The sequence below is a fragment of the Micromonospora sp. NPDC049274 genome (genome assembly GCF_040678875.1).
Lineage (GTDB): Bacteria > Actinomycetota > Actinomycetes > Mycobacteriales > Micromonosporaceae > Micromonospora.
On sequence record NZ_JBFAQS010000007.1, the window covers coordinates 311,567 to 366,354 of the forward strand.

Sequence of the window (54,788 nt, forward strand, 5' to 3'; positions counted from 1 at the left end):
TATGGCGGAATTCGTGCGGATCAACACGGACGGGACGCTCTCCGCATTCCGAAACAACGGGATCCTGGATGGCAACGCGTGGTCATCTCCGTCAGTAATCGCAGCCAGTCCCGGCACGACGGACCCGCTCCGCACGCGATTCGCCGACCTGAACAACGACGGTATGGCAGAACTCGTCCGAATCAACAGCGACGGAAGTTTATCCGCTTTCCGCAACAACGGGATCATGAATGACGTGGCCTGGTCACCTGACGTTGTAATCGCCGCCAACCCCGGGACCACGGATCCGACACGGCTGGCGATCGCGTAACTCAACTTAAGCGGTCCTCATATGGCAGCCGCCTTCGGAATCTTTCGGGTGCGATTCGGTGTTGGAGGTGCGGCGGTCATCGCGAGGAGTCGTTGTGCTACTTGCGCCGCGACGCCTTCAATGCTGCGTCTGGCGTGTAGTTCGAGGTCCAGTTGGCCCTTCAGCGTGTCGTTGACCGACTCTGCCGGATCGGTTTCAGCAAGTGCTCGCCCGGGCGTGGGGCACGGTTGCGGTACGACAGTGTGGCAACCGCGCCCCACGCTCTGCCAGCCACTGGTCGAGTTCCGCGGACACGTATCCCTTGTCCGCGACCATCAGCAGGCTGGACGCTCGGTGATGACGTCAGGATCGTGTTCGAGGACAGCCATCAAGACCTGACGTTCGTTGACCTTCGGTGTCGCGAGGGCCCAGGTGATCGGCAAGCCAGCAGGGGTGCAGATCAGATGCAGCCGCAGTCCCCAGAAGAACCGCGAGCGCGAGGCGCAGTAGCCGTAGCCGGCCCACCCGGCCAGGTCCGAACGTTTCACGGTCGGTCGGGACCGGCCGCACTCGACCGGCATCGAGCCGATGACCCAGGTGGCGGCGGTCTACGGGTCGATGTCCGCCGCGACCACACGGATCGCTCACTTGAGCAGCGGCACGCAACCGCTTGTTGTGGCCGGACTGACCGGGCAGGTACGGGAACGCCCCGGGCAGATGCCCTGGGACGAACCGCAGCCAACGGGCTTCGGACCGCACGCCGAGCAGGGCCTGAGCCACGGCCAGGGTGAGCAAGCAGATCAGCTTCGGCCAGTTGAAGCCGGGCGACAAGCTGCCGTCCTTCGCTGTCCTGTGCGAACACTACGAGGTCAGCGACACGGTGATCCGTGCCTCGATGCCCCTGCTCAAGGCGGAGGGCTTGATCGACGGCCGGCAGGGCAAGGGTGTGTACGTCGCCAACCCGCCATCCAGGTAGGCCGCTAGCCGACCGGCGATCCGGTCGCCTCGTCGCGTCCACCACCCAGCGCAGGGCCGGGCCCGGAACGGCGCCGCGCGCTCACCCGTCGATGGTGACCGCCGCGATGGCGAAATGCGGCCGATGGGCGCCACCGTCGGGGCGCTCCAGGCGCTCGACCTCGGTGAAGCCGGCGCGCGTCAGTCGCTCGGAGATCTCGTCGACGGGCCACCGGTAGGCGGTGGTGACCTTGTGGGGAAAGGCGTCCACCTCGTCGCCGGCGAAGAGGCCCAGCACCAACCTCCCGGATGGGGCCAGGGCACGTCGGAACGTGGTGAGCACGCCGTCGAGGCGCTGCGGTGGTAGGTGGATCAGCGAGTACCAGGCCAGGATCCCGGCGACGGAGTGGTCGGCAACGTCGAGGTCGTCCAGCGACCCGAGGCGGTAGTTGCCGCCGGGGTGGGTCGTCCGCGCGTGGGCGATGAACTCGGGGACCACGTCGATGCCCGTGGCGTCGACGCCCAGCGAACGAAGGTAGTCGGTGAGGTGACCCGGGCCGCAGCCCAGGTCGAGCACCGGACCGGGTCGGCCCCCCAGGCGCCGGGCGATGAGGGCGAGGTCGTCGGCGTCCACCTTCTCCCGCGTGCCGAACAGTTCGATGTAGAGATCCGCGACCGAGGCGTACGCCTGCCGTACCTGCTCCGTGCCCACCGTCCGACTATAGGAACCCCGTACCGGGCGGATCACGCGCAACCCCCCGCCCGAAAGATCGTTGATGCCGAGGGGTGTACCGGATGTCGGACTCGTGGACGGCACGGCTTCTGCGGGATCCGGTGGCCGCACCCCGGGCGGCGTTCCTCGAACTCTTCTTCGACCTGGCCTTCGTCTTCGCCCTCACCCGTGTGGCGCAACGGCTGATCACCGAGCTGAACGCCCGCGAGCCCGATCGCGACGTGCTGGCGGGGGCCGCCGAGGCGCTGTTCTTCTTCCTGCTGCTCTGGTTGATCTGGATGTTGGCGGCCTGGGTCACCAGCCTCTACGACCCGGCGCTGGCGTTCGTCCAGGCGCTGGTGATCGTGGTCATGTTCGGCGCGCTGGTGCTGGCCATCGCGATGCCCCACGCGTTCGGCAGTCGAGCCGTGCTGTTCGCCGGCACCTACGTCGTCATCCAGCTCGGTCGGCCGCTCGCGCTCACGTTGGCGCTGCGCGGCCACCCGCGGCGGCTGGTGACCACCCGCATCACGATCTGGACGGCAGTCGCCGCGGTGCCCTGGCTCGTCGGGGTCGCCGTGAGCGAGCACGCCCGGCCCGCGGTCTGGGCCGGTGCCCTGGTCATCGAGTACGTCGGGTTCGCCACCGGCTGGCCGATACCCCGGCTCGGCGCCTCCCGAGTGAACCAGTGGGTGATCAACGGGGTCCACCTGGTGGAGCGCTACCAGCAGGTTTTCCTGATCGCGCTCGGCGAGGCGATCCTGGTGATCGGCCTGGCCTCCAGCGCGGCCCCGATGACCCCCGCGGAGGTCGCCGGCTTCGTCGTCGCGTTCGCTGTCACCGTGCTGTTCTGGCGGATCTACTTCCACCGCTCCGGACACCGGCTCCCCACGGCGATCCGCGATTCGCAGACTCCGGCGCGACTCGGTGAGAGGGCGACCTACGTCCACCTCGTGACGGTCGCCAGCGTGCTGATCACCGCGGTCGGATTCGAACTGGTCATCGCCCACCCCACCGGCGAGGGCACGTTGCCGACGGCCGTCATCGTGCTGGGCGGTCCGGCGCTGTTCCTCCTCGCGCAGAGCTGGGCGGAGCACGAGGTCTTCGGGCGGCGCCCCTTCCGCCGGCTGGCCGGGGTGCTGGTGCTGGCGGCGGCGGTCCCGGTCGGCGCCCTGCTGCCGGGACTGGCGGTCCTGGTCATCGCCGCCGTGGTGCTCAGCCTCGTCGGTGGGGCAGACACGCTGGCGAGCCACCTGCGAGGTTCCCCTGCTGTTGGGGCCGGTCCGTCCGGGGGCGGCCAGGGCACACGATGAACCAGCGCTTCGCCGCCCGGGGCGACGTAGACGCTCGCCTGCTCGTTGAGCGCGCACGTGACGTTCAACCTAGGCTGCACCGATGGCCATCGACACCACCGGCACGTTCTGGCGGGGCGACGACTTCACCGACCTCGCCGACTACCTCCGCGAATACCAGCCTGGCGGCTACCCGGTGGCTCAGCTCAAGGAAATGACCTGCGAACAGTGCGGGGGCGGGACCTTCGCGGTCCTCGTCGACGACGAGAACGGTTGTGCACAGGCGCGCTGCTTGACCTGCGACGACGACGTCCTGATCGCGGACAGCTCCGACCACTGGCAGGACGCCGACCCCGAGGACTGCGCCTGCCCGTGCGGCGGCGAAGCCTTCCAGGTCGCCGTCGGGTTCGCCCTGCGCGCCGACGGAGAGGTCCGGTGGGTCAGCGTCGCGCTCCGCTGCACGCAGGATGGCACCCTTGGCGTCTACACCGACTGGAAGATCGACTACTCACCCAGCCGGCACCTCCTGATCGGCGCGACATGACCACCACGGCCTGGCCGTAACGCGTCTCGTCGGCCGGGTTCAGGGTTGCTCGGTGGAAAACCTGAGACGAAGACCGGGGCTGTCACCGGGGCTTCGCCCGGAGTCGGGCGCGTGCGGGCCACCAGATGATGTTGGGCATGAGACGCGCCGCATTCTTCGTCATCGCCGGGCCGGCCTGCATCGTGGGTTACGGGCTCGTACGCCTGTGGGGGAAGTCCGACGGGACGTACGGCCCGGGGTTCGACTGGCAGGCCGCGCACCTGGTCGCCCTGGCAGGGATGGTGTGCTTCGTGCCGGCGGTGCTGGCGCTGGCCGGCCTGCTGCGCCCCAGCCCGTGGCGTACCGGCCTGGTGGCCGTCACGCTTGTCGGGCTCGCCGCCACGATGGCGCAGTTCGGGGCGGACATCGTCGAAGGGCTGCTGGCCGCCGACCGGGCCGAGATGTCGGCGCTCGGCGCGGACTTCAAGGACGTTCCCGGCGTCGACGTGGTCGTCTACGACGTCGTACCGCAGCTGTTCTTTGTCGGTCTGCTCGTCCTGGCGGGCATGCTCGCCGCCCGGCGGCGGCTGCCGTGGTGGAGCGTCGCCCTGCTGCTGGTCGGCATCGTCCTGCCTGCCGTCACGCTCGACCTGCTGCCGCTCGGCGGTTTGTGCATGCTGGTGGCGCTCGCGCCGGCGGTGCCTGCGCTGCGGCGGCCCGCCCCGCGAGCAAGCGTGGAAACCGTAATTTGATCTTGCCGACCGGAGTCGGCCTGAGCTGCTGAGATAACGCTCTCTCGGATGGTGCGAGACGTCTTGACGGGCCGGGGATCGAGCCGCAACGATGCAGGCACACCACCACCCGACGTGATCGGCGCACGTCGTCCCGCACCCGCGAAAGGACCTACCCGTGCGCAGATCCCTGAGAGCGTGGTTCGGCGCCGCGCTGAGCGCGATCCTCGTGCTGGGCGGCGTCGTCGCCACGCCACCCGCCGCCAGCGCAGCGCCCTTCACCGTGCTGGTGTTCAGCAAGACCGCCGGTTTCCGGCACGGATCCATCACCCCCGGCATCACGGCGATCCAGCAGCTCGGCGCCGCCAACGGGTTCACCGTCGAGGCCACCGAGGACGCGGCCCAGTTCACCGACGCCAACCTGGACCGGTTCGCGGCGGTGATCTGGCTGTCCACCACTGGCGACGTGCTCAACGCCACGCAGCAGGCCGCGTTCGAGCGCTACATCACCGGCGGCGGCGGTTACGTGGGCGTGCACGCGGCGTCCGACACCGAGTACGACTGGCAGTGGTACGGCGGGCTCGTCGGCGCGTACTTCGCCTCGCACCCGGCCGAGCAGACCGCCACCGTCACCGTCGCCGACCAGGCGCACCCGTCCACGCGGGGGCTGCCGCAGCGGTGGAGCCGGTTCGACGAGCTGTACAACTACCGCACCAACCCCCGGGGCGCCGTGCACGTGCTGGCCACCCTCGGCGAGAGCACCTACACCGGCGGCAGCATGGGGTACGACCATCCGATCTCCTGGTGCCAGAACTACTCCGGAGGGCGGGCCTGGTACACCGGCCTCGGCCACACCGACGCCTCGTACACCGACACGGCCTTCCGTCAGCACCTGCTCGGCGGCATCCAGACCGCCGCCGGGGCGGTCGACGCCGACTGCGGCCCGACGGTCACCTCCAACTTCCAGCAGGTGGAGCTGGCCAAGGGCGCGGCCGAGACGGGCGAGCCGATGAGCCTCACCGTCCTGCCCGACCGGGGCGTGCTGCACACATCGCGCAACGGCGTGATCCGGCACACCGACGCGGCCGGCAACACCAAGGTCGCCGCCACCCTGGCCGTCTACAGCGGCGACGAGGAGGGGTTGCAGGGCATCAAGGCCGACCCCAACTTCGCCACCAACCGCTGGGTGTACGCGTACTACGCGCCGCCGCTGAGCACACCCGGCGGCGGTGCGCCTGCGGAGGGCACCCCAGCCGACTTCGCCGTCTGGGACGGCGTCAACCGGCTGTCCCGCTTCACGGTGAACGCGGACAACACCATCAACCTGGCCAGCGAGACGTTGATCCTCAACGTGCCCACCAGCCGGGGCATGTGCTGCCACGTCGGCGGCGACATGGACTTCGACGCCGCAGGCAACCTGTACCTGTCCACCGGCGACGACACCAATCCGTTCGACTCGGCCGGGTTCACGCCGATCGACGAGCGGGCCGGCCGCAACCCGGCCTTCGACGCCCAGCGCACCGCGGCGAACAGCAACGACCTGCGCGGCAAGGTGCTGCGGATCAAGCCGAGCGCGGCGGGCGGTTACACCATCCCGGCCGGCAACATGTTCGCGCCCGGCACCGCGCGGACGCGTCCCGAGATCTACGCGATGGGATTCCGCAACCCGTTCCGGATGAGCGTGGACAAGGCCACCGGCGTCGTCTACCTCGGTGACTACGGCCCCGACGCGGGCACCGCCGACCCGAACCGGGGGCCGGCGGGCAACGTGGAGTTCGCCCGCGTCGACCGCCCGGGTTTCTACGGCTGGCCGTACTGCACCGCCCGCAACGACGCCTACAACGACTACACGTTCCCGTCCGGGCCGTCCGGGGCGAAGTTCGACTGCGCGGGCGGGCCGGTCAACAACTCGCCCAACAACACAGGCATCACCCAGCTGCCGCCGGCGGTGCCGGCCTGGCTGCCGTACGGCGGTTCCGGCTCGCCACCGGAGTTCACCGGCGGTGGGTTGTCACCGATGGCCGGGCCGGTCTACCGGTACGACCCGAACAACACCTCGACCGTGGCGTTCCCGCAGTACTACGACGGCACCTTCTTCGCCGGTGAGTTCGGCCGCCGCTGGATCAAGAACGTCAAGCTCGACGCGTCCGGCCAACCGTTGAAGATCAACCCGTTCCCGTGGACCGGTACGCAGGTGATGGACATGGAGTTCGGCCCGGACGGCGCGCTCTACGTGCTCGACTACGGCACCGGGTGGTTCAACGGCGACGCCAACTCGGCGCTCTACCGCATCGAGTACGCCCGCGAGGGCAGAGCACCAGTCGCGAAGGTGTCCGCCACTCCGACCAGCGGCACGGCGCCGCTGACCGTCGCCTTCTCCTCGGCCGGCACCCTCGACCCGGACGGCGATCCGTTCACCTACGCCTGGGACTTCGACAACAACGGCACCACCGACTCGACCGCGCCGAACCCGAGCTTTACGTACACCACAAACGGGACCCGCAGTCCGACCCTGACGGTCCGGGACACCACAGGCAAGAGCGCCACCGCGAGCGTGGTCGTCACCGTCGGCAACAGCGCCCCGGTCGTCACCGTGAACACCCCGTTGAACGGGCAGACCTTCACCTTCGGGGACGCGGTGCCGTTCAGCGTCACCGTCACCGACGCCCAGGACGGCACCATCAACTGCGCCCGGGTGAAGGTGAACTACGTCCTCGGCCACGATTCGCACGGCCACCAGCTCGGCAGCGCGCAGGGCTGCACCGGGGTCATCCAGACCTCGGCCGACGGCGAGCACGACACGGCGGCCAACATCTTCGGCATCATCGACGCCGAGTACACGGACCTGGGCGGGGGCGGCCAGCCGGCGCTGACCACGCACACCCAGGCCGTGCTGCAACCACGGGTACGCCAGGCCGAGCACTTCGGCGACTCCTCGGGTGTCCAGATCGTCGCCGGGGCCGCCGGGCACGGCGGCGCGGCGGTCGGCTACATCGACAACAACGACTGGATCTCGTTCCGCCCGTACAACCTGACAGGCGTCCAGTCGTTCAGCGCCCGGGTCGGCGCTCCGGCCGGCGGCGGCGGGACGCTGGAACTGCGCGTCGACTCGCCCACCGGGCCGCTTGTCGGCTCGGCCACCGTGGTCCCGACCGGCGGGTACGCCACCTTCGCCACGGTCACCGGCGGGGTCACCGCCCTGACCGGCACCCGCACCCTGTTCCTGGTCTTCAAGGGCGCCGGGCCGTGGTTCGACATCGACGAGTTCACACTCTCCACCAGCCCCGGCGGTCCCGGCCCCGACCCGGACCCGGAGCCGACCGGCAACCTGGCCCGGGGCAAGCCCGCCCGCGCGTCCAGCTTCGAGGGGGCCTACACCGCGGCCAACGCGTTCGACGGCGTGGCCGACACCCGCTGGGGCAGCGCCTTCGGCGACCCACAGTGGATCGACGTGGACCTGGGCGCGACGTACGCGCTCAGCCGGGTCAAGCTCACCTGGGAAGCCGCGTACGGCAGCGGGTACCAGATCCAGACCTCGACGGACGGGGTCACCTTCACCACCATCCGCACGGTCACCGGCGGCGACGGAGGCGTGGACGACCTGACCGGACTCACCGGCTCCGGCCGCTACGTCCGGCTCCTCGGCACCGCCCGCGGCACCGCGTGGGGCTACTCGCTCTACGAGTTCGAGGTGTACGGCGCCACCGGCAACCCGACCGGCGGCAACCTGCTGCTGAACAAGCCGACGTCGACGTCCAGCACCGAGGGGGCCGACGTGAGCGGCGCCCAGGCCGTCGACGGCAACCTAGCCACCCGCTGGTCGAGCACCTTCTCCGATCCGCAGTGGATCCGCGTCGACCTCGGCAGCCCGACCGCGATCGGACGGGTCAAGCTCGCCTGGGAGGCGGCGTACAGCAGCGCGTACCAGATCCAGACCTCCACCGACGGCACCACCTGGACCACCGTGAAGACGGTGACCGGCGCCGACGGTGGCGTGGACGAACACAGCGGCCTCAACGCCAACGGTCGCTACCTGCGGATCTACGGCACGGCCCGGGGGACCGCGTACGGCCACTCACTCTGGGAGGTCGAGGCGTACACGAGCTGAACCACAGCCGCCGATGTGGCCGGCACGGGCACCTCGTGTCGGCCACGTCCGTCACTGAGCCGCTAGTCGTCGGCGACGGCGACCGGCTCCGCGCCGATGCAACGGACCTTCAGCTCGTGCCTGCCGGCCGAGCCCTCGAACGTGACCTCGACGTCGTCGTCCGGGCCCCGGTCCACGTCGCGTACCCGGTAGCCCTGCGCGGGCGCCCAGGAGACGAGGCGTACGCCGGCGGGACCGCACTCGGCCACGGCCGTGCCGCCGTCGGTGGCGAAACTGCGGCGGACGCCGGCATCGGGGCTGGGCGCGGCGCTCGCGGTGCCGGCCGGCGCGGTGCCTGTCGGGGCGGCGGACGTCGGCTCCGGCGCGGCGAGCGCCCTTTCGATCTCGGCCTCGCTGCGCACCCCGCCCGGTGTGCCGGTGAGGCTCTCGCCCACCAGACGGATCGCGCCCAACCCGATCAGGGTCGCCACGGCGACCGTGGCCACCCACCCGACGGCGACGAGAATCGAACGACGGCCCATGACACGACTATCCCCGATCCGTCGTTGTCGCTGGCACATCCGGACGCTAAGGCATGGTTAACGTGCGCGTCGCTGCCGGCGGGAGCCGTTAGCCTGCCGGGTGTGGCCCGCCTGCTGCTCATCGAGGACGACCTGACCATCCGTACCCCGCTGATCCGTGCCCTGCGGGAACGCGGCCACGCGGTGGCCGCGGCCTCGACCGCGATGGCGGGGTTGCGCGACGCCCTGGAGGACCGGCCCGACCTCGTCGTGCTCGACCTGGGCCTGCCCGACCTGGACGGTCGCGAGTTGCTGCGGATGCTGCGCGCGGTCAGCTCGGTGCCGGTCATCGTGGCCACCGCCCGCGACGACGAGACCGAGATCGTCCGGGTGCTCGACGCGGGTGCCGACGACTACGTGGTCAAGCCGTTCACGGCCGCGCAGCTCGACGCCCGTGCCCGAGCGGTGCTGCGGAGGGGCCCCGCCGGGGCCGATGCGCAGGAGGTGGCCCTCGTCGTCGGCGGGCTGCGGGTCGACAGCCGGTCGCGGCAGGTCACCCTGGACGGCACGCCTGTGGAGCTGACGCCACGCGAGTTCGACCTGCTGCACCACCTGGCCGGGCGGCCCGGCCAGGTGGTCACCAAGCGCGAGCTGCTCACCGAGGTCTGGCAGATCCCGTACGGCGGCGCCGACAAGACCGTCGACGTGCACCTGTCCTGGCTGCGCCGCAAGCTGGGGGAGAGCGCCCAACAGCCGCGCTACCTGCACACGGTGCGCGGTGTCGGGGTACGGCTGGAGGCGCCGTGAGGGCCCGGCTCGCGCTGCTGGTCGCGGCGGTCAGTGTGCTCACGCTCATCGCCTTCCTGGTGCCGCTGGCGTTGCTCGTCCGTACCGTCGCCCAGGACCGGGCAACCGTGCGCGCCACCGCGGACGCGCAGAGCCTCGTGCCGGTGGTCGGGACCGCCGACGCGCCGACCATCCGGCTCACCGTCGAGCAGCTCGCCGCGGAGTCCGGTCGACAGGTGAGCGTCTTCCTGCCCGACGGCACGGTGCTCGGCGCCCAGGCGCCCCGTACGCCAGCGGTGGCCCTTGCCGCGCGGGGGCAGAGCCTCACCGGGGAGTCGGCGGCCGGCCGGGAGGTGGTCATCGCCGTGCAGGGCCGGGCGGACGGCACCGGCGTGATCCGGATCGTGGTGCCACGCCAGGAGCTGACCGCCGGGGTGACCCGGGCCTGGCTGGTGCTGGCGCTGCTGGGTGTGGTGCTGGTGCTGATCGGGTTGGCGGTCGCCGACCGGCTGGCCCGCACGCTGGTCCGGCCGATCAGCGACCTCTCCGCCGTGTCGCACCGCCTCGCGAACGCCGAGCTGGACGCCCGGGTCACGCCCGCGGGCCCGGCGGAGCTGCGCGAGGTGGCCGGTGCCCTCAACCACCTGGCCGGTCGGATCCAGGTCCTGCTGGTGCAGGAGCGCGAGCAGGTCGCCGACCTGTCACACCGGTTGCGTACCCCGTTGACGGCGTTGCGCCTGGAGGCGGAGTCGCTGCGCGACCGGGACGACGCGGCGCGGATCACCACCGCCGCCGACGGGCTGGAACGGGCGGTCACCGGTCTGATCCAGCAGGCCCGCTGGCGTCGCGCGCCCGCGCCGGGCACGGCCGCGTCGGATGCCGCGGCGATCGTCGCGGACCGGGTGGCGTTCTGGTCGGTGCTGGCCGAGGACACCGGTCGGGCGGTCCGCCTCGACCTGGCCCCCGGCCCGCTCTCCGTCGGGGTGCCCGCCGACGACCTGACGGCCGCCGTCGACGCGCTGCTCGGCAACGTCTTCGCGCACACCCCCGACGGCACCCCGTTCGCCGTCCGGCTCGCGCGCGACGACGGGAAGGTGCTGCTCACCGTCGCCGACGAGGGGCCGGGCATGCCGGCGGGCGCGGTCCGAAGGGGTGCCAGCGCGGTCGGGTCGACCGGGCTCGGCCTGGACATCGCCCGTCGCGCCGCGCAGGCCGGCGGCGGTCGGCTGGAGCTGCGGACCGGGCCGCGGGGCGGGGCGCAGGTGCTGCTCCGCCTCGGTCCGCCGACGTCGGGGCGGGAGGCTCCGCCGAGGTCGGAGCGGGAGGCATAGCCGCTGCGGTGCGGGGTAGCTGCCATCCATGGCGCGGTATACGAAACCCGAGCTCAGAGAACAGATCAAGGAAGAGATCAAGGCGTCCGACAAGGGCGGTCGGCCGGGGCAGTGGTCGGCGCGCAAATCACAACTGGTCACTCAGGAGTACAAGAGGCGCGGCGGGGGATTCCTGGGCGAAAAGGACGAGCGGCAGAAGTCGCTCCAGCACTGGGGCAACGAGAAGTGGCAGACGAAGGAGGGCGACACCCGCGCCCGCAAGGGCGACACGACGAGTCGTTACCTGCCCAAGAAGGCGTGGGACGAGATGTCGGAGAGCCAGAAGCGCGCGACCGACACCAAGAAGCGCGAAGCGTCCCGATCCGGCAGGCAGTACGTCGCCAACACCGGGCCGGCCAAGAAGGCGCGTCGAGACGCCACCACGGCCGGCCGCATGTCGGAGATGTCGGTCGCCGAGGCGGCCAAGCTGGTCCGTGGCCTCGACACCCGCCAGCTCAGGACCGCGCTGCGCAACGAGCACGCCGGCAAGGACCGCAAGACGCTCGTCCAGCGGCTCGAGGCCGAACTCAACAGGCGCGGGTGATCCTGCGGTACGGCTGGTGGCGCACCGGGCAGCTCAGGGAGCCTGATCCGTGGCCTCGAAGCCCGTCGAGGTGATCCGGTCGTCCTGTCGGTGGCGCAGGATCTGCACCTCGGTGGTGGCCTCGGTGCCCGTCAACGGCAGCACTCCCACCGAGGCGGGTGCCACGGCGGAGATGCTCGCCGGCGCGATCGTCACCCCGAGGCCGGCCGCGACCAGGTGCGCCACAGTGGCCCAACTGGTGGCCTCCTGGACGATGTTCGGTGTGTAGCCGGCTTCCAGACACGGCCGGAGATTGCGCTGGTAGGCCCGCTCGCCGGCCACCCGGGGGAAGAAGACGAACGGGTCGTCGCGCAGCACGGCGGCGTCGATCGCCAGGTCTCGCGCGTGCGGGTGATCGGCCGGCAGGACGGCGACGAAGGACTCGGTGGCGAACGTGGTGCCGACCAGGTCGTCGTGGTCGTCCGCGTCCCGAACCACGCCGAGATCGACCTCGCCGTTCAACAACCGGTCGACGATGTGCGCCGTGTACGCCTCGTGCAGGCGCAGGTGGACGGCCGGATGGCGTTCGCGGAATCGACGGATCGGCCCCGCCAGCCCGAGCGGGATCGCCGAGCTGACGAAACCGATGTCGAAACGCCCCTGCTCCCCGCGCCCGATCCGGCCCGCCTCCTGCACGTCGTCGGCCACTGTGGCCAGCACCCGCCGGCACCGGTCCAGATACGCCGCGCCCGCGGGCGTCAGCGCCACCGACCGGGAGGTACGCACGAACAGCGGCGTGCCGATCATCGCCTCGAGTTGGCGGATCTGCTGCGACAGCGGCGGCTGGGCCATCCGCAGGCGCACCGCGGCCCGGCCGAAATGGAGCTCCTCGGCGACCGCGACGAAGTAGCGCAGGTGGCGCAACTCGGGTTCCATACTTCAAGGATACGGATGACCCCGAACAAGATATTGGACGTTCGAATAGCGGTGGCCGGAGAATCGAGCCATGAAGCCGAGCACTCTGACCATCACGTCCATGACGACCGCTGCGGAGGCCGAGGCCTTCCGGACGCTGAACGAGGAATGGATCTCGCACTTCTTCACCATCGAGGAGTCGGACCGCAAGACGCTCAACGACCCCTTTGCCGCCATCGTCGACCCCGGTGGCGACGTGCTGATCGTCCGCGACGGCGGGGAGATCATCGGGTGTGTCGCCCTGGTCCGCAGCTCGGACGAGGTCTTCGAGCTGTCGAAGATGGCGGTGCTCCCGTCGGCGCGCGGCAGGGGCCTCGGCCGCCAGCTCATCGAGGCCGCGATCGAGCGCGCCCGCCAACTCGGCGCGACCACCCTGTTCCTGGGCAGCAACAGCAGGCTCGCGAACGCGGTGCACCTCTACGAGACCACCGGTTTCCAGCACGTCAGCCCGGACCAGATCCCGCTGCCGCCGTACGCCCGCGCCGACGTCTTCATGAAGATGGCGCTCTGAGCACGTCCGGCTGACGCGGAGTTCCAGGGCTCGGCGGGGGCTTAACCCGGCCTTAGCGTTCGGACAGCGCGGCGCTATCCCCGTTCAGCCGATCCTCGGAGTCGACAACCGAGGAGAGGTGGACACACGATGAAGCGCACCAATCTGCTTCTGGCGACGGTCGGCGGCTCGGCGGTGCTGGCGGTGGCCGGGGTCGCGCTGGGCGTCGCGGCCGCGAACGACACGCGGACCGGCGACACGGCACTCGCCGCGGCGACCGTCGCCCCGACGGGCACGGACGCGCCGGACGACGGGGCCACCACCGCCGCGCCGGGCACCACCGGCACGTCGACGGCCGGCACCCCATCGGGTACGCCGTCGAGCAGCACTCCGTCGAGCAGCACTCCGTCGGGCGGCACCGCTCCCTCGGGCGGCACCGCCCCCTCGGCCGGCACCGCTCCGTCGGGCGGCGCGGTTGACGAGAAGCGCGCCGGCGAGATCGCGCTCGCCAGGGCCGGTGGCGGCCAGATCGTCGAGGTCGAGGCCGAGCAGGAGAACGGCCGGCCGGTGTGGAGCGTCGAGATCGTCGCCGGCGACACCGAGCACGAGGTGGACGTCGACCGGGACAACGGCTCGGTGGTCAAGGCCGAGCAGGAGCCGATCGACGCCGATGACAAGAACGACGCCGATGACAACGACGACGACGACGCCGATGACAAGGACGACGACTGACCGTCAGTTGCCGCCGCCCGTCACGGGGATCCCCCGAGGCGGGCGGCGGCTCTGGTCGCGGCCTCAGACGGCGACGCGTTGCTCCTGGACCGTCGGTTCGTCCTGGTCGAACTGGGTGCGGTACAACTCCCGATACCGGCCGCCGGCGGCGAGCAGATCGCCGTGTCGCCCACGCTCGACGATGCGCCCGTCCTCGACGACGAGGATCTGGTCTGCCGCCCGGATGGTGGAGAGTCGGTGCGCGATGACCACGCTCGTCCGGCCGGTCAGGGCTTCGGCGAGAGCCTCCTGAACCGCGGCTTCGGAGGTGGAGTCGAGATGCGCGGTGGCCTCGTCGAGGATGACCACACGCGGACGGGCCAGCAGCAGTCGCGCGATGGTGAGCCGTTGCCGTTCCCCGCCCGACAGCCGGTATCCGCGTTCACCGACGACGGTGTCGAGCCCATCGGGAAGTGTGCGGATCAGGTCGCCGAGGCGGGCCCGCCGGAGCACCTCCCACATCTCGTCCTCGGTCGCGTCCGGCTGGGCGAACGCCAGGTTGGCGCGGATGCTCTCGTGGAACAGATGCCCGTCCTGGGTGACCACGCCCAGCGCGGTCCGGATCGACTCGGCCGACAGGTCGCGTACGTCGACGTCGGCGAGTTTCACCGCGCCGTCCTCGACGTCGTACAGGCGGGGGAGGAGCTGCGCGATCGTGGACTTGCCCGCCCCGGAGGAGCCGACGAGGGCAACCATCTGCCCCGCCTCGGCGCGGAACGACACCCCGTGCAGCACTTCCTCGCCACCGCGGGCGTCGAGCTTCACCACGTCCTCTAAAGAGGCGAGCGACACCTTGTCCGCCGACGGGTAGCCGAACCGTACCCCGTCGAACTCCACCGCGACCGGCCCGTCGGGAAGCGGGCGGGCGTCGGGCTTGTCGAGGATCAGCGGCGTGAGGTCGAGGATCTCGAACACCCTCTCGAAGCTCACCAGCGCGCTCATCACCTCCACCCGCGCGCTGGCCAGCGAGGTCAACGGCGCGTAGAGGCGCGACAGCAGCAGCGCGAGGGCGACCACGGTCCCGGCGTCGAGGCTTCCCCGGAGGGCGTAGAGACCGCCCAGCCCATAGACCAGGGCCAGCGCCAGCGAGCCGACGACTGTCAGCGCGGTGATGAAGACCCACTGGAGCATGGCGGTACGGATGCCGATGTCCCGCACCCGCCGCGCCCGCGCCGCGAACTCGGCCGACTCCTCGGCCGGCCGCCCGTACAGTTTCACCAGGGTCGCGCCGGGCGCGGAGAAGCGTTCGGTCATCCGTGTGCTCATGGCGGCGTTGTGCTCGGCGGCCTCACGCTGCAACTGGGCGAGCTTCGAACCCATCCGGCGCGCCGGGAGGACGAAGACGGGCAGCAGAACGAGCGCCAGCACCGTGATCTGCCACGAGAAGCTGAGCATCACCGCAAGCGTCAGCGCCAGGGTGACAGCGTTGCCGACCACCCCGGACAGGGTGTCGCTGAAGGCCCGCTGCGCGCCGATCACGTCGTTGTTCAGGCGGCTGACCAGCGCACCGGTGCGCGTCCTGGTGAAGAACGCCACAGGCATGCGCTGGACGTGGTCGAAGACGGCCGTCCGCAGTTGGACGATGAGCCCCTCACCGATGCTGGCGGAATGGAACCGCGTCACCAGACCCAGGCCGGCTTCGGCCAGGGCGATAACGGCGATCAGCACCGCCAACCGGATCACGACGCCGCTGTCGGCGCCGTCCACGATGGCCTCCACCACCCGTCCGGCGAGGACGGGCGCCGCCACCGTGAGGACCGCCGTCACCACACTCAACAGTAGGAACCTGACGATCAGGGCCCGGTGCGGCCCCGCGAACTCCGCGATACGCCTCAGGGTGACACGGGACAGTGGTCGTTCTTCCTGCGCGTTCATCGCGTGGCGCAGAGACGTCCACGCGGTAACTTCCATGCTCATGCGGTACCTCCGCGACGAGGTTAGAACCTCATCCGAGGTTGAGGTCAAGCCAGTTCGCGGGGCATTCCAGCTCGGTGGGCAGCACTGCCATCCGGGACAGGGCTTGAGGACCACCACAGTGGTGTCGGAGGGTCGCGTCGCGGCCCGGCGAAGGCGCCGAGGTTGGTGTTGATCTCGCGCCAGCGGCCCACAGTCAGCGGCGCCGTGCTGTGGTCATCGACGTTCGGGTGCGAACGGCACCCGTAGGGCGATGCCCCGGCGGGTCACGGCCAACGCCTCACCGATGAAGCTGATGCCGAGGGTGAGGTGGATCGGACGGGCCGCCGCCCGCATGCCGAGTTGGTCGGCGAGCAGGCCGTAGCCGAGCATCACGACAAGGGTGCCGACAATGGCCGCGAAGGTGCGGCCGCGGTACCGCTGCCAGAGGAAGCCGCGCTTTTCGTAGACCACGACGAACGAGCCGCGGAGATGCCCGAGGGTGAGGCCCAGTACGCAGCCGCCCACCAGCCAGGCGTAATCGGCGGTGCGCAGGCCGTCGGCCCGGAGCAGGGTGTAGAGGCCGATGGTGGTGAGGATGACTGGTGGCGCCCACAGGTCGCGCCTGTTCAGCGGCTCGCCAACCAGCCGCTTCACGACGACGACGATCAGCGCGAGGACGATGATCGTCGCCAGGATCCAGCCGTTCACTACCGCACCTCCCCGTATTTAGCATTGTCGTGCCAAATTATCATGGCATGGTCGTGCTATAAAGATCTCGTGCCGAAGATCGTCGATCCCGAGCAACGCCGTCGTGTGGTGGCCGACGCCGTACACGCGGTCGTCGCGCGCGACGGCCTGCAAGCGGCCACGTTGAGCCAGGTGGCCGACGAGGCGGGGCTGGCCGTCGGATCGGTTCGGCACTACTTCACCGACCACGAAGAACTGATGATCTTCGCCGTGCGGGAGCTCGGCCGTCGCGTCGGCGAGCGGGTCTGGGCGCACGCCGAGCGCTTGCTCAGCGACTCCGACGGCAGCCGCGCGGATCGACGCCGTCGCACCGAGGAACTCCTCGCCGAATTTCTGCCGCTCGACGACCTCAGACGCGACGAGATGCTCCTGCGGCACACGTTCGCCACGGCGGCCCGGACTCGTCCGTCGTTGCTCATCCACGCCGAGGCGCTGCAGAGCACCCTGGACGAGTTGGTTCAGCGCACGTTGCAAGGTGCGCAGGCAACCGGCGGCCTGCCCGCGGACCTCGACGTGGAAGTGGAGAGCGTCCGCCTACGTGCCCTGCTCGACGGGCTGGGACTGCAGGCCGTGTTGTTTCCGCGGCGTTTTCCGCCGGATCTGTTGCGCCAGGTGCTGCGCCGTCACCTGGACTCGCTTGTCGCCACGCCGCACCGTGCCGCCGGGCTGTGATCCGAGCGCGCTCACCCCACCCGGCTCGCGACCTGCGGCTGCGCCCACCGCCCCAGTCAGGGTGAGGAACTACTCGTCTGTAGGAGTGATTCCTGACTCGAGCAGCGGTGACGGTCAGAGGCCGGCGTGCAGGGTCAGGCTCTGCCGCAGGTGGAGCTTCGGCCGGGACCCGACGATCGAGCCGACGACCTCACCCCGCCGGAACACCAGCAGCGTCGGCAGGGACATGACCTGGTAGCGCCGCGTGGTCTGCGGGTTCTCGTCGGAATTGAGCTTGGCGATGACCATCCGATCGCCGAACTCCTGGGCCAGCTCGACGAGGCTTTTCTCGATCATCTTGCAGGGTGGGCACCACTCGGCCCAGAAGTCGACCACGACGGGCCGGTCGCTGGTCAGCACCAGCTCGGCGAACGTGGCATCGGTGACGGTGGTCAGGGAGCCGACTGTCGTTTCCTGGGGCATGTTTCCTCCCGGTGCGCGATGGCGTGGGTGAGCTGGGTGCGTAACTGCTGACGGACCGCGGTGAGCCGAACGAGATAGTCGTCGACCTCGGCGAGCTTGCGCCGCAGCACCAGCACCGAATCCGGGCAGACGTCGCCGGACGAGTTGCCCGCCCGCAGGCACGCGACGAACGGGCGGACGTCGTCGAGGCCGAAGCCGACGTCGAGCAGCGCCCGGATCTCCCGGACGACCCGCAGCTCCGCCTCGTCGTAGACGCGGTAGCCGTTGGCCGAGCGCTGTGGGCGTACCAACCCGTGGGCCTCGTAGTAGCGCAGCGTCCGGGTGCTCGTGCCGGCCCGTTCCGCCAGCTCGCCGATCAGCATCAGACCTCCTCGACCAGCCCGTCGCGACCAGGCTAAACCTTGTCGTTGGCGTCAAGGCAAGCCGCGCGACGACTCCCCGCGCGGTGCCATCGAACGAGGTCAGGCGACCAATGGCGCAGGTGATCGGGTGGCGGGCTGGCTCAGCTGGTGACGCGCTGATCATCTGCGCGCGTGTCGTTGTTCTGTTGGCTGCCGTGCTTACGTTCGTCGATGGTAGTGGTTTCGGCGGGGGAGCTGTGCGGGGTCGAGCCAGGTGGGTGGGATGAATTCGGGATGGCCGTCGCCGCCGATGCGCACGGACCAGTCGCCGTGGTGGAGGTGCCGGTGGTGGTGGCCGCAGAGCAGGACAGCGTTGGTCAGGCTCGTGTCGCCGCCGTCGGCCCAGTGTCGGATGTGGTGGGCGTCGCACCAGCGGGGTGGACGATCGCAGCCCGGGAACGCGCAGCCACGGTCGCGGAGCAGCAGCGCCCGACGTAGCGGGCCGATGACGAGCCGGCGTTGTCGGCCGACGTCGAGGGGTTGGCCGGCGCCGCCGAGCACGGCGGGCAGGATGGCGGCGTCGCAGGCGAGGCGGCGCACGGCCTCGGGCGTGAGCTGCAGGCCGGTGTCGAGAGCACCGATGCCCAACTGTCGGATCAGTTCGTCGTAGCTGGTGGTGATGACGAGCTGGGTGGGATCGCCGCCGTTTTCAGGGAGGTCGCCGGTGCGCAGCGCGAGTCGGCAGACGTCGGCGAGGGCGTCGTGGCGGCGTTGGCCCGGGGTGCGGGTGTCGTCGGGCCCGGACGGTGCTGTCAGCGGGTCGATGGCGGCGCGGAGCAGGCCAGCGGTCTCGGCGTCGAGGGTGCCGGTGAGCCGGAGTCGGCCGTCGGTCTGCTGGGAGAGGGTGAGGTGCCGGTCGCGGGCGGCCCGTGACTCGGCCGCTCGCAGCGCGGCTTCGGCGGCGGCGTCGGCGACCTCGGGGGCGACGTGGTCGAGAATGCGGGTGCTGAGTTTGCCCAGCAGGTTGGGGTCGAACCGTCCGGCCCAGTCGACCAGCAGACCGACGGCCTTGTCGGCGGCCTCCGCGCCGGCGGTGGTGTGCACGGTGGTGACGGTGTCGGCGATGACCCGGGCCTGCTCCTGGGTGATGTGCCCGTCGGCGAGCGCCTGTCGTACCCCAGGGTTGCCGGTGTCCAGAGTGGTGGCGAGGTCGACCAGTCGGCGGGCGGCGGGGACGGTTAGCCGGAGCCGTTCGCGCAGCCAGACGGCGGTTGAGGACGCGCCCTGCGCCGTCGCGGTGCCCCGGCTGTCCACCTCGCGCACGAGAGCCGACGTGACTGCGGCGAGGCGTTGCTGGAGGCGGTGCGCGGCGTCGAGCGCGGCGATCAGGTCGTGGTCGGCGAGGGCCCAGGGGGCCATGTCGGTGCAGGCGGCGACCACGCCGTCCGCCTGCACCAACTCCTCAACCATGAACCGATACTAGAACAGGTGTACGACAAGTAACGTTCATGATGATCAATGGTTCTCCAGCACGGTGGGGCCTCGAGCAGACTCCGGCTGTGGACACTGGAGGTGATCTATCGTTGCGAAACAGGGTCTCGTCGCGGCGATGAGTGTGCCGGTGCCTGTCGGTCTGCACCCGTCGGGCCGTCACGACGCGGGACGTGCGGGATGTGAGGGAGTCACCCGCCGCTCCGGCGCTCCCCATGTCTGCTGGCGTCTTCCTCTACGCAGACTCGCGGTGGTTGCTGCGGTGAGCACAGGTGACGGACAGTGGCGGCACGCGCATGCCACGTCAGGACGCTGGAACGTGGTCGGCGCTGAAGATTTGTTGGAGGTGGCGCCGAGCGTCAGCGTCACGGCAAGGTCGCTTGACGGCACGGCTCAGGGCGCCGCGAGGCGACGCCCTGAGCTTCGGTGCGTGCGGTCCCTAGCCGATGCGGAACTGCTGGCCGTAGACGGCGAACGTCAGCGGCGTGTTCAGGTTGAAGTTGCCGTTGTTGAGGAAGACCCGCTGTGCGGTGTCGACGCGGGACGTGTCCGAGTGGGCCTCTTCCTTCTTCATCTCGATGACCCGCTCGTCGAGGAACGCGTTGAGCCAGGTCCGCTCGTCGCCGCCTTGGGCCGGCGGCTTCGCCCGGGCGAGGGCGCGGCTGCGGATCTGGCGCATGCCCTCGTACCCGTGCATCACCGCCGCGTCGTAGTAGGCGAACTGGCCGAGGGCCCGGACCTGGTCGTTCTTGCCGTCGCGGACCGACGGGTTGAAGTACACCCGGTCCCGTTCGGCTTCCTGCGCGGCCCGGAACACCGAGTCGTTGGCGGCGGTCCGCCAGTCGCGGGGGAAGTTGGGGTCGAGGCCGGCGTGCGACGCGGTGCCGTTGACGTTGCGCAGCGCCGGCAGGTATCCGGCCAGCACGTTGCCCGGCTTGCTGCTGGTGTACGCCTCGACCAGCTCCAGCATGTCGCCGGTGCCGGAGCAGAAGCCGATGATGCCGGCGGTGTAGCCACGGCCGTCGCCGATGTCCTCGATGTAGGAGAACTGCGCGCGCCAGTCCAGAGAGGAGTTCTCCGCCGCCGAGACGAGCTGCATGGCGACGTCCTTCTTCGCCGCGTCGTCGAGGTTGGTGCCGGCCGGCACGCTGGCGGTCGGCGTGGGGGTGGTGCTGCCGCCGGGCAGGGTCCATCGCTGGTTGGTGGTGCCGCCGCAGGTCCAGATCTGCAACCGCGCGCCGTTGGCGGTGCTCCGGTCGGTCACGTCCAGGCACTTGCCCGAGGCGGTGTTGACCAGGGCGCCACTGCTGGCCGTCCACTTCTGGGCGCCGGTGTTGTTGCAGTCGTACAGCTGGACCTTGGCGCCGTTGGCGGTCGACGCTGCGGTGACGTCGAGGCATTTGCCGAGCGCGCGGATCGAGGCGTCGGAGTTGCCGACCGTCCACGTCTGGGCCGCGCTGCCGTTGCAGTCGTAGAGCTGCACCGCCGTGCCGTTGGCCGGATTGGCGCCGGCGACGTCGACGCACTTGCCACCGAGGCCGGTGATCGGGCCGGCGGTCGCGGCGCTGGCCGACGGCAGGCCGTAGCCGATCGCCGCGACACCGATAAGCAGGGTGCCCACGACGTAGGCGGCTGTTCTCTTGCGCACCATGGTGTTCCTCGGGGAAGGGGCGGCGTGCCGCCGGCCGGTCGGTGCCCGGCGCGGCGATCGGCCCCGGCGAGCAACCGCGAGCATTAGGAAACTGTATTAACAAATAGCAGCACGTCGATCAACTGTCAATCGCGGGTCAGCCGAGCAAGTCGTCGGTGGCACTGCGGGGCGCGGTCACGCAGGCGACCACCGCGGGATACTCGCCCGTGCCCCTGAGGTAGGTGACGCGCATGCGGCGGATGGCCAGCGGGAGGAGCCGGACTGCGCGGGCGGCTCTGCGACGGCGAGCTGGGGGATGAGGGCCACGCCCTGGCCGGCTCGGGGCAACCGCCACTCAACAACCGTCCTCCTCGCTGTGGTGATGCGGTGTCACACCTGCTCCGACGGAACGTGTTGAGTCAGCATCGGGCCGTCCTCGCCGATGAGCGTCGCGCTCAGCCGGCCATCAGTGAGAGCCACGCCCACGTCTGGACCGGCGGCAACTGGCTCAGCCCAAGCGGCGGGCTCCGCCCGCGCGAGTAGGAAGACGAAGTGCAGGGCGAACGGCGGTCGATCTTCATGAGGAATGCCGTCGGCGTCGAGTTGACGGTTCGCGTGCCATGCCGCCTGGCAGAGCGCCGACACGAAGAGACCCAGGAACTCGGCGCCGATCAGTTCGTCGGCCTCCTCTATCAGGACAACGAGGGCCTGGTCGGCGGTGTCATGGCCGTGCCAGTCGTGCAGGCAGTCCACGAGCGCATCCCAGTTGTGGCCGAAGTAGCCAGGGAACGACAGCTCGCGGGCGAAGGCCGCAAACAGTGACGCCGGCTGTCGCAACTCGTGGGCGTGCAGCTTCGCTACCCGCGCACCCTGCTTCCGCAGCTCGGCCACCTCGGCGACTATCCAAGGATCGTCCTCGCGGGTCACGAAAACCCATGGTGGTTGACACGTGCTCAGGCTGGGACCACTCACGTCCATGAATCTCGCACATCTCACCGCCGAGCGTGCCGCGAGCTTGCTCGTGATCCGGGCGATCCGGTCGTTCACCGATGCTTCTGTCCGGTCAGAGGGAACTCCGGGTCCCCAGGATGGTCGATGCGCGTCCTTCGCGGGTGGCGGCGTGCAGAGCGGCGATCACCGCGGCGACGGCCGGATGGGCGGCGGCGCCGCGACGGAACGCGATCCGGGTACGCCGCCGGGTCGGCAGGGCGGTCAACCGGACCTCGGCGGGCGGCGAGGCGGCGGCGAGCTCGGGTACGAGGGAAACGCCCTGCCCGGCGGCGACCAGGGCCAGGACGGTGGCGAAGTCATCGGCGTGGTGGCGGGCCTGCGGGGTGAATCCGGCGGCCCGGCAGACCCGCAGGGTGACCTCGTGACACAACGTGCCGGACGTGGCCGATATCCACGGCATGTCGGAGACATCGTCCAGGGCACCGGTCGCGGTGGCCACCGGTTCGGCCAGGTAGACCGTCTCTTCCAGCAGCGGTACGGAGTCCAGCGCCGGGTCAGCCTCGGCGGGCGCGATGTCGTAGTCGTTGAGCAGGCCGACGTCGAGGCTCCGTTCGAGCAGCGCGGCCGGAACCGCGACCGGGTCCAGTTCGGTGACCGTCAGCTCCAGCGCCGGGTGCTCACGGCCGAGCGCGACCAGCACCGGCGGCAACAGGGTGCGCATGGCGCTGGGGAAAGCGCCGATCCGGACCGGTCCGGCGGGTCCGGTCCGGACGGCGGCGATCGCGGCGTCCGCTTCTTCCAGCGCGGCCAGGACGGTTTCGGTGTGCCGGACCAGGATCTGCCCGGCCGCGGTGAATGCCACCCGGCGGCCGGTGCGTTCCAGCAGCGGCACCCCGGCTTCCCGTTCCAGCGCGGCCAACTGCTGCGAGACCGCCGACGGTGTGTACGTACGGGCTTCGGCGACCGCCGCTATCGTGCCGAGCCGATGCAGGTCGCTGAGCAGCCGTAGCCGGCGGACGTCAAGCATCAGTTCAGCTTACGTATTGGTTGAGCAATCGGAACTGGACCTTCATCTGTCGTCGTACGAGGGTGGAGACATGACCTTGACCGGCCTGTACGTCCCGCTGATCACGCCGTTCGACGCGTCCGGGGCCGTCGCCCTCGACGCGCTGACGCTCCTCGCGCACGATGCGTTGGATGCCGGAGCGGCTGGTCTGGTCGCTCTCGGCACGACGGGGGAGCCGACGTCCCTCAGCGGCGAGGAGCGACGCGAAGTGCTCGACGCCCTCGTCGCGGTGTGCCGTACGCGCCGCGCGCGTCTGCTCGTCGGTGCCAACAGCGTCGAGGCCCTGCACGCCCTGGGCGAACGTCCCGAGGTGACGGCCGCTCTCAGCCTGGTGCCGCCGTTCCTCCGGCCGGGCGGCGCGGGTGTGCTCGCCTACTTCGCCCACCTCGCCAAGGCCAGCCCGGTGCCACTTGTCGTCTACCACGTCCCGTACCGCACCGGACAGCAGCTCAGCGCGGACGAGCTTCGGCGGCTCGCCGACCTGCCCGGCGTCATCGGCATCAAGTACGCCGCCGGGGGGATCGACACCGGGACCGTCGACTTCCTCGCCGACCTCCGGCCCGGCTTCGCCGTGCTCGGCGGCGAGGATCCGCTCATCTCCCCGTTGCTCGCCCTCGGCGCGCACGGCGCCATCGTCGCCTCGGCCCACGTCGCCACGGCGGACTTCGTCCGATTGGTCGAGCACTGGCACACGGGCGACCTCGCGCGTGGGCGATCACTCGGCCATCGGCTCGCGGGCCTGTCTGCGGCGTTGTTCGCCGAGCCCAACCCGGCGGTGATCAAAGCGGTCCTGCACGCGCAGGGTCGCATCCCGACCGCCGCGGTACGGCTGCCGCTGCTGGCCGCCAGCCCGGATGCCGCACGGCGGGCGCTTGGGCACCTGTTCGAGCTGACGAGCTTACCGACGTGAGCGGGCCCATTGTTCATCTCGCCGTCGACGTGGCCTGAGCGCGGTTGGCTATCGTCGTCCGGCAACGGATCATGGCGGCAGCAGTGCCGCGGCACCGAGACGCGAGGAGCGTTCCATGGCAGTCGACCTCCGCCGTACCCGGCCTTTCTGGGCCACGGCCGCCGCCGTGCTCGCCGTGGCGGCGCTGTCCGCCTGCGGCAGCGGCGACACCGCCGCGCCGGCCGCCGCGCCCGCCACCAGCGCGGCCGCGCCGACGGACGCCGCGCCGCCTCCGCCGGCGCGGGGCAAGCTGCGCGGGTACGGCACGGTGCGGCAGCTCAGCGAGACAGCGGACCTGGTCGTCCGCGGCGCGGTCGAGTCGGCCGGCTTCCGGGTCGACGAGGTGCTGCGGGCCAAGGGCGAATCCGGTGTACGTCCCGGGGCGCGCATCACGCTCGCCAGCCTCGACGCCGGTGTCGCGGACATGGCCCACATGTCGAAGCTCGAAGCGGGTCAGGTCGTGGTGCTCTACCTGTCCCAGGACCCCGGGACCCCGACGTTCCGGACGCTCAGCGGCGACTTCGGTGTGTTCGACGTGACCGGATCCGGCGACGACGCCGTCGCGTCGACCCGCTCGCAGGCCATGGCCGTCAGCGGCCTGCTCGCCGAGGATCCGGCTGCCTCAGGTCACGGCTTCCGGACCACCCTCGGTCAGCTGCGCGCTGTCGCCGCCCAAGTCAGCTAGGAGGCACCCCCCACGCGGGCGGCATCTGTGCCGTCCGCGTGGTCAGTGCTCCCGGTAGGTGGCCCGGTCGAAGTCGGCGTACACCCCGTCGCCGCCGAGATCCTGCACCCACAGGCCGACGAACGCCCCGGTGAAGCCCCACGCCGCCGGCTCCCCGTCGATGATCAGGGCGGCGTGCTCGTCGGACAGGATGGTCGCGTCCAGGTCGACGGGCAGCCGCTGCCAACCCGCGCCGAGGTCGTAGTCGAAACGCACCACGGGCCCGTCGAACACCGCCCGCAGACCGACCCGTTCCACACCGCTGGCGTCGACGGTCAGGTCCGGGTACGGGGTGCGCCGCCCGTTGTCGGAGCTGAGCAGCTCCAGCACCGTACGCCCGTCGTCGGCGCGGGTCAGGTAGAGGTGATGCCAGTTGAGGGTGTTGTAGTACGCGGTGATCCCGGCGAGTTGACGGTGGTCGACCGGGTCGAACTCGACAACGGTCTCCAGCGAGCAGTGCGTCGCCCCGACACGTCGCGCGACCAGGCTCGGCGCCTGTCGTCCCACCGGCGACTGCCCACCGTGGACCCGCAGGTGCGAGGGGCGCGACCGCAGGTCGACCCAGTCCGGAGTGGCCGGCCGGCGCAGCGTCGACCAGCAGGAGCCGAGCTCAGCGGCGTCGAAGTCGTCGGTGGCGGGCTCGTCCGGCCACGGATGCGGGGCCAGGTCGGGAGCGGCGACCTCCTCGGCGGGCACGCCACCGGGAATCCGGGGCCAACCGCCCGACGGCCACTCGACCCGCTGGATCGCCGTCTCCCGGCCCAGCACGCAGTTGCCCAGCGGCGAGTAGGGGCGGCCGACCAGGTGGGCCAGGTACCACCCGTCGTCGGGGGTCTGGACCAGGCTGCCGTGACCGGCCTTCTGCAACCGCAGGTCCGGCCGACCCACGGAGCTGAGCAGCGGCCCGTCCGGGTCCACCTCGTACGGGCCGAACAGCTCCCGCGAGCGGGCCACGGTGACCTGGTGCTCCCAGCTCGTGCCGCCCTCGGCGGTGATCAGCCAGTACCAGCCGTCGTGGCGGTACAGGTGCGGGCCCTCGGTGACGCCTACCGGCGTGCCGGTGAACAGGATGCGGGGCCGGCCGACGAGACGACGGGCCGCGCGGTCGTACTGCTGGATCTCGATGCCACCGAAGCGGTCCCGGCCGGGTCGCCAGTCGGCGCTCATGCTCAGCAGCCAGCTGGTGCCGTCGTCGTCGTGGAACAGGGCGGCGTCGAAGCCGCGCCCGTGCAGTTTCACCGGATCCGACCAGGGGCCGGCGATGTCCGGTGCGGTGATCAGGAAGTTCTGCGGATCCCAGTAGCCGCTGGCGAAGCTCGCCACGTCGCTGTAGACGAGGTGGAACTCCCCATCGTGGTACGTCAGGTCGGGCGCCCACACACCGTTGGAGTCGCCGCAGCCGCGCAGGTCGAGCAGGCGGCGGTCGGTGATGATGCCGCCCAGGGGGCGCCAGTGGACGAGGTCGCGCGAGTGGTGCACGCGGACCCCCGGATACCACTCGAACGTCGAGGTGGCCAGGTAGAAGTCGTCGCCGACGCGCAGGATCGACGGATCCGGGTGGAACCCGGCGAGGACGGGGTTGCGGATCGACCAGGCAGCGGTCGCCACGTCAGCGGTGTCGGTCGACACGGGGGCTCCTCTGTGCGGCTATGAAACTTCCGGAAACTTGCGGGACCAGATCACTGGAAGCCCCTCGTACGGTAGCCGGTCTTATCGCGATAGGACAGGGGTCTTGACCGCTGGGGGAACTGCTCGTAGCGTCCCGGCCATCGATCGGTAATACCGACGAAGCAATGAAAGTTCCGGAGATCCAGGTTCGAACCCTTGCCGGCTCGGCCGGCGTCCGAGCAACCCGTGAGTCCCCGAAGGGATGGATCATGACAGCGCACCTTTCCCGCCGATCGCTGCTCGGCCTCGCCGGCGCCGGCGCCGGCGCCTACCTGCTCAGCGCCTGCAGCGGCGACGAGAAGTCCAGCGACCCGAACGCACCGCAGACCATCAACTGGTGGCACATCCAGAACACCGAGCCGATGCTGCCGGTGTGGGCCGCGATGGCCAACGAGTACAAGACCGCGCACAGCAACGTCACGTTCACCATCCAGCCGCTGGAGAACGAGGCGTTCAAGGCCAAGCTGACCACCGCCACGCAGGCCGGCGACCCGCCGGACCTCTTCCAGTCGTGGGGCGGCGGCGTGCTCAAGCAGCAGGTCGACGCGGGCCTGGTCAAGGACCTCACCGATGACGTGAAGGACCTGGTCGCCGGCATCCTTCCCGCCGCCATGCAGCCGTACACGATCGACGGCAAGATCTACGGCATCCCGTTCGACATCGGCATGGTCGGGTTCTGGTACAACAAGGATCTCTTCGCCCGTGCCGGCATCACCGAGGCGCCCGCCACCTGGGCGGCTCTGCTCGACGCGGTCCGCAAGCTCAAGACCGCCGGCATCACCCCGGTCGCCATCGCCGGCAAGGACAAGTGGCCTGCCCACTTCTACTGGTCCTACCTGGCCATGCGGATCGGCGGCGTCGGCGCGCTGCAGAAGGCCGTCGACGACAAGAACTTCGACACCCCCGACCTCGCCGCGGCCGGCGAGCGGCTCAAGGAACTCGTCGACCTGCAGCCCTTCCAGAAGGGCTTTCTCGGCGCCGAGTACGGCTCACCCGACGGGCAGGCCGCCACCATGGGCAACGGCGGCGCGGCCATGGAGCTGATGGGTCAGTGGGCGCCGGCGGTGCAGGGGTCCAGCTCCACCAGCAAGAAGGGCATCGGTGACAAGCTGGGCTTCTTCCCGTTCCCGGCCGTGGACGGCGGCAAGGGCACCTCCACCGAGGTCTTCGGCGGTGGCAACGGCTTCGCCGTCGGCAAGGACGCTCCGGCCGCCACCATCGACTTCCTGAAGTTCCTGCTCAGCGCCGACAACCAGCGCCGGTCCGCGAAGACCGGGGCGGTGCTGCCCACGGTGAAGGACGCCACCGACGCCATCACCGACGCCAACAACAAGGTCGTCGCGGAGACCCTGGCCAAGAACACCGGCTTCCAGCTCTACCTCGACCAGGCGTACGCGCCCGCGCTCGGCCAGCAGATCAACGACAGTGTCGCCGAGATCATCGCCGGCAAGAAGGCGCCCGCGGCGATCCTCAAGGACATCACGCAGGTGGCGAAGACCGTCTGACCGTGACCCCGTATCCATCCCTAGCCGGCGAGAGAACCCGAGTGGAGCAGGCATGACCAGGCCATCGACCGTGTCGGACACGAGGCGCGGCGACACGGCGACAGATCCGCCGGCACCGGGGCCGGGCACCACGCGTCAGCGTGGCCGCCAGCCCCGGCCGGGGCGGGGTGGCGTCCTCGCCGTCTTCCTGGCGCCTGCCCTGGCGCTGTTCCTGCTGCTGGTGGTCGCGCCCATCCTGGTGGCCGGCTACGCCAGCCTCTACAAGTGGAACGGCTTCGGGCTTCCGGAGAACTTCGTCGGGCTGGACAACTACACACGCGCCTTCAGCGATCCGACGTTCCGGGGCGACCTGTGGCGCGGCCTCGTGCTGGTGCTGCTGTCGCTCGCCGTGCAGTTGCCCGCCGCGCTGGCCCTCGCCATGCTTCTCAACCAGCCGCTGCGCGGCCGGGCCGCGTACCGGCTGATCTTCTTCGCCCCGTACGTGCTCTCCGAGGTCACCACGGCCGTCCTGTTCACGCTGGTGTTCTCACCCAACCGAGGGCTCGGCGACTCGGTCTCGCGGTGGTTGGGCGCGGACGCCGGCGCGGTCTTCGCCGACCCGGACACCGTGCTGTTCGCCGTCTTCCTGGTCGTGTCCTGGAAGTACTTCGGCCTCTACATGATGCTGTTCCTGGCGGCCCGGCAGGGCATCCCGAAGGAGCTGTCCGAGGCCGCGGTCACCGACGGCGCCAGCGCCTGGCAGGCGTTCCGGTACGTCACCCTGCCCCTGCTCGGCCCGACGATCCGCATCAGCATCTTCCTGTCGGTCATCGGCACCATCCAACTGTTCGACATGGTCTGGGTGTTGACGCGCGGCGGCCCGATCCACACCTCGGAGACGATGGCCGTCACGATGTACCAGTACGGTTTCCGCCGCTTCGAGGTCGGCTACGCCAGCGCGATCAGCATCGTCATGTTCCTGCTGAGCCTCGTCTTCGCCCTGTTCTACCAGCGCATCGTCCTGCGTCGGGACACCGCGGGCGCGATCACCAACCAGGGAGGCCAGCGATGACCGCCACGACCAGTCGCGCCCAGCGGACCCGCAGCATCGTGCTGCACCTCATCTGCATCGGCGTGGGCGCGCTCATCGTCGTGCCGGTCTGGTTCGGCGTGATCGGCGGCTTCAAGGACAACGGTCAACTGTCGACGAACCCGCTGGGCCTGCCCGATCCGTGGGTGCCGACGAACTACACCGACCTCTTCGCCTCCGGGGTGTTCTGGCGACAGCTCGGCAACAGCCTGCTCATCGCCGTCAGCAGCACCCTCATCGTGGTCGGCGCGGCGGCGATGGCGGCGTTCGTCTTCGCCCGCTACGCGTTCCGGGGCCGCGAGTTCCTGGTCACCCTGTTCGCGATCGGTCTGATGTTCCCGTTCGCGGTGGCCATCCTGCCGCTGTTCGTCCTGCTCCGCACCATGGGCCTGCTCGACAACCCACTCGGTGTCATCCTGCCCCAGGCGGCGTTCGGGCTGCCGATCACCATCATCATCCTGCGCCAGTTCTTCCGGACGATCCCCGCCGAGGTGGAGGAGGCCGCCGTCCTCGACGGCTGCGGCTCCTTCGGGTTCTTCTGGCGGGTCCTGCTGCCGATGGCCCGTCCCGCCCTGGCCACCGTCTCGGTGCTGGCCGTCGTGACGAGCTGGAACAACTTCATGCTCCCGCTTGTCGTCTTCAGCGACCAGAGTTGGTGGACCCTCCCCGTCGGGGTCCAGGCATTCCAGGGCCAGTACGCCGACGACACCGCCCGGGTGCTCGCCTACGTCGTCCTGTCCATGATTCCCGCCCTGGGCTTCTACGCCGTGGCCGAACGCCAACTCATCGGGGGCCTGACCGGCAGCGTCAAGGGGTGACGACACCGGATCGCCAACCCACCTGAAGCGTCCCGCCAGACGAAGGAGCGGACCGTGGGCTCCGACAACGGCCGAAACGTCACCATCGCAATGATCGCGCGACTGGCCGGTGTGTCAGTGCCCACGGTCTCCCGGGTCATCAATGGCCGCTCCGACGTCGCTCCCGAGACCCGGGAGCGCGTCGAGGCGCTGCTCAACCACCACGGTTACCGCCGCCGCACCCAGGCCCGGCGGACCGAGGCCGCACTGATCGACCTGGTCTTCAACGACCTCGACAGTCCCTGGGCCGTGGAGATCATCCGTGGGGTGGAGGACGTCGCCCGTGCCAGTGGCGTCGGCACTGTCGTCTCCGCCATCCACTGGCGCATCTCCTCAGCCAAGCAGTGGCTGGACAACATGCGGACCCGATCCACAGTGGGCGTCATCTTCGTGACGTCGATGGTGAACCCGCCTCTGCAGGCGGAGCTGCGCCGGCTGCACCTGCCGGTGGTCATCATCGACCCCGCCGGTGTCGACCCGCAGGAGTCGCCCACCATCGGCGCCACCAACTGGGCGGGCAGCCTGAGCGCCAACCAGTATTTGCTCGGCCTCGGTCACCGCCGCATCGGCTTCATCGCCGGGCCACCACACCTGATGTGCAGCCGGGCCCGGATCGACGGCTACCGCGCGGCGCTCGGCGCGGCCGGTATCGCCGTCGACGACGCGCTCATCCGACCGGGCAACTTCTACCACGAGGCCGGCTTCACCTCGGGTACGCAACTGTTGTCCCTGCCCGAGCCGCCCACCGCCATCTTCGCCTCCAGCGACCAGATGGCACTCGGCGTCTACGAGGCCGTCCGCAAACGCGGCCTGCGGGTGCCCGACGACATCAGCGTGGTCGGCTTCGACGACCTGCCGGAGGTCCGCTGGTGCTCCCCGCCGCTGACCACGGTCCGCCAGCCACTGGCCGAGATGGGCATGCTGGCCGCCCGGACCGTGCTGCGGCTCGCCGGGGGTGAGAAGAGCGAGAGCCCGCGCATCGAACTCGCCACCGAACTCGTCGTCCGCGACAGCGCCGGCCCGCCCCGCTGAGAGGCGCGATCGGGTTCGGCGCTGACGTCAGGCGTCGCGCAGGGCGTCGTCGACAGCCGTCTCCCGACGGCCGAGGTGGACCGGGTCCCGGCCGGACAGCACGTCCAGCGCCGCCTTCAGACAGGCGCCGTTCTCGCGGGCGGCACTGACCCGCCACGTCCGGGCGTACCGCTTCGCCGTCTCGTCTCCGACGCCGTTGGCGTCGATGCCGAGCCTCCGGCACAGCGCCACGGCGCGGGGAAGATGGAACGACTGGGTCACGACCGTCGCGCGCGTCACCCCGAAGATCCGCTCCGCCCGCGCGCAGGAGTCGTACGTGTCGAAGCCCGCGTAATCCAGGACCACCTTCCGCGCCGGCACACCCCGGTCGACCAGCCACCGCAGCATCGCCGCAGGCTCGTTGTAGTCGGCGTTCATGTTGTCGCCGGACACGAGGATCGCGGCCACCTTGCCCCGCTCGAACAACCGTCGCGCGACCTCCAGGCGGGCCGCGAGAAAGGGTGACGGCGTGCCGTCGGGGTCCACCTGGGTGCCCAGCACCAGGGCGACCGGCGCGTCCGGCACATCGGCCTCGCCGTAGAGGTGGCCCTCCGCGGCGTTGCGAACCCACGCCACGCTGGCGACCGTACCGCCGGCCAGCAGCACCGCACCCGCCACCAAAGCCAATGAGGTACGACGGACGAACCGCCGATGCTCACCGTGCCACCGCCGGACAGCGCCGAATCGTCCCCGCATCCCGAATCGTCCCCGCATCCCGTGAGGGTATGTCGACCGCGCGGTGTGACGACCGGCCCGGCCTCAACCGAGGTCGTGCTCCTCCGGGGAGGTGTTGAGGACCCAGGCGAGCGGCATGGTCGCGCGGGCGACGTAGTGGTCGCCCTCCAGTCGGTGCATGGTGACGGTCTGCGTCGAATCCTGATCGACCACCCAGTACTGAGGGATGGCGGCGGCAGCGTATTCATTGCGCTTAGTCACCGTGTCGACGCCCTCCGAGCCCGGCGAGACGATCTCGATAACGAGGAGCACGTCGGCGACGGGCAGCCAGACTGCGTCCGTCTGCGCCTTGCTCCACACCACCAGGTCCGGAATTCGTCCACCGACACCGCCGTCGCGACCGGGGATTCGAAGCCCGACCGCCTGGGCGACCCGATCCGCCGGAAGACCGCCCTGCGCGAGCCACACCATGAGCCGGGTCGCGATGATCGCATGGGCGTATCCCGGCGGCGGCATGATCGAGACGACTCCCTCGGGACTGATTTCATACCGGTGGTTCTCGTCTGCGGCCATCATGGCGGTGAGGTCGTCGAGCGTCACGACAGGGGGCATGTACCTGCCGACCGCCTCGGAGCTCATGCACGCATCGTACCGGTTTGTGATGCGGAACAGCGGCTGCCTCAACTGGCGAACAGCATCCTCGGAGGAAATTCGCCGCTTGAACGCCAGGCGTTGACGATCTTCGCCGTGATCGCGCTGGCGGCCGAGTTGAAGTCTCCATCCTCGACGTGTGCCTCAAGGGTGCTTGGGTCGATCGTGAGAATTCGATCGAATCTGTCTTCGAACCCGAACTCATAGCGGACTTCGATCGCGGTGGCGTCGATCCGCCTCGCGGCCACCATCATGCCCATCCCGCTAGCTCCCCTCGGTCGCGTAGTCCTCGTAGGTGGGGCCGGGAATCGACGACTCCCAGTTGGAGATCTTGTTGGCCGCCAGATGCGCTTCCCGGTAATCCGCCTGGGGATGTGTCTCGTAGTACCGCAGCTCGGCCAACTCGTGTTCCAGAAGAACGTAGTCCTCCGGCAACGGATCACCGCGTCGCAGCCGGAGCCACGCCTCAGCCATCGGTGCACTCGGATCGTATCGTTGACGGATGATCCCGCCCGAATAGTCGTCCATCGGATGTTCATCAAAGAAGACGTGTCGGCGGATCTGCGCAATCTCCTCCCGGGTGAAGCCCACGGAGCCGTCGAGACGAGGGGCGGCCCCGAGGTGATCAGCGATCGTGTCCACATCGTCGCGCTGACGGATCGCGTCATACGCCTCTCCTGCCCACCGTTCCTGCCGTCCGTAGTCATCGACGTTCCCAGGACGTGTGCTGTGGCCGCCATGAACATCACGGTGCTCTGCGCGAGGCCTGGCCGACTGGGCAGGGCTGCCATTCTGCAGGCGACCCAGGGCCTGTCTCAGCTTCTCGATGAGGTCGCCGAGTCGGCGCATCTCCGGGACGAGTCGGCGGAGGCTGGCCAGTAGTGCGCGCAGCAGCCGTGCTATTCGTGCGCCCCAGGAGGCGACCAGGGTGGTGACCTGTTCGGCGACCAGTGGTGTGGCGAGGCCTGCGGTGGCGACGAGTTCGCTGGCGTACACGATGAGGCGGGAGACGCAGGTGGCGATGGCGTCGCGGACGAGGAGCCGGACGGCGGCGACGAGGCCGGCGGTGCCTTCGGTGATCGCGGCCATGGTGTCGGCGCCCTGGGCGAGGCCGGTGATGGCCTGGTGTTGCTGGGTGGCCCAGGTGCGGTAGGCGGAGCCGGCGCTGCCGCCCCAGCCGGTGACGTCGGTGCAGACGGCGCGGGCCAGGTCGGTGGCGTCGTCGTGGAGGGAGGCGGCGATGTTGCGCCAGGTCTGGGCGTGTGCGGTGATCTGGGCGGGGTCACCGGCGAGCCAGTCGAGGGCTTCGCTGAGGGGTTTGACGTGTTCGATGAGCCACGCGATGCCGTACTGGAGGAGTGCGCCGACCGGGTCGGAGACGAAGGCGAGGGCGTCGAGGCCGGCACTGACGACGCCGAGGCTGCCGTCGATCCAGCTGCCGTTGCGGACGCCCTGGGCGATGAGGTCGATGTCCTCGCAGATCCAGATGCCGGCCCAGGTGGTGGGTGGCGTGGCGGTGGCGGATGCGACGAGCGGGTTGGCCGTCACCGTCCGGCCTCAGGGTGGCGTAGACGGTGGCTGGCGCGGCTGTCGGAGGCCCGGTAGCGGTCGGCGCCGACTCGCAGTTTCCCGGCGGTGTCCCGCAGGGATCCGGCGGCAGCGTCGACGCCGCCGACCAGCGTGCGCTGTAGCCCGTCCAGCAGGGAGGGCATGAACGCGCAGAGCTGCCCGTACGCGTCGGCGCCCAGCCGGACGTGTTGACCGGCCTGACGGGCGGTGTCGACGCCGTCGGCTATGCGATCGAGGTGGGTGGCGTGGACGGTCAGGGCCTGCGGTTCGACCCGCACCTCGTCACCGCCGGGCATCGCTCGGCCCCGGATCGGGCCGGAGTCGGCTGCGGTAGGAGTCGATGACGGCCCGTGCGCTCACGTCGTCGCCGAGGGTCTCGGCGGTGGCGTCGGTGATCTGCCGCAGCAGGTCGGCGTGGGCTGCGGTGGTGGTGTCCAGGATCTGTCCGGCGGTGTGGGCCGCGGAGTGCTGCCGCACCCGTTCGTCGAGCCGAAGACCGGTCAGCAGGCCGGACGAGTCGACTGTCACCGTGACGGACCGGTCGGGGCTGGTGGCGGTGCCGGTGAGCGCCCGCAGCCGTGCGGAGAGGGCCGTCGCCTTGGCGGCCCGCTCGGCCAGGGAGGCTTCCCACTCGTCGAGGCGACGCCCCGCCGCATCCAGCGCGGCATCGTCCGCCCACATGCCGACCCCCCGGAAACATCGGCGTCCATCACCGTCGAACCGTCGCCACGTTACCAACCCGTGGCGCTGCGTGTCGTCCCCCGCAGTGCTCGCGCGGGGGCCACGCGGCCCGGCTCGGGAAGGGATCCCGGGCCGAGCCGCGGCGCCGATCGGGTTACCGCATCAGCTTCTGGTCCACCGCTGGCTGGCGCTGCCGTTGCAGGTCGCGAGGACCATCTGGCTGCCGTTGGCGGTGCCGGAGGCGTTCGGTGCGAGGCACAGGCCGGATTGGACTCCGGTGACCGTGCCGTCGGTTCCGAGGTTCCATTGCTGGTTGGTGCCACCGTTGCAGTCCCAGATGATCACGCGGGTGCCCGAGGACGTCCCGGCGCCCTCGGCATCCAGGCACTTGGTGCCGTACACCTGGAGTTGCCTGCTGGCGGTCGACGTCCACTGCTGGTTGGTGCCGCCGTTGCAGTCCCACAACGCCACCTGGGTGCCGTTCGTCTGCGACCTGGACGGGACGTCCAGGCACCGGCCGGCGTTGACGTTGCGCAGCGGCGCGGCCGTGCCGCCCGGCGGCGGGGTGGTCGGCGGCGCGGTGGTTGGCGGCGGGGTGGTGGGGTTGGTGGTGTCGAAGCCGAGGAAGCGGATGGCCTGGGCGGCGTCGAACGGGATCGAGTGGCCGTAGCCCTGGAAACTGATCGCCTCGACCGGAGCGGTGGGGCCGGTGCCGCCGTAACGGGTGCGGGTGGCGCTGGTCTGGGGGTAGTCGGTGTAGCTGGGGGTCTGGGATACGCCCTGCACGTTGGTCCACTGTTTGATCTGTTCGCCGAAGTTGACGTAGCTCAGCGTGGTGTCCGTGGTGCCGTGCCAGATCTGGACGCGGGGACGGGCGCCGGTGTAGCCGGGGTAGGCGTTGCGGACCAGGTCACCCCACTGCTGGGGGGTCTTGGTGATGCGCCCGCCGGAGCATTCGCTGTTCCACTCCGCGCCGTTGGTGGTGGCGAAGCAGCCGAACGGGACTCCGGAGGAGCTGAAGCCGGCGTTGAACACGTCGGGGTAGAGGCCGAGCATGACGTTTGTCATCATGGCGCCGGAGGAGAAGCCACCCACGGCGATCCGGGTCGAATCGACGGGATAGCGGCCGCGGACGTAGTCGAGCATGGACTTCAGGCCGACCGGGTCGCTGCCGCCGTCGCGGCGCAGGGCCTGCGGGGAGGAGACGTCCCAGCACTTGCTGCTGCGGGTCACCGACGGGTAGATCACGATGAAGCCGTAGCGGTCGGCCAGGGAGCTGAGGCCGAAACCGCTGTGGACGGCCGGGCCGCTTCCGGTGCAGTAGTGCAGTGCGAGCAGCAGCGCCGGGCGGGCCGCGACCCGGTCCGGCACGTACAGGTGCATCTGCAGGTTCGTCGGGTTGGTGCCGAAGTTGCTCACCTGGGTGAGCGTCGCGGCCGACGCCGGGGTGGCGAGCGTGACCACGGCCGTCATGGTGGCCAGAGCCGTCGCCAACCCGGCGGCCAGCAGAGCGAGCCTTGTTCTCATCGGCGGTTCCTTCACGGTCAGTGCAGCGGTGGGGGTGGGGAGAGCGAGGACGGGCCCGGACACGCGACGGCCGCCGCGCGTCACCTGCGGCTGCTGACCGGTCCTGTTGCGACGTACGCGCATCAGAGGGCGTCGTGACCAGCGAGGACTCTCCCGGTGAGCCCTGGACGCTGATCGCCTCGCATCGACTGTGAGCGATAACATGCTGTTCGTCAAGCCGTAACGTATGACGTCAGCTCAGGTGTGTGGGCGGCGGGTCCTCTTGAGATCCGCGATTCGGCCGTGCCATTCTTGGCCGTCGATGACCTGCCGCGTGCGGGGCTGACGCCCGTCCACTGGGCAGCCGGGACCGGACCACGGATCCCGGGGGACGGGGCACGAACGACGGGACGCCGGGGCCTGTCCGTCCACGAGTCCGCCGCTGCCGCGCCGCACCCTGCCGGCTGGGCGACTCACCGTCGTTCACCCAAAGGAACAGCCATGCACATCCCGATTCGCCGTGCGGCGCTCCTGGCGGGCGTGCTGCTCGCCGCGACCGCACTCCCCGGCATCCACCCCCCGACGGCGCTGGCGGCGGTCCCCCCCGACGCCGTCGCCGTGACCGTGAACGCTCGCGCCGGCCTGGCGACGGTGCCCGACACCGCGTTGGGCGTCAACCACGCCATCTGGGACCAGAACCTGGGCACCGCCGAGACCTCGGACCTCCTGCGCGACGCCGGCGTGCAGATGATGCGCTACCCCGGCGGCTCGTACGCCGACATCTACCACTGGAAGGACCACACCGCTCCCGGTGGGTACGTCGCCCCGAACACCGACTTCGACACATTCATGGCGGGAGTCAAGCGGGTCGGCGCCCAACCGATGATCATCGCGAACTACGGCACCGGTACGCCGGCCGAGGCCGCCGACTGGGTGCGCTACGCCAACGTGACAAAGGGCTACGGAGCGCGGTACTGGACGATCGGCAACGAGAACTACGGCAACGGGCTCTACGGGTCGGCGTGGGAGGCGGACGACCACCCGGACAAGAGCGCCAGCCAGTACGCGCGGCTGGTCGTCGAGTACGCCGACGCGATGAAGGCGGTCGACCCGAGCGTCAAGGTCGGCGCGGTGCTCACGATGCCGGGCAACTGGCCGGACGGGATCACCGCCGGCAGCGACCCGGGCCCCTGGAACCAGACGGTGCTCTCCCTCGCCGGCCCGAAGATCGACTTCGTGGACGTGCACTGGTACCCGGGCGGAAGCGCCGCGGAGTCGCTGACCCGCACCAACCAGCTCCCCGACGCGACCTACCTGCTCCGGCAGCAACTCAGCCGGTACGCGGGCCCGAACGCCGACCGGATCGGCATCAGCTTCACCGAGCTGAACGTCGGCACCGGCCAGAACACCCAGCCCGCGGCGCTGTTCCTGGCCGACGCCTACAGCGGGCTGCTGGAGAACGGTGTCTTCACCGCCCAGTGGTGGAACGTGCACAACGGCATCGGCACCGTGAGCGAGGTGGCGGGCCAGACCGACTACGGCGACTTCGGCATGCTGTCCAGCGGCGGCTGCACGGCAGACGGCACGGTGTGCGAGCCGCCGTTGAACACGCCGTTCGCGCCGTACCACGCGCTGGGCATGATGAAGCTGTTCGCGCACACCGGCGACCAGTTCGTGCGCGCCGGCACCGACGATGCGCTGGTCAGCGCGCACGCCGTACGCCGCGCCAACGGCGACCTGGCTGTGCTGCTGGTCAACAAGGATCCGGACGCGGCCCACGACGTGACCATCGACTACGCCGGGTTCGCGCCGTCGGCAGCCGCGCCGACGGTGTCCACCCTCATCAACGGCGCGACGGGCATCGCCACCGGCCAGTCCGGCTCGGCGACCAGCCGGACGCTGCCGCCGTACTCGTTGACGACGCTCGTGCTGCGCCCGGCCGGCGCGACCGCCGGGCGGCCGACGGCGCCCGGCCAGCCCACCGCCAGCGGCGTCACCGACCGGGGCGCGACGATCACCTGGCCGGCGGCCACCGCCGGCAGCAGCCCCATCGCCAAGTACGAGGTGTACCGGCAGAACGGCGCGGTCAGCGAGCAGCTCGGCGAAACGATGACGACGTCGTTCACTGTCGGCAACCTGGTGCCGGGCAGCAGGTACACGGTCAACGTGCTGGCCCGTGACACGGCCGGCCGGGTGTCCTGGGCCTCGCCGCCGATGACGTTCGCCACCGGCAGCCCGGCGACCAGCGCGTGCACCGTCCGCTTCACCGCCGCCAACGACTGGGGCAACGGCTACATCGGCGGCGTCGAGATCACCAACAACGGGACGAAGACGATCGGCGGCTGGACGCTCACCTGGACCTGGCCCACCGGCTGGCAGCAGGTGAGCAGCGGCTGGAGCGCCACCTGGGAGCAGGTCGGCACTGCCGTGCGGGTCACCCCGACCGACGACAACCGGCAGATCGCCGCCGGCGCCAGCGTGAGCGCCGGCTTCGTCGGCGCGTACAGCGGCCCGAACGTGCTGCCCACCGCGTTCACCCTCAACGGCACCGTCTGCGCGACCGGCTGACACCGCGGTCCGGTTGGCCCGCGCGGCGGGCCGGCCGGGCCTGGCCGGCCGGGCCTGGCCGGCCCAGGCATGGGCGGCCCGGACAGGCCGGTCACCCGGCCCGCCTCAGGAAGGGGCGGCATCATCGGTCGAGACCCTTTGGAGCTGATGTCGCAAACGAATCACCCTCTCGCCCCGCCCGCGTGATTCGTTTACGGCATCAGCTCCAAAGGGTGTCACCCCCACTGCCGGCCCACAGTGCCGCGCCCCGCCACCGGTCCAGGGCCGTGCGACGGTGAGAGGTTGCGATCTTCGGTACGGTCGCGCTCGTGAACGTCGTGAACGTCGTCAGCAAGTTCGGTGTCGACGCGTGCCTTGAGCGGAGGTGGGTCCTACCGCTGGAAGTGATCGAGCCGCTGACCCCGCATGTCCGCATGACCGGCGAGGGTGGGATCGTCGACGAATGGCCGGTCACTCATGGGATCGTGGCCATCGTTCAGCCATGGGTCGACCAGGTGATCGACGTGGCGTCCGGCTCGTGGTTCGTCGGCTCGGAGCAGGCCGACCGGCCGTAGGACGGGCAGTCATCGGGCCGACGCCCAGCCGGTGAAGCGTTGGGTCAGGTCCTCAGGTGGGGCGCTCGGGTTCAGCTGTGCCAGGTTGGCGACGGCCTCGGCCTGGAGTGTCGCCAGGTGGACGAGCAGCGCCGGGCGGTCAAGGCGGTACTCGCCGAGGAGGCGAAGCTTCGCCGGTGAGCATGGCCACGCGATGCCGCAGGTGCCGCAGCGCCAGGTCGGGCGCACGGGCCGGTGGTCGGGAGAGCGGCGGGACATCAGCCGACCCGGACCGGGCCTCGCCGGACGCCACGTCGAGCGGTGGGCCGGCTCGGTGGAGAGGTGAGGCGTTGTGCGCCGGACGGCATCAGGTACAGCTCACGGCGGGCGATCGCGTCACCATGAGGTCCGAGCTGGTAGGCGTCGATCCACAACCAGCCGTGGTACGTGTGCCGGTCGCTGAGGGCGCGGATGACGCGGACGATGATGGGCCGGGCGAACTGTGGGCTCGCGGCGCGGGTCAGGTGCAACAGGTCACCGGACCGCACCTGCGGTTGCTTGTCGATGGGCATGATCCCCCCTGGCAGGCGTTGGGAAGGGGCCGCCCCGTGAGTGCTCGCCCAGAGGGGCGGCCCCGCTACGAACGCGTCCGCCGGGTCTCAGGTCCTCCACCGGCCGCGCCGCTTGTTCCACCTTGGATGGTCGCCACTTAGGATCGGAATAGTCACCGCTCGATCACGGAGCGCGGCGGCCGGATTCGAGGTCGGCGGGGAATGGTGAGGAAATCTGCGGAAGGGCGTGGAAGTCGTGGGAATTTCACCTTCTGAGTACCTGCTTCGCGAGCTGAAAAGACGCCGGTCAGCGGCCGGATTGACTCAGGCGCAGCTAGGAGAGCAGGTGTTCTGCTCGGATTCTCAGGTGAGTGCTATCGAGACTGGAACGAAGCCGCCCACGCTGGCCTATCTGACGGCGGTGGATAAGGCGCTCGGTACCGGCGGTTACTTTGCGACGCTGTGGAATGAGCTGGTGAAGGGCGACGCTGCGCCGGTCTGGTTACGCGAGTGGATCGAGACCGAGCGCGACGCGACCGCATTACGCTGGTACGAGCACGCGTTCGTGCCGGGACTCCTGCAAACCGAGGCCTATGCGCGGGCAACCTTCCAGGCGGCACGAGTGCCGGTGACCGAGCTTGACCACCGTGTCTCGGCGCGGTTGGAGCGGCAAGCGGCTCTCGCCCGCGTCCCAGCCCCGCAGCTCTTCGTCGTCATGGACGAGATGGCGATTCGACGTGCCTGCGGTGGCCCCGACGTGATGGCTGAGCAGCTCGAATACCTGATGACCTGCGCTGAGGAGCCGCATATCCAGTTGCATGTGGTCCCGCTGTCCGCTGGCATGTACTCAGGCCCGGCTGGCGCATTCATACTGGCCGACATGCCGGATGGCTCACGTGTCGGCTACGTGGACAATCAGCTTTCGGCGCAGATCGTGGAGCAGCCGGAGGGGATTGCTAGCCTGGGCCTGTCGTGGGACGCGGTCCGCGGCGAGGCTCTTCCGCTCGGGCAAACCCTCGGTCTACTCAAGGAAGTGGCAAAGACATGGACATCTTGACGGATGCTCAGTGGCGGAAAGCCTCCCGCTCGTCCACCAATGGCGGGGCCTGCGTTGAGGTTGCGGACAATGTGGCCGGCATCGTCGGTGTGCGGGACTCCAAGGACCCCGACGGGCCGGCCCTGGTCTTCGGGCCGGCGTCGTGGCGGGCGTTCGTCGCCGAGGTCGCCCGCCCGTCCTGAACCGACCCCGAGAGAGCGCGGAAGCGCCCGCCCCGAAACGTGGGACGGGCGCTTCGCCGTGCGGGGGAACGGTCAGGCCACCACCGACCGTAGCGGCACTCCGGCGGCGCGCAGCGCGCGTACCAGATCGTTCGTGAAGGGGTGTTCGTCGGCCTGGAGTCCCTGCGGGTTGGGGATCACGACGTACGCCGAGGTGCCCTTCGCGGACGTCCGCGCGTCGGTGGTGAAGCGGTCGACGATGGCCCGCGTGCGAGCCAGGTCCGTCGCCGCCACCTCGATGGTGATCGGCCGCCATCCGCCGCCGAGGTCCGCCGCGACCGGCGCGGCGGCGGCGCTGGCGCGCGCCGCGTCGGTGCCCGGCGCGCGTCGGGCGCCGGGCGCGCCCGGCGGGTAGAGCAGCGCGTTGGCCACCAGGTGCAGACCATTCTCGTTGTACGCGCGGAAGAGCGGATTGAACGCGAACAGCACCGACCTGCCGCCGCCGGTCGGCTCGTCGACGACGGCAGCCGTGCCCTTCAGTGTGTCCGCACCGACGGTGTAGCCGTTGGCCCAGAACGTGTCGCCGGTCGGGTAGGTGAGCACGTTCGTCCCGGTCGTGCTGGGGTTGAGGATCGGGTCGTCGTTGTTGAACTCGAAGTCCTCGGCGGGGCGGCCCAGGGCGACCGGGTTGTCGGTGTCGACGTCGACCCGTAGGTGCGAGCCGATCACCAGGTAGTCGGCGGGTTTGGTCTTCTCCGTGGTGGAGGTGAGCCCTGCGGCGCGGGCCAGCCGTGTGCCCTCGTTGCGCAGCCCGACGTAGGTGTGGCCCTGGCCGATCCAGTCCCGCAGGTGGGCCTGCCCGGTGGCGGTCAGACCGCCTGTCGCGCTGCTGCCGTCGGGAACCAGCAACACCGTACGGCCGGTGAACGCCTCGGTGTTGTCGTTGATGTCGGCGGTGGTGACCGGCTTCAGGTCGAGGCCCCACCGCTTGCCGAGCACGTACCGGGCCTCGCCCTGTGAGCCGGACGTGGTGGAGATGCCGGTGCCCTGGAAGAGTCCGACGTCGGGCAGGGCGAGCGGGGTGCCGGTGGGGCGCCCGCCCGGGGTGAGGGTGGTCCCGGCCGCCTTCGCCAGGTCGTCGACCGTACGGCTCAGCCTGGTCGCCGGGATCGCGACCCGGCTGGTGGTCAGGTCCCGCACGAGCGGCACACCACGGCCGAGCAGGGCGAAGGTGAACTCCGCGGCGGCGGCCGAGTCCAGCGGGTACGTGTAGGAGCCCCACGGCCACGCCAGTCCGCTGCGGCCCCCGGCGATGCCGCGCACGAGCTGAGCCTTCGGCCTGACCTTGTCGCCCGTGTAGATCGTGGACACACCCATGAGCAGCGGGTTGCTCCACGACGACACGTCGTAGAAGTAGGGGAACGGGACGTACGGGTCCTCGCCCATGATCGCCTGGATCCAGTGCTTCTGCGGCTGGTCCATCGGAATCCAGTACGCGCCCCTGGGCACCGTCACGTTCGTGGCGCTGCGGCCGCCGAAGACCCGCGCGGTGGGCACCCGGGTGGGCTGCTGCACCTCGTACACCTCGACGTCCATCCGGCGCAGCCGCTCGACGAGCCGGCGGACGTCGGCGAGCTGCCGGTCGGGCAGCAGGAAGTACGAGCGGATCGTGATGTCGGGCACCGGGAACTGGACCTCGTTGGTGGGCTGCACCACCTCGTTCGGCTCCAGCCTGCCCGCCCGGCCCTCGGCGAGCGCGTCGGTCCAGATGTCGAAGTAACCGTCCAGCACCTCACGCTTGTTGGCGGCGGCCCAGCCGAGCGTCGACCACTGGGTGTGGAACTGCTGCTGCACCCGGTCGGCCACGGCCGACGCGCTGCCCTTCTCGTACGTCATGCCGGCCGCCCCGAAGCCGGCGGTGGGCACGGTGTCGCCGTAGCCCATGAAGAACAGGTCGTACGTGTCGTAGTTGAAGTAGCACTCGGTGGTGACGGTGTCGTCGCAGGCGCCGTTGTAGCCGAAGCCCGCCTTGTTGGCCTCGCCGATCCGGTTGATCCAGTCCACGGCCTCGCCGGCGATCTCGTGGTGGATCGGGTCGGCGTTGGGCGGGAAGAAGTACTGCCGGCCGCCCATCTCGTGGGCGTCGATGAACACCTGCGGCGGGTAGCGGCGCAGCAGTTCGAGCTTGCCGTCGGTCTCCTGCTGGGTGCGGGCGAACCAGTCCCGGTTCAGGTCGAAGCCGAACTCGTTCTGCCGGCGGGTGGCGTCGCGGCCGTCCGGGTTCTGGGTGGGGACGATGACGGTGACCAGGTTGTCGTTGCGCCGCGCGACCTCGCAGGACAGGCCGGCGGCCAGCTCGTACAGCGTCTTGAGCGCCGCGTCGGTGCCGCTCTTCTCACCACCGTGCACGTTCGCGGTGACCCAGACGATGGCCGGGCCGTCCTGCGCCGTACGGGCGGCGGTCCGTGCGCTCGTGCGGCGGGGGTCGCGCAGGTCCCGTACGTCTTCGGCGATCTTTCGCAGCGCGGACGGCCGCACGTGACGCTCGTTGGACACCACCGCGTACGGCAGCGGTTGGCCGAGCACGCTGGTGGCCGTCACGCCCGTGACGACCCGGTCGGAGGCGCTGTCGACGGCCTTGAGGTAGGCGCGGACCTCGTCGTTGGTGACCACCCGCTCCTGCCCCGCGCCGAGCGGGAAGCCGAGCGCGGCCTCCGGGCTGGGCACGGTGCTGATTCGTGCGGTCGGGTCGGTGCTGCACCCTGCGGGTCGAGCGGCGCCGGCGGCCGACGTGCCGCCGAGCAGGGGAGTCATGCCAAGCAGGAGCGCGATCGTGGCGGCGCCCGCCAGCCGCTTCGGGGGGAGGGTCCAGAACGGACGTGACGATGGGCCCATGTCTCGGGTTCCCTTCCTGGGGGAAAGCCTCGCAGTGGCCGGAGCCTATGAATCGGTCGACACGGCGGTCAAGAGTTGATCGACATCGGTGACTCTCCGGGGCTGCCCGAAGGCGATGTCGCCTGGCAGGATGACGAAGTGGGGTTTGCCTTCGCCGGAAGGAGAAGACGGTGCCCGCGTCACAGGAGACCATCACGCTGTCGGTCCATCCGGATCTTCCCTCTGCCGATGCTCGACGTTCTCTCGCGTCGTGGCTGCGCGCCGAGGATCGGCTTCGCGGAAAGGTGACCGCCGCGCCCGCTCCCGGCTCGACGATCCCGGCCGACGAGATGTCGGCCGGGGCCACGGACGTGCTGCTGGTGGCCGTCGGCAGTGGCGGCGCCGTCATGGTTCTGGTGCAGGCGATCGCCGGCTGGCTGACCCACCGCCGCGAGGACGTGACGGTGAAGCTCACCCTTCCCGGCGGATCGTCGGCCGAGTTGGACGTCCGCCGGGCTCGAGACATGGACCAGGTCACCGCGCTCATCGAGGCCGCCGTACGCGCTCTGGCCGAGCACGAACCGTCTGTCGAGACGAACGATCAGTGAGTCGCCCCGACCCGAGCAGGTCGACCGCGCTGCTGATCGGCACCGCCACACACAGCCAACAGGCACTGGAAGATCTGCCGGCGGTGCGGGCGAACGTCACCGAGCTGGCCCGGCTGGTCACCACCGGCCCGGTCGACCTGGTCGCCGTGGAACGCTGCACCCAGCTTCTCGACCTTCCGCACCCGGGGGAGGCGGGTGTCACGATCGCCGAACGCTGCGGCGAGGCCGAGGACCTGTTGCTCGTCTACTACGCGGGCCACGGGCTCCTCGACGACAACGGAGAGCTGTTCCTCGCCCTGAGCGGCACGAACCCCCGACCGGACTGGCTCAAGTACACAGCGATCCCGTTCAGCTGGATCCGTGACGCGATGCGGGACAGCCCCGCCCGTACCCGGGTGCTGATCCTCGACTGCTGCTTCGCGGGCCGGGCGCTCAACAATATGTCCACTGCGGATGTGGAGAACGGGCTCGCCGACCGTAGTGAGATCCAGGGGACGTTCACCCTCACCGCGACCTCGGACAACGTCGCCGCCATCGCGCCGGTCGGTGCCGAGCACACGGCGTTCACCGGCGAGTTGCTGCGCCTGTTGCAGCACGGACCACCAGCGCGCGACGGGCACCCGGACGGGGAAGACCTCACCCTGAGCGCCGCGTACCGGCATCTGGCGGTGACCCTGCCCAGCCAGGGCCTGCCACGGCCGCGTCAACGCAACACCGACCTCGCGGCCGACCTGGTGTTGCGCCCCGCCCGGCCGGCTTCTGCCGCTGTGCCGGCCGCCGAAGGCCAACTCTCGGATGAGCCACCCGTCGCCACGCCGGCCGTCAATCTGCCCGTCCTGGCCGAAGCGCGGCCGGTGATGGACACACTGCGCCGACCGCAGCGACTGTTCCACCCGTTGCACCGCGACCTGTTGGCGAGGCACTGGCGACGGCTCGCGCTGTCGGTCGGTGTCGTGGGTCTACAGATCGCTCTCCTGATCTCGTGGCTCGGCCCCGGCCTCGACCCGACACGACCGCGCGGGTGGCTCAACGGGGATCTGCTGTTCACGATCTTCGAGCCGGCTGCCGCGGTGATTGTCACAGTGCTCGCGGCTACCGCCGGTCGCGACGTGCGGGCAGGGTTTCCGCGAGATGCCCGAGTCAAATGGGGACTGGCCATCATTCTCTGGGGTGTTGTCGTCGTGTACATGCCGATCACAGTCGTCGTGTTCGTCGCGGCGGTGATCTTCGTCGAGTCTCCGCGGTTCTTCCTCGTCCTGCTCTGTGGGGCCCTCTGGCTGATGTGGCGTCTCGGTCGAGAGATGTTTGACAGGGGCCATGTGCTCAAGGCGTGGTGGCAAATCCCCATAGTTGTCGGCATCACTGGCGGGCTCGCGGTGGCGTTGCAGGTCGTCGGTCGCATCAGGCACCAGCCCTGGTGGAAGCTGCCGCTCGAAAATCATGCCTTCGGGAAGGTCTGGTTGCTGACCGGGATCCTCGCGATCGGTGCGTTGATCGGCATACAGGTCCACGACGTGCTGACCGGTCACCTCGCGATGGCACGAAGGCCGCTCGTCGTTCAGCTCACCAAACAGGGCATCGGAGTGCGGACCAGAGCGCACAACAGGTTCATCGCCTGGCACCATCTGGACCGGATCTTCGTCGCCGGAAACATCCTCGCCATCGCCTTCAAACGGGACTATCCCGAGGTGGAGAAGCCGCGCGAGTTCAGCTACTCCGCCGCTCTCGGCGGCTTTACGGTGGCCGACATCCGGCACTTCCCCCACACTCGTGCGGAGATCCTGCACGCCCTCTCGCACTTCGCGGGCGGCACCCTGCACGGCGTCACCCCACCCGATCCTGACGACGACCGACTACCCGCGCGGGCGGACGGCAGCCTGGCCCGGCGGTTCAGCGAGCGGTGGAGCACCCACTGAGCTGACGCCACACCGCCGCCGACCGAGGAACCGGCCGGCGGCGGGTGGGGTCGAGCGGGAGTGCGCCTACCAGGTCGTCAGGCCCAGGCCGATCGTCTTGGTCAGCGTGGCGTTGTCGTCGTCGCCGTCGAGCGACCAGATCATCGCGCCACCCAGGCCGGTACGCCTGATGTAGAGCATCTTCTGCAACACCACAGCCGGATCGTCGTACGTCCAGAAGGTCGTACCGTCGAAGAGCCAGGCGTGCCCGGCGCGCAGGTCGCGGTGCACGGTGTAGCCGTTGCCGGCGAGGGCCTTGAGCTGCTTGTAGTCCTCGTAGCCGGCCTCGTAGGTCGCCGGCGCGGGCCCGGCGGCCGGCTGGAACAGCCCGGTGCCGCCGCCGGTGACGCCGGTCCAGCCGCGACCGTAGAAGGGGATGCCCAGGACCAGCTTGTCGCGCGGCGCTCCACGGGTGAGCCAGCCGTCGATCGCCACCTCGATGGAGAAGTCCGGGTTGTCCGGCGAGCCCGCCGGCACGCGCAGGGCCGACTGCTGGTTGGCCACGGCCTCCCAGCCGCCGTGGAAGTCGTACCCCTGCACGGTGCCGAAGTCCAGGTACTTGAAGATCTTGCGGCCCTCATAGCCGGCGTCCATGGTGGCCGGGTTGGCCGGCAGGAAGGCGGTCAGCGGGTGGTGGGCACGGGTCGTGCGGCCGTACGCGTCGAGCTGCCGGCGGAACTCGGCCAGCAGCTTGGTGAAGTTCTCCCGGTCCTCGGGGCGGATGACGTTGCCGGGCTCACCGTCCCAGTTCGGCCACTCCCAGTCGAGGTCGACGCCGTCGAAGACGCCCGCCGCGGCACCGGGGCTGCCCGGCAGGTTGCCCTTGAGGTACAGGTCGATGCAGGACGCGACGAACGCCTTTCGGGAGGCGTCGGTGCGGGCGGCGTTGGAGAAGTACGTCGACCAGCTCCACCCGCCCAGCGAGATCAGCACCTGGAGGCCGGGGTGCTTGGCCTTCAGCTTGGCGAGCTGGCCGAAGTTGCCGTTGAGCGCCTGTCCGGGTGCGTCGGCAACGCCGTCGACGCTCTCCTCGGCGGGGACCGGCCGCTGGTAGTCGGCCCAGGCGTCGCCCTCGCCCGGTCCGCCGTCCACATAGCAGCGGCCATCTTCGCTGACGTTGCCGAACGCGTAGTTGAGGTGGGTGAGGCGGCTCGCCGCCCCGGAGGCGTCGAGCTTCTTGACCGAGAAGGCCCGGCCGTAGATGCCCCACTGGGTGAAGTAGCCGACCCGGTGGTAGCCGGGCTGGCGCTCGGGTTTGCCGCCGGCGCTCGCCACGGTGGGCGGGGCGGCGGTGAGCAACAGGGTCGCCAGGGCGACGACGGCGGTGAGGCGGCGGTGGCGCAGTTGTCGCATCGGCACTCCCACGAGGGATCAAGCAGAATTAGTAAAGACACTTATCTGATTGATGAAGTTAAGCCGATCACGCTCTGCGGTCAAGAGCCGTCCCTCCGCCGCCGTCCCCGCGGCGGCCGGTCAGCCGACCTGGCTGTTGTCCTTGAGCGAGCCCCAGCCGTGCCAGCGGTCGATCTCGATCAGTGCGCTGACCCGGGCGCGTTCCCGCCGGGGATAGTCATTGCCGGTGTAGTGCCGCGACAGCCGGTCGATGTCCGCGAGATCCTCGTCGGCGCGCAGCTCGGCGACGTGCCCGACGATACTGACGTGGGTGTACCAGCCGGCCTCGTCCAGCACCGTGAGCGACACCCGGGGGTCGTTGCGGATGTGCTCCAACCGGCGGCGGCTCTCGTCCAGGTTCACCAGGATCCGCCCGTCCTCCCACAGGTACCAGGTCGCGGCCGACACCGGCTGACCACCATTGCGAAGCGTCGTCATGACCGCCGGGTTCGGCTTCTTCAGCATCTCGACCGCGGCCTCGGGAAGCGGTGGCTTGGACATGAGGGCTCCTCCTCGCATGAGCGTTTACCCCTGCACGGTACGCACCCGTACAGCCCGCGCACGCCAGGACGCGGATCGCGGCGCCCGCGAGGCCGAGTGGCTCAGCCGAGCCACTGACCGTCGCGCATGAGGACGCGTCCCCGCAGCTCGTTCGCCTCCCGCCAGGCCTGGATGCGCTGCGGCCGGATCACGAAGTACTGGTAGGGCTCGGCACTTCCGCTCGGGTCGAAACCGGTCCTGGCGGCGAACGCCGCGCACCTCTCGTGGCCGAGGTCGGCGATGTCCACCGGCTCGGCGACACCGTCGACGATGACGACGTCACGCGTCGGCCCCAGGCTGAGCCGCACCCGCGCATCCTCCAGCAGGTTGCGACCGGTGACCGACGCGCGCGGCGTCGAGACGAGAAAGGTGGTCCCGTCCCAGAGGTACGACAGCGGAATGAGGTGTACGCCGCCGGGCGAGCCCGACGTCGCGACCCACAGATCGATGTCGCTCTCCAGCCTCTCTCGTGTGTCGCTCAGCCGCTCCGCAAGCCCACGCGGTGGCACGCTCGCCATGTCCCCTCCGGTCAGGTGCGTGATCCTCGGGCGCTGCGCCTCGGCGCGTGCGCGTCCCCAGGCGGCGAGGCACATGGCTCAGCGCAGTTCCTGGATGCGGACCATGTTGCCGGCCGGATCGCGGAAGGCGCAGTCGCGGATGCCGTACGGCTGCTCGGTCGGCTCCTGGACGACCTCGGCGTCGCCGGCCTGCACCTTCTCGAAGGTGCCGTCCAGATCCCGGGTGGCCAGCAGGATCCACCCGTAGGTGCCCTTGGCCATCATCTCGGCGATGGTGCGCCGCTCGGCCTCGGTGATGCCCGGGTCGGCGGCCGGCGGGGCCAGGAGGATGGACGTGCCGGGCTGGTCGACGGGCCCGACGGTGATCCACCGCATCGTGCCCTGACCGACGTCGGTGCGGACCTCGAAGCCGAGCACGTCGCGGTAGAAGGCCACCGAGGCGTCCGGGTCGACGTGCGGAAGAACTGTCGTGTGAATGGTGATGTCCATGCTGGCCATGCTAGGTAGGCCCTCCCGCCCGTACTTCTCGATTCCTGATCGATGCGGCGGGTCGCACCCGCGTGCGGGGTGTCGTGGCCGGCCGGAGAGGATGGGGCCATGACCGATCCCGCACTCCCCGGACGCGTCGTCGTCACCGGCGCCACCGGCAAGCTCGGCCGCGCCGTGGTCGCCCACCTGCGCAGCCTGGGCGTCGACGTGCTCGCGGTGGACCGCCTCGGCGGGCGCGACCCCCGCGACGTCGACGGTGAGTTCCTGCTCGTCGACCTGACCGACTACGGGCAGGTGGTGGAGGCGTTCACGGGAGGGGCCGACGAGCACGCCGGCGGCGTCGAGGCCGTCGTGCACCTGGCCGCGATTCCCGCGCCGGGGCTGATGTCCAACGCGGCCACGTTCGCGAACAACTCGGCCGCCACGTACAACGTCTTCGCCGCCGCCCGGGCGGCCGGCGTCAAGCGAGTGGTGTGGGCGTCCAGCGAGACGGTGCTCGGGCTGCCGTTCGACACCCCGCCGCCGTACGCGCCCGTCGACGAGGAGTACGCGCCGCGTCCGGAGTCGACGTACTCGCTGAACAAGGCCCTGGAGGAGGAGATGGCGCGGCACTTCTGCCGGTGGGACCCGGAGCTGGTCATGGTGGGTCTGCGGTTCTCCAACGTGATGGACGTCGAGGACTACACACCGTTCCCCTCCTTCGACGCCGATCCGCAGTCGCGGCGGTGGAACCTGTGGGGCTACATCGACGCCCGCGACGGCGCCCAGGCGGTCGAGCGGGCGCTCGCGTACGACCGGCCCGGCGCGGACGTCTTCATCATCGCCAGCGCCGACACCGTCATGAACAGGTCGAGCGCCAGCCTGATGGCCGAGGTCTACCCGGGTGTGGAGATCCGCAAGGACCTCGGCGAACACGAGACGCTGCTCAGCATCGACAAGGCGCGGCGGGTGCTGGGCTACGAGCCCCGGCACTCGTGGCGCGACCACGTCGACCAGGCGTAGACCGGACGCGACAGCCGGCGTCCAGCCGGGACCGTTGCGGGCGGGCGAGGAGGTGGGGTAACTTTCCCGGCACGCCGTCGAGCCGAGAGGAGGTCAGAACAATGTCCGATGTTCTGCGCCCCCTCCGCGCACCGGCGTCCACGCGGAGCTGACCCGGGGCGCACGCTTTCCGGAGGTCCGCCAATGACCAGTCTGGTCATCCGCCCGCTCGTCGCGGGCGAGGAAAACCTGTTCGACTCCATGATCGATCCGCTGCCCCAACTGCGGCAGATCCCGTACGCCGACGGCATCGCCGGCGGCGGCTACCGGCCCGAGAACACCTGGGTCGCCCTGCGTGACGGCCGGGTGGTGGGCCGGGCGGCCTGGCTCCTCCCGCCCGGTGCGGTGGGCGCCCCCTGGCTGGACCGGTTCGACCTGGCCGCCGAGCCGGAGGTGGGTGCCGCGCTGCTGCACGCCGCCCACGAGGCGTTGGGCGGCCCCGGTTGGTACTACGCCGCCCTGCCCGCGCACTGGCGACGTCGACCCGAGGTGCTGGCCGTGGTCACCGCCCCGATGGAGGCGGCGCGGCTCGCCGGGCTTGTCGAACGGGGTGAGCGGCACCGGTGCTCGTGGACGGGCACGCCGCTGCCGACGACCTCCGGGCGGTACACCTTCCGCCCGCCCGTCGACGCGGCCGAGATCAACGCCCTGGTCGCGCGGATCAGCCAGCCGGACGTGCTGACCGGCGCGGAGATCGCGCGTCTCGTCGGCGGCGTCGACCTGGCCACCGATCCGATGGCCTGGCTGGGGGAGTCCACCGACGAGTGGCGCATCGGGGTGCGGGCCGGGCAGCCGGTGGGCCTGGTCGGCACGGCCGGCGACGCGTGCTTCCCACTGCTGGCGTACCTCGGGTTGCTCGACGACGGGGCGCGCGGTGAGCTGCTGGCCGAGGCGGTCCGGGTGCTCGCCGCCGGGGGCGCCCGCGAGGTGATCGCCGACGTGGACGCCCATCACGTCGCGGTGCTCGCGGAGCTGGAACGCACCGGGTTCCGGCAGCTCCGCTCGCGCGTGCTGTTCACGCCGCCGACCGAGGGGAAGTAGCCAGTGCGGGGTGCGCCCCTCGTCACCCGGGGCGCACCCCGCACCTGCGGCGACGCCGCCTCCTGCCAGGATCTGTGCCCATGCCGGAGATCATCGCCCTTCTCGTCGGCGGATCGGCGCTCGTCGTCATGGCGGTCGCCGGGCTCTACCTCTGGCCGCTGCGCCGACGTGAGCTGCGGCTCGTGCCGGCCGACCCGCTGGACTTCGACGCCGCCACCCGCCTCGCCGAGACCACCATGGCGGCGGAGGCCGCCGATCCACACGTCCGGCCGGAGTCGCGCAGCCGCCTGCTGAGCCACGGCTCGCGTACCGGCAGGGCCGTGTTGCTGCTGCACGGGTACACCCTCGCGCCGGAGCAGTACGACGAGTTGGCCGAGGTGTTCTTCGCCCGCGGTTACAACGTGTGGATCCCGCGGGCGCCGCACCACGGCACCGTCGACCGGCGGGCCCACCACCGGGTCGAGGCCGCCGAGCTGACGACGTACGCCGCGCAGGCCGTGACGGTCGCGGCCGCCCTGGGGGACGAGGTGGGTGTCGTGGGCATCTCCGGCGGCGCGGTGCTGGCCGCCTGGCTGGCCCAGGTCCGTGGGGACGTCGTCCGGCGCCTGCTGGTGCTGTCGCCGTTCTTCGGCCCCCGGCAGGCGCCGGCCTACGCGGTCCGACCGCTCATCACCCTGTACGGGCGTCGCCTCCTGCGCGATCGCGTCACGTCGCGGGGATACTCGTTCTCCGCCGTCACGCAGTACCTGACGATCCTGCGGACGCTGCCGCGCCCGCCACGACGGACCGGCCTGCTGAGCGCGGCAGTGGCGATCAGCCCGCTCGACGCGGTGGTGCACCCCGGCGCGGCGGTGACCGTGCCGCGCCGGATCGCCCAGGCCAACGGCGTCGCACTGCGGGTCTGGGCGCTGCCGGAGGCGTGGGGTGTCCGCCACAACACCCTCGACCTCACCTCGCTCGGCGCCGATGCCGCCGAGGTGCTCCGGGCATACGCCGACCTCTACGAGGGCGACCCGGTGCCGACGCCCGCCGCCTGTCCCGCGTCGCCGGCGCCGTTGAACACCGGCGGGGCGTAACCGGCCGGCTTGTCGCCGATGCCGAGGCCGGGGCTCACCACCCAGGACTGGTACTGCGGAGTGAACATGCCGTACGGCAGTCCGAGGTTCGGGGCGCTGGCCTCGTCGAGCCGGCGACGGGCGTCAGCCGGGATCTCGAAGTCGAGCGCCTCGAAGTTGCTGCCGACCTGCTCGGCGCTGCTCGCCCCGATGATCACGGAACCGACGGCGGGTTGGGTGGCGACCCAGTTGATCGCGACCTGCGCCATGCTGCGACCCAGGTCGGCGGCCACGCTCTCCAGCGCGTCGATGACCTTCCAGTCGTCGGGGCTGATCTCCCGACCGGCGGCGTCGGGGTTGGTCAACCGCCCGGTCCCGCTCAGGCCCTCGCTGGTCCGTCGGTACTTGCCGCTGAGCAGCCCGCCGCCGATCGGGCTCCACGCGGTGAGCCCCATGCCGAGGGTCTGGGCCATCGCCACGAACTCCGCCTCGATGCCCCGCGTGACCAGGGAGTACGGGAGCTGCAGGTTGATGATCGGGGCCAGCCCGTGCGCCTCGGCGTAGCTCTGCGCGCGGGCCGCGTACCAGGCCGGTACGTCGGAGAGGCCCGCGTACCGGATCTTGCCGGAGCGCACCAGGTCGTCGAGGGTGTGCACGACCTCCTCGACCGGGGTGATCCGGTCCCAGGTGTGCAGCAGGTACAGGTCGAGGTAGTCGGTGCCGAGCCGGCTCAGCGACGCCTCCACGGCCCGCATGATGTGTTTGCGGCCGTTGCCGCTGGCGTTCGGGTCGGCCGGGTCGACGGTGTTGGTCGCCTTGCTGGTGAGCACGAGCCGGTCGCGGACGCCGGCCCTGTCGATCAGGCGGCCGAGGATCCTCTCGCTCTCCCCGGCGGTGTAGAAGTCGGCCGTGTCGATGAGGTTCCCGCCCGCCTCCAGGTACTTGCGGAAGATCGGCTCGGCCTCCTCCTCGGTCTTGCCGTACGCGGCGTGGAACCCGTCGACGCCGAAGTTCATGGTGCCCAGCGCCAGCCGGCTCACCCGCAGACCCGAGCGTCCGAGCAGGTAGTAGTGGTTCATCGTGGTGGCCTCTCGATCGTGATGGGGGCGCGGAGCGGACCGCGCGTTGCCGACCTTTGCTCGACAAATTTGGACCTGCAAGTCCAGAACCGGGGCTAGGGTGGGGCCATGACACGCGCGTTGACCCGCAAGGGCGAGGCGACCCGGGCGCGGATCGTCGCCGGGGCCGCCGCCGAGATCCGCGAACGCGGCGTCGACGAGGTACGCCTCGAGGACGTGATGGCCCACACCGGCACCAGCAAGGGCCAGCTCTTCCACTACTTCCCCGACGGCAAGGAGGAGTTGCTGCTCGCGGTGGCCCAGCACGAGGCCGACCAGGTGCTCACCGACCAGGAGCCGATGCTCAGCAACCTGACCTCCTGGCCGGCCTGGCAGGCGTGGCGCGACAGGCTCATCGAGCGCTACCTCGCGCAGGGCGTGAAGTGCCCGCTCAACGGCCTGCTCGGCCAGACCGGCCGGCGCGCGCCCGGCGCGCAGGCGATCGTGACCGGGCTCATGTGGCGGTGGCAGGAGGCGATCACCGTGGGCATCCGGCACATGCAGTCGACAGGTGACATCGCCGGGGACGTGGACGCCGACCGCGCGGCGGCGGCGCTGCTGGCCGGCATCCAGGGCGGCGTCCTGCTGCTGCTCTCCACCGGGAAGATCGACCACCTCGAGGCGGCCCTCGACCTCACCATCGAACGCCTGCGGGCGGACGCCCGGACGACCTGATCAGCGCCCCGCCGGGCTATCCTTGCGCCCGAGTTGATCGGAGATCGGAGCAGGCGTGGCAGGTGACGACGACATCTCCGGGTGAGCACCCGGACCGGCCGCCGACGGGCGCGTGAACGCGCCGACGTCGCCGCGGCCACTGTCGTCATGCCCTGCTCCCGCCGGGCCACCTGCGTGCGCCCGATCCTCCCTGCTCCGAGGTTTCCATGTCTGTTCGACCCGCTCTCATCGCCCACGACCTCGTCCGTGTCCGGGGTGACCGCCGGGTGCTCGACGGCGTCTCGCTGACCGCCGCGCCCGGCCACCGGATCGGCCTCATCGGCGAGAACGGCACCGGCAAGACGACCCTGTTGCGGGTCCTCGCCAGCGTCGACGAGCCCGACTCCGGCACCGTCACCCGCCCGCCG

At 70.4% G+C, this 54,788-nt stretch carries 57 protein-coding genes (1 of these 57 cut by a window edge); 29 read left to right on the forward strand and 28 right to left on the reverse strand.

Translation table 11 applies throughout. From position 1 onward, the window contains the following. Window positions 1-310 (forward strand): FG-GAP-like repeat-containing protein (locus AB0K10_RS16360; protein ID WP_363684127.1); only part of this gene is annotated, 310 nt, incomplete at its 5' end. Between the two features lie 314 nt (window positions 311-624). Here AB0K10_RS16360 and AB0K10_RS16365 read toward each other — a convergent pair. Continuing rightward, window positions 625-837 carry a hypothetical protein gene (locus tag AB0K10_RS16365; protein ID WP_363684129.1) on the reverse strand — a complete coding sequence of 71 codons (213 nt, stop codon included), beginning with the start codon at window positions 835-837 and terminating at the stop codon, window positions 625-627. Between the two features lie 239 nt (window positions 838-1,076). Here AB0K10_RS16365 and AB0K10_RS16370 point away from each other — a divergent pair, with 239 nt between their 5' ends. Then, window positions 1,077-1,265, forward strand: a complete 189-nt coding sequence (locus AB0K10_RS16370; RefSeq protein ID WP_363684131.1) for a winged helix-turn-helix domain-containing protein — start codon at window positions 1,077-1,079, stop codon at window positions 1,263-1,265. Window positions 1,266-1,346: 81 nt separating this feature from the next. On the opposite strand, the gene AB0K10_RS16375 is transcribed toward AB0K10_RS16370, so the two are convergent. Next, on the reverse strand, window positions 1,347-1,955 hold the full coding sequence (locus AB0K10_RS16375) for a class I SAM-dependent methyltransferase (protein ID WP_363684133.1): 609 nt from the start codon (window positions 1,953-1,955) through the stop codon (window positions 1,347-1,349). 83 nt (window positions 1,956-2,038) lie between these two features. Between AB0K10_RS16375 and AB0K10_RS16380 the strand changes: the two genes are divergently transcribed. The 4 genes from AB0K10_RS16380 to AB0K10_RS16395 all read left to right on the forward strand — a co-directional run bounded on the left by AB0K10_RS16380 (window position 2,039) and on the right by AB0K10_RS16395 (window position 8,609). Beyond that, window positions 2,039-3,268, forward strand: coding sequence for a low temperature requirement protein A (locus AB0K10_RS16380; protein WP_363684135.1), 1,230 nt, complete (start codon window positions 2,039-2,041; stop codon window positions 3,266-3,268). A gap of 82 nt (window positions 3,269-3,350) precedes the next feature. Then, complete coding sequence (locus tag AB0K10_RS16385; RefSeq protein ID WP_363684137.1) at window positions 3,351-3,791, forward strand: hypothetical protein; 441 nt, start codon at window positions 3,351-3,353, stop codon at window positions 3,789-3,791. A 137-nt stretch (window positions 3,792-3,928) separates the two neighbouring features. Continuing rightward, window positions 3,929-4,522 (forward strand): hypothetical protein, encoded by a 594-nt coding sequence (locus AB0K10_RS16390; RefSeq protein WP_363684139.1) that lies wholly within the window; start codon window positions 3,929-3,931, stop codon window positions 4,520-4,522. A 157-nt stretch (window positions 4,523-4,679) separates the two neighbouring features. Continuing rightward, on the forward strand, window positions 4,680-8,609 hold the full coding sequence (locus AB0K10_RS16395) for a ThuA domain-containing protein (protein WP_363684141.1): 3,930 nt from the start codon (window positions 4,680-4,682) through the stop codon (window positions 8,607-8,609). Between the two features lie 62 nt (window positions 8,610-8,671). Here the strand turns inward: AB0K10_RS16395 and AB0K10_RS16400 are convergent, their stop codons facing one another. Further along, window positions 8,672-9,130 (reverse strand): septum formation initiator, encoded by a 459-nt coding sequence (locus AB0K10_RS16400; protein ID WP_363684143.1) that lies wholly within the window; start codon window positions 9,128-9,130, stop codon window positions 8,672-8,674. Window positions 9,131-9,232: 102 nt separating this feature from the next. On the opposite strand from AB0K10_RS16400, the gene AB0K10_RS16405 reads away from it, so the two are divergent. Genes AB0K10_RS16405 through AB0K10_RS16415 form a run of 3 tightly spaced genes read left to right on the forward strand, consistent with a single transcriptional unit; the run spans window position 9,233 to window position 11,809 of the window. After that, window positions 9,233-9,916 (forward strand): response regulator transcription factor, encoded by a 684-nt coding sequence (locus AB0K10_RS16405; protein WP_363684145.1) that lies wholly within the window; start codon window positions 9,233-9,235, stop codon window positions 9,914-9,916. Further along, the gene (locus tag AB0K10_RS16410; RefSeq protein ID WP_363684147.1) at window positions 9,913-11,226 is read left to right on the forward strand and encodes a HAMP domain-containing sensor histidine kinase; all 1,314 of its coding nucleotides are present in this window, start codon (window positions 9,913-9,915) and stop codon (window positions 11,224-11,226) included. Before AB0K10_RS16405 ends, AB0K10_RS16410 begins: the two co-directional genes overlap by 4 nt. 28 nt (window positions 11,227-11,254) lie before the next feature. Beyond that, the gene (locus tag AB0K10_RS16415) at window positions 11,255-11,809 is read left to right on the forward strand and encodes a DUF5872 domain-containing protein (RefSeq protein WP_363684149.1); all 555 of its coding nucleotides are present in this window, start codon (window positions 11,255-11,257) and stop codon (window positions 11,807-11,809) included. A 33-nt stretch (window positions 11,810-11,842) separates the two neighbouring features. On the opposite strand, the gene AB0K10_RS16420 is transcribed toward AB0K10_RS16415, so the two are convergent. After that, window positions 11,843-12,724: a LysR substrate-binding domain-containing protein gene (locus tag AB0K10_RS16420; protein WP_363684151.1), complete on the reverse strand. Its 882-nt coding sequence runs from the start codon at window positions 12,722-12,724 to the stop codon at window positions 11,843-11,845. 100 nt (window positions 12,725-12,824) lie between these two features. Between AB0K10_RS16420 and AB0K10_RS16425 the strand changes: the two genes are divergently transcribed. Both AB0K10_RS16425 and AB0K10_RS16430 read left to right on the forward strand, forming a co-directional pair. Further along, the gene (locus AB0K10_RS16425; protein WP_363684153.1) at window positions 12,825-13,274 is read left to right on the forward strand and encodes a GNAT family N-acetyltransferase; all 450 of its coding nucleotides are present in this window, start codon (window positions 12,825-12,827) and stop codon (window positions 13,272-13,274) included. A 129-nt stretch (window positions 13,275-13,403) separates the two neighbouring features. Beyond that, window positions 13,404-13,985, forward strand: coding sequence for a PepSY domain-containing protein (locus AB0K10_RS16430; RefSeq protein WP_363684155.1), 582 nt, complete (start codon window positions 13,404-13,406; stop codon window positions 13,983-13,985). A 63-nt stretch (window positions 13,986-14,048) separates the two neighbouring features. Here AB0K10_RS16430 and AB0K10_RS16435 read toward each other — a convergent pair whose 3' ends face one another. Both AB0K10_RS16435 and AB0K10_RS16440 read right to left on the reverse strand, forming a co-directional pair. Further along, window positions 14,049-15,941 (reverse strand): ABC transporter ATP-binding protein, encoded by a 1,893-nt coding sequence (locus AB0K10_RS16435; protein WP_363684157.1) that lies wholly within the window; start codon window positions 15,939-15,941, stop codon window positions 14,049-14,051. A gap of 213 nt (window positions 15,942-16,154) precedes the next feature. Further along, window positions 16,155-16,628, reverse strand: coding sequence for a DUF1453 domain-containing protein (locus AB0K10_RS16440; RefSeq protein ID WP_363684159.1), 474 nt, complete (start codon window positions 16,626-16,628; stop codon window positions 16,155-16,157). Window positions 16,629-16,697: 69 nt separating this feature from the next. Between AB0K10_RS16440 and AB0K10_RS16445 the strand changes: the two genes are divergently transcribed. Next, entirely contained in the window at window positions 16,698-17,339 is a 642-nt protein-coding gene (locus tag AB0K10_RS16445; RefSeq protein WP_363684161.1) for a TetR/AcrR family transcriptional regulator, read from the forward strand. 114 nt (window positions 17,340-17,453) lie between these two features. Here the strand turns inward: AB0K10_RS16445 and trxA are convergent, their stop codons facing one another. From trxA to AB0K10_RS16475, 6 genes are all read right to left on the reverse strand, one after another. After that, window positions 17,454-17,801 (reverse strand): thioredoxin, encoded by a 348-nt coding sequence (gene trxA / locus AB0K10_RS16450; RefSeq protein WP_363684163.1) that lies wholly within the window; start codon window positions 17,799-17,801, stop codon window positions 17,454-17,456. Beyond that, window positions 17,771-18,163: a MerR family transcriptional regulator gene (locus tag AB0K10_RS16455; protein WP_363684165.1), complete on the reverse strand. Its 393-nt coding sequence runs from the start codon at window positions 18,161-18,163 to the stop codon at window positions 17,771-17,773. The genes trxA and AB0K10_RS16455 overlap by 31 nt, the downstream gene beginning before the upstream one ends. Before the next feature lie 198 nt (window positions 18,164-18,361). Next, complete coding sequence (locus tag AB0K10_RS16460; RefSeq protein WP_363684167.1) at window positions 18,362-19,612, reverse strand: DUF222 domain-containing protein; 1,251 nt, start codon at window positions 19,610-19,612, stop codon at window positions 18,362-18,364. Between the two features lie 460 nt (window positions 19,613-20,072). Then, window positions 20,073-21,284 carry a chitosanase gene (locus AB0K10_RS16465; RefSeq protein WP_363684169.1) on the reverse strand — a complete coding sequence of 404 codons (1,212 nt, stop codon included), beginning with the start codon at window positions 21,282-21,284 and terminating at the stop codon, window positions 20,073-20,075. A gap of 369 nt (window positions 21,285-21,653) precedes the next feature. Beyond that, on the reverse strand, window positions 21,654-22,190 hold the full coding sequence (locus AB0K10_RS16470) for a barstar family protein (RefSeq protein ID WP_363684171.1): 537 nt from the start codon (window positions 22,188-22,190) through the stop codon (window positions 21,654-21,656). Window positions 22,191-22,326: 136 nt separating this feature from the next. Then, the gene (locus AB0K10_RS16475; protein WP_363684173.1) at window positions 22,327-23,241 is read right to left on the reverse strand and encodes a LysR family transcriptional regulator; all 915 of its coding nucleotides are present in this window, start codon (window positions 23,239-23,241) and stop codon (window positions 22,327-22,329) included. 70 nt (window positions 23,242-23,311) lie between these two features. On the opposite strand from AB0K10_RS16475, the gene AB0K10_RS16480 reads away from it, so the two are divergent. Together AB0K10_RS16480 and AB0K10_RS16485 are read left to right on the forward strand one after the other, a co-directional pair. Further along, window positions 23,312-24,190 carry a dihydrodipicolinate synthase family protein gene (locus tag AB0K10_RS16480; RefSeq protein WP_363684175.1) on the forward strand — a complete coding sequence of 293 codons (879 nt, stop codon included), beginning with the start codon at window positions 23,312-23,314 and terminating at the stop codon, window positions 24,188-24,190. A gap of 115 nt (window positions 24,191-24,305) precedes the next feature. After that, window positions 24,306-24,914, forward strand: a complete 609-nt coding sequence (locus AB0K10_RS16485; protein WP_363684177.1) for a hypothetical protein — start codon at window positions 24,306-24,308, stop codon at window positions 24,912-24,914. Between the two features lie 42 nt (window positions 24,915-24,956). Here AB0K10_RS16485 and AB0K10_RS16490 read toward each other — a convergent pair whose 3' ends face one another. Further along, window positions 24,957-26,582 carry a glycoside hydrolase family 43 protein gene (locus AB0K10_RS16490; RefSeq protein ID WP_363684179.1) on the reverse strand — a complete coding sequence of 542 codons (1,626 nt, stop codon included), beginning with the start codon at window positions 26,580-26,582 and terminating at the stop codon, window positions 24,957-24,959. A 248-nt stretch (window positions 26,583-26,830) separates the two neighbouring features. On the opposite strand from AB0K10_RS16490, the gene AB0K10_RS16495 reads away from it, so the two are divergent. Genes AB0K10_RS16495 through AB0K10_RS16510 form a run of 4 tightly spaced genes read left to right on the forward strand, consistent with a single transcriptional unit; the run spans window position 26,831 to window position 31,084 of the window. Then, window positions 26,831-28,126 carry an extracellular solute-binding protein gene (locus AB0K10_RS16495; protein ID WP_363684181.1) on the forward strand — a complete coding sequence of 432 codons (1,296 nt, stop codon included), beginning with the start codon at window positions 26,831-26,833 and terminating at the stop codon, window positions 28,124-28,126. A gap of 52 nt (window positions 28,127-28,178) precedes the next feature. Beyond that, window positions 28,179-29,177: a sugar ABC transporter permease gene (locus tag AB0K10_RS16500; RefSeq protein WP_363684183.1), complete on the forward strand. Its 999-nt coding sequence runs from the start codon at window positions 28,179-28,181 to the stop codon at window positions 29,175-29,177. Further along, entirely contained in the window at window positions 29,174-30,013 is an 840-nt protein-coding gene (locus AB0K10_RS16505; protein ID WP_363684185.1) for a carbohydrate ABC transporter permease, read from the forward strand. The genes AB0K10_RS16500 and AB0K10_RS16505 overlap by 4 nt, the downstream gene beginning before the upstream one ends. A gap of 54 nt (window positions 30,014-30,067) precedes the next feature. After that, complete coding sequence (locus AB0K10_RS16510) at window positions 30,068-31,084, forward strand: LacI family DNA-binding transcriptional regulator (protein ID WP_363684187.1); 1,017 nt, start codon at window positions 30,068-30,070, stop codon at window positions 31,082-31,084. 27 nt (window positions 31,085-31,111) lie between these two features. Here AB0K10_RS16510 and AB0K10_RS16515 read toward each other — a convergent pair whose 3' ends face one another. From AB0K10_RS16515 to AB0K10_RS16545, 7 genes are all read right to left on the reverse strand, one after another. Beyond that, on the reverse strand, window positions 31,112-31,819 hold the full coding sequence (locus AB0K10_RS16515) for an ElyC/SanA/YdcF family protein (protein WP_363684263.1): 708 nt from the start codon (window positions 31,817-31,819) through the stop codon (window positions 31,112-31,114). A gap of 63 nt (window positions 31,820-31,882) precedes the next feature. Then, the gene (locus AB0K10_RS16520; RefSeq protein WP_363684189.1) at window positions 31,883-32,437 is read right to left on the reverse strand and encodes a Uma2 family endonuclease; all 555 of its coding nucleotides are present in this window, start codon (window positions 32,435-32,437) and stop codon (window positions 31,883-31,885) included. A 41-nt stretch (window positions 32,438-32,478) separates the two neighbouring features. Continuing rightward, the gene (locus AB0K10_RS16525; protein WP_363684191.1) at window positions 32,479-32,709 is read right to left on the reverse strand and encodes a hypothetical protein; all 231 of its coding nucleotides are present in this window, start codon (window positions 32,707-32,709) and stop codon (window positions 32,479-32,481) included. Window positions 32,710-32,713: 4 nt separating this feature from the next. Then, window positions 32,714-33,997: a WXG100 family type VII secretion target gene (locus AB0K10_RS16530; RefSeq protein ID WP_363684193.1), complete on the reverse strand. Its 1,284-nt coding sequence runs from the start codon at window positions 33,995-33,997 to the stop codon at window positions 32,714-32,716. After that, a complete protein-coding gene (locus AB0K10_RS16535) occupies window positions 33,994-34,296 on the reverse strand; it encodes a type VII secretion target (RefSeq protein ID WP_363684195.1) in 303 nt (100 codons plus the stop codon). Before AB0K10_RS16535 ends, AB0K10_RS16530 begins: the two co-directional genes overlap by 4 nt. 4 nt (window positions 34,297-34,300) lie before the next feature. Then, window positions 34,301-34,699, reverse strand: coding sequence for a YbaB/EbfC family nucleoid-associated protein (locus AB0K10_RS16540; RefSeq protein WP_363684197.1), 399 nt, complete (start codon window positions 34,697-34,699; stop codon window positions 34,301-34,303). Window positions 34,700-34,861: 162 nt separating this feature from the next. Next, window positions 34,862-36,226 (reverse strand): PHB depolymerase family esterase, encoded by a 1,365-nt coding sequence (locus tag AB0K10_RS16545; protein WP_363684199.1) that lies wholly within the window; start codon window positions 36,224-36,226, stop codon window positions 34,862-34,864. Between the two features lie 480 nt (window positions 36,227-36,706). On the opposite strand from AB0K10_RS16545, the gene AB0K10_RS16550 reads away from it, so the two are divergent. Next, window positions 36,707-38,773, forward strand: coding sequence for a cellulose binding domain-containing protein (locus AB0K10_RS16550; protein ID WP_363684201.1), 2,067 nt, complete (start codon window positions 36,707-36,709; stop codon window positions 38,771-38,773). A 317-nt stretch (window positions 38,774-39,090) separates the two neighbouring features. Then, the gene (locus AB0K10_RS16555; protein WP_363684203.1) at window positions 39,091-39,327 is read left to right on the forward strand and encodes a hypothetical protein; all 237 of its coding nucleotides are present in this window, start codon (window positions 39,091-39,093) and stop codon (window positions 39,325-39,327) included. A gap of 9 nt (window positions 39,328-39,336) precedes the next feature. On the opposite strand, the gene AB0K10_RS16560 is transcribed toward AB0K10_RS16555, so the two are convergent. Together AB0K10_RS16560 and AB0K10_RS16565 are read right to left on the reverse strand one after the other, a co-directional pair. After that, entirely contained in the window at window positions 39,337-39,585 is a 249-nt protein-coding gene (locus tag AB0K10_RS16560) for a flavin reductase (RefSeq protein ID WP_363684205.1), read from the reverse strand. After that, window positions 39,585-39,878 (reverse strand): hypothetical protein, encoded by a 294-nt coding sequence (locus AB0K10_RS16565; RefSeq protein WP_363684207.1) that lies wholly within the window; start codon window positions 39,876-39,878, stop codon window positions 39,585-39,587. Before AB0K10_RS16565 ends, AB0K10_RS16560 begins: the two co-directional genes overlap by 1 nt. Window positions 39,879-40,113: 235 nt before the next feature. Between AB0K10_RS16565 and AB0K10_RS16570 the strand changes: the two genes are divergently transcribed. Together AB0K10_RS16570 and AB0K10_RS16575 are read left to right on the forward strand one after the other, a co-directional pair. Continuing rightward, on the forward strand, window positions 40,114-40,914 hold the full coding sequence (locus AB0K10_RS16570) for a helix-turn-helix transcriptional regulator (RefSeq protein ID WP_363684265.1): 801 nt from the start codon (window positions 40,114-40,116) through the stop codon (window positions 40,912-40,914). After that, a complete protein-coding gene (locus AB0K10_RS16575) occupies window positions 40,902-41,096 on the forward strand; it encodes a DUF397 domain-containing protein (protein ID WP_363684209.1) in 195 nt (64 codons plus the stop codon). The genes AB0K10_RS16570 and AB0K10_RS16575 overlap by 13 nt, the downstream gene beginning before the upstream one ends. Before the next feature lie 72 nt (window positions 41,097-41,168). Here the strand turns inward: AB0K10_RS16575 and AB0K10_RS16580 are convergent, their stop codons facing one another. Beyond that, the gene (locus AB0K10_RS16580) at window positions 41,169-43,970 is read right to left on the reverse strand and encodes a M14 family zinc carboxypeptidase (RefSeq protein ID WP_363684211.1); all 2,802 of its coding nucleotides are present in this window, start codon (window positions 43,968-43,970) and stop codon (window positions 41,169-41,171) included. Window positions 43,971-44,140: 170 nt separating this feature from the next. Between AB0K10_RS16580 and AB0K10_RS16585 the strand changes: the two genes are divergently transcribed. Both AB0K10_RS16585 and AB0K10_RS16590 read left to right on the forward strand, forming a co-directional pair. Continuing rightward, window positions 44,141-44,557, forward strand: coding sequence for a hypothetical protein (locus tag AB0K10_RS16585; protein WP_363684213.1), 417 nt, complete (start codon window positions 44,141-44,143; stop codon window positions 44,555-44,557). Continuing rightward, window positions 44,554-46,473 carry a caspase family protein gene (locus AB0K10_RS16590; protein ID WP_363684215.1) on the forward strand — a complete coding sequence of 640 codons (1,920 nt, stop codon included), beginning with the start codon at window positions 44,554-44,556 and terminating at the stop codon, window positions 46,471-46,473. Before AB0K10_RS16585 ends, AB0K10_RS16590 begins: the two co-directional genes overlap by 4 nt. Before the next feature lie 66 nt (window positions 46,474-46,539). On the opposite strand, the gene AB0K10_RS16595 is transcribed toward AB0K10_RS16590, so the two are convergent. From AB0K10_RS16595 to AB0K10_RS16610, 4 genes are all read right to left on the reverse strand, one after another. Next, entirely contained in the window at window positions 46,540-47,865 is a 1,326-nt protein-coding gene (locus tag AB0K10_RS16595; protein WP_363684217.1) for a glycoside hydrolase family 18 protein, read from the reverse strand. A 120-nt stretch (window positions 47,866-47,985) separates the two neighbouring features. Next, complete coding sequence (locus tag AB0K10_RS16600; RefSeq protein WP_363684219.1) at window positions 47,986-48,405, reverse strand: PPOX class F420-dependent oxidoreductase; 420 nt, start codon at window positions 48,403-48,405, stop codon at window positions 47,986-47,988. Window positions 48,406-48,506: 101 nt separating this feature from the next. Further along, entirely contained in the window at window positions 48,507-48,962 is a 456-nt protein-coding gene (locus tag AB0K10_RS16605; protein ID WP_363684221.1) for a pyridoxamine 5'-phosphate oxidase family protein, read from the reverse strand. A gap of 78 nt (window positions 48,963-49,040) precedes the next feature. Continuing rightward, the gene (locus tag AB0K10_RS16610) at window positions 49,041-49,451 is read right to left on the reverse strand and encodes a VOC family protein (protein ID WP_363684223.1); all 411 of its coding nucleotides are present in this window, start codon (window positions 49,449-49,451) and stop codon (window positions 49,041-49,043) included. 108 nt (window positions 49,452-49,559) lie between these two features. On the opposite strand from AB0K10_RS16610, the gene AB0K10_RS16615 reads away from it, so the two are divergent. The 3 genes from AB0K10_RS16615 (at window position 49,560) to AB0K10_RS16625 (ending at window position 52,609) form a co-directional block, all read left to right on the forward strand. Beyond that, the gene (locus tag AB0K10_RS16615) at window positions 49,560-50,453 is read left to right on the forward strand and encodes an NAD(P)-dependent oxidoreductase (protein WP_363684225.1); all 894 of its coding nucleotides are present in this window, start codon (window positions 49,560-49,562) and stop codon (window positions 50,451-50,453) included. A 183-nt stretch (window positions 50,454-50,636) separates the two neighbouring features. Further along, window positions 50,637-51,533 carry an acetyltransferase gene (locus AB0K10_RS16620; RefSeq protein ID WP_363684227.1) on the forward strand — a complete coding sequence of 299 codons (897 nt, stop codon included), beginning with the start codon at window positions 50,637-50,639 and terminating at the stop codon, window positions 51,531-51,533. 80 nt (window positions 51,534-51,613) lie between these two features. Further along, the gene (locus AB0K10_RS16625; protein ID WP_363684229.1) at window positions 51,614-52,609 is read left to right on the forward strand and encodes an alpha/beta hydrolase; all 996 of its coding nucleotides are present in this window, start codon (window positions 51,614-51,616) and stop codon (window positions 52,607-52,609) included. On the opposite strand, the gene AB0K10_RS16630 is transcribed toward AB0K10_RS16625, so the two are convergent. After that, window positions 52,534-53,667 carry an aldo/keto reductase gene (locus AB0K10_RS16630; RefSeq protein WP_363684231.1) on the reverse strand — a complete coding sequence of 378 codons (1,134 nt, stop codon included), beginning with the start codon at window positions 53,665-53,667 and terminating at the stop codon, window positions 52,534-52,536. The genes AB0K10_RS16625 and AB0K10_RS16630 overlap by 76 nt on opposite strands. A 108-nt stretch (window positions 53,668-53,775) precedes the next feature. Here AB0K10_RS16630 and AB0K10_RS16635 point away from each other — a divergent pair, with 108 nt between their 5' ends. Then, window positions 53,776-54,381, forward strand: a complete 606-nt coding sequence (locus AB0K10_RS16635; RefSeq protein ID WP_363684233.1) for a TetR/AcrR family transcriptional regulator — start codon at window positions 53,776-53,778, stop codon at window positions 54,379-54,381. Between the two features lie 206 nt (window positions 54,382-54,587). Continuing rightward, window positions 54,588-54,788 carry the 5' portion of an ABC-F family ATP-binding cassette domain-containing protein gene (locus tag AB0K10_RS16640; protein WP_363684235.1) on the forward strand. 1,437 nt of this gene lie beyond the right edge of the window, so the window shows 201 of its 1,638 coding nt (coding positions 1-201); it begins with the start codon at window positions 54,588-54,590; its stop codon lies off the right edge, out of view.

What these genes read in the sequence shown, in the direction of transcription:
- AB0K10_RS16380 (WP_363684135.1), top strand. Translation starts at nt 2,039, where the DNA reads ATGTCGGACTCGTGGACGGCACGGCTTCTGCGGGATCCGGTGGCCGCA.
- AB0K10_RS16385 (WP_363684137.1), top strand. Translation starts at nt 3,351, where the DNA reads ATGGCCATCGACACCACCGGCACGTTCTGGCGGGGCGACGACTTCACC.
- AB0K10_RS16390 (WP_363684139.1), top strand. Translation starts at nt 3,929, where the DNA reads ATGAGACGCGCCGCATTCTTCGTCATCGCCGGGCCGGCCTGCATCGTG.
- AB0K10_RS16400 (WP_363684143.1), bottom strand. Translation starts at nt 9,130, where the DNA reads ATGGGCCGTCGTTCGATTCTCGTCGCCGTCGGGTGGGTGGCCACGGTC.
- AB0K10_RS16415 (WP_363684149.1), top strand. Translation starts at nt 11,255, where the DNA reads ATGGCGCGGTATACGAAACCCGAGCTCAGAGAACAGATCAAGGAAGAG.
- AB0K10_RS16420 (WP_363684151.1), bottom strand. Translation starts at nt 12,724, where the DNA reads ATGGAACCCGAGTTGCGCCACCTGCGCTACTTCGTCGCGGTCGCCGAG.
- AB0K10_RS16425 (WP_363684153.1), top strand. Translation starts at nt 12,825, where the DNA reads ATGACGACCGCTGCGGAGGCCGAGGCCTTCCGGACGCTGAACGAGGAA.
- AB0K10_RS16430 (WP_363684155.1), top strand. Translation starts at nt 13,404, where the DNA reads ATGAAGCGCACCAATCTGCTTCTGGCGACGGTCGGCGGCTCGGCGGTG.
- AB0K10_RS16435 (WP_363684157.1), bottom strand. Translation starts at nt 15,941, where the DNA reads ATGAGCATGGAAGTTACCGCGTGGACGTCTCTGCGCCACGCGATGAAC.
- trxA (WP_363684163.1), bottom strand. Translation starts at nt 17,801, where the DNA reads ATGCCCCAGGAAACGACAGTCGGCTCCCTGACCACCGTCACCGATGCC.
- AB0K10_RS16455 (WP_363684165.1), bottom strand. Translation starts at nt 18,163, where the DNA reads ATGCTGATCGGCGAGCTGGCGGAACGGGCCGGCACGAGCACCCGGACG.
- AB0K10_RS16460 (WP_363684167.1), bottom strand. Translation starts at nt 19,612, where the DNA reads ATGGTTGAGGAGTTGGTGCAGGCGGACGGCGTGGTCGCCGCCTGCACC.
- AB0K10_RS16465 (WP_363684169.1), bottom strand. Translation starts at nt 21,284, where the DNA reads ATGGTGCGCAAGAGAACAGCCGCCTACGTCGTGGGCACCCTGCTTATC.
- AB0K10_RS16475 (WP_363684173.1), bottom strand. Translation starts at nt 23,241, where the DNA reads ATGCTTGACGTCCGCCGGCTACGGCTGCTCAGCGACCTGCATCGGCTC.
- AB0K10_RS16480 (WP_363684175.1), top strand. Translation starts at nt 23,312, where the DNA reads ATGACCTTGACCGGCCTGTACGTCCCGCTGATCACGCCGTTCGACGCG.
- AB0K10_RS16485 (WP_363684177.1), top strand. Translation starts at nt 24,306, where the DNA reads ATGGCAGTCGACCTCCGCCGTACCCGGCCTTTCTGGGCCACGGCCGCC.
- AB0K10_RS16495 (WP_363684181.1), top strand. Translation starts at nt 26,831, where the DNA reads ATGACAGCGCACCTTTCCCGCCGATCGCTGCTCGGCCTCGCCGGCGCC.
- AB0K10_RS16500 (WP_363684183.1), top strand. Translation starts at nt 28,179, where the DNA reads ATGACCAGGCCATCGACCGTGTCGGACACGAGGCGCGGCGACACGGCG.
- AB0K10_RS16505 (WP_363684185.1), top strand. Translation starts at nt 29,174, where the DNA reads ATGACCGCCACGACCAGTCGCGCCCAGCGGACCCGCAGCATCGTGCTG.
- AB0K10_RS16515 (WP_363684263.1), bottom strand. Translation starts at nt 31,819, where the DNA reads ATGCGGGGACGATTCGGCGCTGTCCGGCGGTGGCACGGTGAGCATCGG.
- AB0K10_RS16520 (WP_363684189.1), bottom strand. Translation starts at nt 32,437, where the DNA reads ATGAGCTCCGAGGCGGTCGGCAGGTACATGCCCCCTGTCGTGACGCTC.
- AB0K10_RS16525 (WP_363684191.1), bottom strand. Translation starts at nt 32,709, where the DNA reads ATGGGCATGATGGTGGCCGCGAGGCGGATCGACGCCACCGCGATCGAA.
- AB0K10_RS16540 (WP_363684197.1), bottom strand. Translation starts at nt 34,699, where the DNA reads ATGTGGGCGGACGATGCCGCGCTGGATGCGGCGGGGCGTCGCCTCGAC.
- AB0K10_RS16545 (WP_363684199.1), bottom strand. Translation starts at nt 36,226, where the DNA reads ATGAGAACAAGGCTCGCTCTGCTGGCCGCCGGGTTGGCGACGGCTCTG.
- AB0K10_RS16550 (WP_363684201.1), top strand. Translation starts at nt 36,707, where the DNA reads ATGCACATCCCGATTCGCCGTGCGGCGCTCCTGGCGGGCGTGCTGCTC.
- AB0K10_RS16560 (WP_363684205.1), bottom strand. Translation starts at nt 39,585, where the DNA reads ATGTCCCGCCGCTCTCCCGACCACCGGCCCGTGCGCCCGACCTGGCGC.
- AB0K10_RS16565 (WP_363684207.1), bottom strand. Translation starts at nt 39,878, where the DNA reads ATGCCCATCGACAAGCAACCGCAGGTGCGGTCCGGTGACCTGTTGCAC.
- AB0K10_RS16575 (WP_363684209.1), top strand. Translation starts at nt 40,902, where the DNA reads ATGGACATCTTGACGGATGCTCAGTGGCGGAAAGCCTCCCGCTCGTCC.
- AB0K10_RS16580 (WP_363684211.1), bottom strand. Translation starts at nt 43,970, where the DNA reads ATGGGCCCATCGTCACGTCCGTTCTGGACCCTCCCCCCGAAGCGGCTG.
- AB0K10_RS16595 (WP_363684217.1), bottom strand. Translation starts at nt 47,865, where the DNA reads ATGCGACAACTGCGCCACCGCCGCCTCACCGCCGTCGTCGCCCTGGCG.
- AB0K10_RS16600 (WP_363684219.1), bottom strand. Translation starts at nt 48,405, where the DNA reads ATGTCCAAGCCACCGCTTCCCGAGGCCGCGGTCGAGATGCTGAAGAAG.
- AB0K10_RS16605 (WP_363684221.1), bottom strand. Translation starts at nt 48,962, where the DNA reads ATGGCGAGCGTGCCACCGCGTGGGCTTGCGGAGCGGCTGAGCGACACA.
- AB0K10_RS16610 (WP_363684223.1), bottom strand. Translation starts at nt 49,451, where the DNA reads ATGGACATCACCATTCACACGACAGTTCTTCCGCACGTCGACCCGGAC.
- AB0K10_RS16615 (WP_363684225.1), top strand. Translation starts at nt 49,560, where the DNA reads ATGACCGATCCCGCACTCCCCGGACGCGTCGTCGTCACCGGCGCCACC.
- AB0K10_RS16620 (WP_363684227.1), top strand. Translation starts at nt 50,637, where the DNA reads ATGACCAGTCTGGTCATCCGCCCGCTCGTCGCGGGCGAGGAAAACCTG.
- AB0K10_RS16625 (WP_363684229.1), top strand. Translation starts at nt 51,614, where the DNA reads ATGCCGGAGATCATCGCCCTTCTCGTCGGCGGATCGGCGCTCGTCGTC.
- AB0K10_RS16630 (WP_363684231.1), bottom strand. Translation starts at nt 53,667, where the DNA reads ATGAACCACTACTACCTGCTCGGACGCTCGGGTCTGCGGGTGAGCCGG.
- AB0K10_RS16635 (WP_363684233.1), top strand. Translation starts at nt 53,776, where the DNA reads ATGACACGCGCGTTGACCCGCAAGGGCGAGGCGACCCGGGCGCGGATC.